The sequence below is a fragment of the Clostridium sp. genome, assembly GCF_036569345.1.
Lineage (GTDB): Bacteria > Bacillota > Clostridia > Clostridiales > Clostridiaceae > Clostridium_AD.
Map to the genome: position 1 here is coordinate 1 of NZ_DATCQT010000049.1, position 53,421 is coordinate 53,421.

The window sequence follows — 53,421 nt, forward strand, 5'->3', positions numbered from 1 at the left end:
CTTGGGTCGGAACTTTGCCTAGGACTTCCTTCAGTTCACACCTCACGGTGGATACCTTGTCTTCAGCTAGTGGTTGGTAACTACAGACCCCCACAGTGGACTTGCACCACCTAGTTAATTGCCATGCCTGGCACACTAAAAATACCGTAAAATTCCAGATTTTACGGTTACCTTATTTATTAATTTCATCTAACATCAATATATTTAGCTTATTTATTTCTTTTCTTTTTTCCATTAGTTGTTTTATTATTTCACCTCGATAATCTGATTCAATTGATTTAGCTTTTGATTCTATGGAGTTGCAGAACTCATATATCTTTCTAAACTGCACTATTGTTTGCTCAAACTCTTCATCGAAATTAACTATATCTTTATTCTCATAAATCATGTTTAATGACTCTAATTGATATTTTATTATTGTAGAAAATTGTATGAGAAGTTCTTCTGACCTTACCTTATAGATATATAATAATAATTCTGTGTAAATTCTATGAAGAGTAACATTATCAAAAATATCTAAATTTACACTTCTATAACCTAATTTCTTTTTTATCTTCAGATTAAATAACTTTCTTAAAAAATTATTAAAACCTTTAGTAATCCATACTCCATAAACTAAATAGCTATTCTCTATTTTTCTGAAATAACTATTTATTTCTTCTTTATTAACAGATAGTTTTATTTCTTTATCCATTCTAGTTAATATAGTTTTATCAATCACTCGAAAGATTTCTCCATAACTTGAAAATAATTTACCCTCTTTAGCACCTCTTATGTTCTTTACACACATCCATATATCTAACACTTACAAATCGACCCCCAAAGTATACATTAATTATTTATAATAATTTTTGATTTTTTTATATTGTTTGCCGATATTGTCAACATTATACTATGCAACATGCAATAGGTAATCACAATAAAATAAGTGCTAACGCGGGTAGCCGCATTAGCACTTATTTTACTTTTTTTTCAACTCATCACCATATAAGCCATTCTCATATTTATTAACTTATATTGCATGCACTTCGCATAAGTTCATCAATTTCTTTTTTGGCTTTGTCTGACAAATCTATAAACTCTATCTTATATTTTTCAGTTGGCTCTAATTTTTCAACTACTTTTCCCACAGCATCTATGTCTATTTTAAATAATATTGAATTAAGAATTATTTTTAAATCAACGATAGTATCTAATTCTAGTTGCATAGTTGTTTTTATTTCTATTTCCTCAGCAGACATTCTAATTATTTTAAATTTTTCCCCATTTTTAGTGCCTTTTAAAAACACCTTACCTCCACCTGCTACTTCACAACTTGGATATTTATTAATTGACATAAAAACCCTCTCCTTTTACATTATTATAGCTGACCACTCTTATAATTATTATATAACAAAAATATACTTTATAGAATATCCTGTTCTCTGAATAAGCTTGAAACAGCTTCATCATAATCATAAAGTCTTTCTGATTTCTTAATTTTTTTAGCATATTTTGCATTATTAGAAAACACCGTAATCATATAAAACCATAATTCTTTCATTTTAAACAAGACATTTCTATCTCCAGAGAGTATTTTTTTATAATCTTCATAAATATTATCATGAAAGTCTTTTAGTAATTTTTTTTCAATCTTAATATTATTTGTAATATCGCTGATCAGTGCTGGACTTCTTAATAATCCTCTACCTAGCATTAAAGTATCTACACTAGGGAACTCAGTCGAAAACCCCATGTAATCTTCTTTTGTAAAAATGTCACCATTATAGCAAACAGGATTTTTACTTAAAATCAAGGCATCCTTAAAAATTTTTAAATTAGGTTTATTTTTATAAAAATCTTTTTGAATCCTTGGATGAATAATAAGCTCTTCTATAGGGTATTTGTTAAATATTTCGATTAACTCATAAAATTCTTCAGGTTGGTCTTTTCCTATTCTAGTTTTTACTGAGATTTTTGTTATAGACTTAGAAAAGATTTCATCTAAAAACAGATCAAGTTCTTCTCTTTTTGAAAGAAATCCGGCGCCTTTATTTTTTGAAACTACAGTTCCAGAAGGACATCCCAAATTTAAATTGATCTCATTATATCCAAGCAGCTTTATTTTCTTTGAAGTATGAATAAAATCTTTTGCGTTATTGGTTAGTAATTGTGGAATCAAAACTAATCCTTGGTTGTTTTCAGGCAAAATATCATTTAATTCTCTAGTTTTAAAACTTTCGCTTTGATTTGCAACAATAAAAGGTGAAAAGTATTTATCTATATTATTGAAAAAAGCATTATGTGCATTTCTATAAATGTACCCAGTCAAACCTTCCATAGGTGCGAAATAAAAATTCATATAGCTAATACCTCCTTTAAGTTGGATTAGGAAATGTTTTCATAAAAAATAGCTAGTAAATACAATAATATTTACTAACTACCCATTTAATAAAAATATATAATTTCCTGTATTATTTTTTACCTTTTTTTGACCACATTTTTAAACCTATAAGCAATCCAGCCCCTATTGTAGATGCAATGCCTGTATATATTGCTACTTTACCTGGGATTGTTTTATTTTTAGGTGTTTTAACTGTCTTGTGATATTCATCCATCAAATTTTCATACTGTCTCTTGTTGATATTTCCTACACCTATACCCATAACTTCACAATTCAGGCCAGCAAAATAATTTATTTTTTCTGATATGTAGCAGTTAAATGTATGTATTTTCTGTGGTGTTGAACTTCCATCATTCCATAATTCAACCCCAAACAATTCTTCATATATAAATTGATGTTGAAAAACAACTAAAGAGTAATTACCCTGTTTTGAATGATATACATTTATATATCCATTTTTTGCAATTAGATTATCAATATTTCCTTTGTATAAAACTAAAATGTTTTTAGATGAATTTTCTTTCTTGATCTTATTAAATAATTCTTTGCCATCAAATGAATAAAATAATTCAACAGTAGTTATATTATTCTTCACTAAGGCTAGTTTGAGTATATCTATATATGAATCAATGTATTGTATATTTTCAGGAAGTTTATTTTTGTAATCATTTATTACATTTTGAGTTTTTTTATTAAATATGCCATTTATAAATCCCATTTTTATACACCTCTCTTTTTCATTTGTAAGTTTTGTTAGTCTTATTAGTTTAACATATGTTGCCCTCTTTATTTGCTTAACATAACATATATTTTTAAAATTTAGAGTAAGAAGTTGTGAAAAAGATTGACAGGATAACTGTTAATCATCTATATTTATACCAACCGTTAGGTTTTAGGGAGTGATATTATATGTTTCAATCGCATTTAGGAGAAATGGCTGCACTCGCAACCGCCTTATGTTGGACAATTACTGCTGTATCATTTGAAGCCGCAGGAAAAAAAGTCGGGTCGATATCTGTAAATTTAATAAGACTTATTTTTGCTTTTGTATTAATCTCAATATTTAATTTATTTTCTAGAGGAATGATTTTACCAATAGATGCTTCCAGTTCTACCTGGTTATGGTTAACATTTTCAGGAATAATTGGTTTTGTTATAGGGGATCTATTTTTGTTCCAGGCATATGTTGAGGTGGGCGCACGTATATCAATGTTAATTATGTCAACGGTACCTCCAATAACAGCAATTACTGGTTTTTTTTTAATGGGAGAGAAAATTACGACCTTAGGATTAGCTGGAATGATAATAACTATTGCAGGTATTGCTCTAGTAATTCTAACAAAAAATCCAAGTAATAAAAAGGTGAGGCTCTCTCATCCAATAAAGGGTTTAGCATATGCTTTTATAGGTGCATTAGGACAAGCTTTTGGACTTGTTTTTAGCAAATTTGGTATGGGATCATATGATCCGTTTGCTGCAACTCAAATTAGAATTATAGCCGCAATTATTGGGTTTTCAATTGTCATTTCTGTATTAAAAAAGTGGGGTGAGCTATTTGTGGCTTTTAAAGATAAGAAAGCAATGAAATACATTTCTATTGGTTCACTATTTGGTCCATTTATGGGTGTATCATTATCTTTATTAGCAGTTCAACATGCATCAACTGGTATAGTGTCAACCATTACTTCTATTACTCCAATACTATTAATACCTGTATCAATCATTGTATTTAAAGAAAAAATATATCCAAGAGAACTATTTGGAGCAATAATAACTTTGTTTGGTATTACGCTATTATTTATATAAAAAAATAAGGAGTGGAGCTACTAACTTGTAAGGCTTGTACAAATGAATAGTACGGCCTTATTTATTTTTATAATAAAAGATAGCCAATTGAGTTCGATCACGTAGACTGAGCTTTTCTAGTATAGCACTAATATAATTTCTTATAGTTCCTTCACTTAAATATAGTTTCTCAGAAATCTCTTTATTATTTAGGCCGTCTGCTACCTTAACTATTATTTCAAACTCTTTTTCATTTATATCAAAGTCTGAGAATTTCAATTTATTGTTTTCTGTGATTAGAGATGGAATTTTAGTTATTATTTCATCACCGAAGACTGTTTGCCCCGCTTGTACCGCTTTTAGGCAAGGAATGATACTTTCAAAGTTTTGTTTTAAAAGATAACCCTTTGAGCCTATATTTAAAGCTTTTATAATGTATTCGTCATCTAAAAAAGTAGTTAGAAATAGTATTTTAGCATCTTTATTGCTCTTTAGGATTATTTCTGCTCCCTTAAGACCTGTCATTGTATCCATTCGTATATCTATTAATAATATATCCGGCTTTAATGCCTCATATAGCTCTATTGCCATTTTCCCATTATACCCTAGAGCTACCACTTCTATCTCTGAATCTGATTCTAATATAACTTTCAAAGAGACACAGACTAATTTATCATCATCTACAATTAAAACTCTCATTTTATAATCTCCTTTGGAATAGATATAAATATCTTAAATCCATTATCAATGTTTATATTAACATTGCCATTAAAAGCGGCAACCCTATCTAGTATATTTCTAATACCAATACCATTTTCAATGTTATAATTTTCCACAATACCATTGTCCATTATAATAAGCTGATAAAAACCAGGGTGCTCATTAAGGGTGATACACACATCTGTAGCATTTGAGTGCTTAATTATGTTAGATATTGCTTCCTTAACTATGGATATGAACGAATATTTTATCTTTTTATCAGGATTTTCGCTAATGTCATAGATAAGCCTTATAGGGCAAAAGGAAAATTCTTTTGTAAGGCCATAAATTTGGTCATGCAAATCTATAGAATCATCATGAAGATTATGTACACTTGTCCTGACACTATCCATCCCTTGTGACAATGTATCCTTAATTGAGTCAAGGCTTTCTTTTACAATAGAATCCTTATTAATAACTATAAGAGCTCCAATTTGCAAAAGGCATCGTGATAAAATATGACCCACATTATCATGAATTTCTCTTGCAATCCTATTTCTTTCACTTAGTGTGGCAAGATTTATTTCATAATCCTTACTCTCTACTAAAGAAACATTTTGCTGTTCAAGCACTATGGAAAGCTCTGAGGTCTTATCTCTAAAATTCATATAATCCTCTTTAAGCTTAAAATTAGATCTAGTACGAATCTTTAAGAGTATTGTTAAAGCAATAAATGCAACAGTTATAAAAATAATTCTATAAGATAAATATCTTAGATTACTTATTATTGGTATAAGGGCAAAGAGATAAATGAAGCGATATTTATTGGATATCACATCATATAAAACTAGTGGAATAAATAATAAGAATTCACTAAAAAAGACACATAGTATGATATAAATAATAAAAAACAACATATGTAACTCATTGCTTTCAAGATAGCTACTTAGGCTACTTATGGTTAAGGCTAAAATTATTGTAAAAATCCATAAGCCATGAGCTACTTCTAATAAATATATACTTGTGCAACAGAGAAAAATAACTAGTTTATCTACAATTTCAAGCATTTCTTTTACCAATGGAAATTGAATTAATAATCCTATATTCCCATTGAACCCCCTTTATAATTATTTAATATTGGTCCTAGTGTCATATTATTATATGACATTTGTCACCATAAATAATGATTATATACACTTACAAATCATACCATAAAAACGTACTATATATCTATAGACAAAATCCATTTAAGTTAATATTGAGTGAAAGGTTGGGAGAATTTTATGATAGTAAAAGTTAATAATTTAGTAAAAAGGTACAATGAGCTTTTAGCATTAGATCATTTAAATTTAGAAGTTAGAGAGGGAGAAATTTTTGGACTTCTAGGCCCTAACGGTTCAGGAAAATCTACCGCAATAAACTGCATACTTTCACTGCTTAAGTATGATAAGGGTGAAATAAGTATTTTTGGTAAGCCTATGGGACCTGATGCTTATGATATAAAAAAGGATATTGGGGTTGTTATGCAAGAAGTAGCTATCTTTGATGAACTGACAGTATACGAAAATATAGATTATTTTTGTGGTCTCTATATAACTGATAAACTTAAGAGAAAAGCACTTGTAGAGGAAGCTATAGAGTTCGTAGCACTAAATGACTTTAAAAAGTTTTATCCGAAGAAATTAAGTGGAGGGCTTTTGAGGAGGCTCAATATAGCTTGTGGTATAGCTCATAAGCCTAAGCTTCTAATCCTTGATGAGCCAACTGTTGCAGTAGACCCTCAAAGTAGAAATAATATTCTATCCGGAATCAAAAAGTTAAATCAAAATGGAACAACAATTATATACACCACTCATTATATGGAGGAAGTTGAGCAGCTTTGTGATCGAATAGCCATACTAGACAAAGGTAAAACCGTAGCTCTTGGAACAAAAGAAGAATTAAAGGCTATGATTAAAATCGGGGAAAAAATCACCGTAGAGATATATAATTTAGCTCCCAATGTATTAGATGAGATGAGAGAATTATCCACGGTGGATAAAGCCGAATATAAAGAAAATACTTTAGTGATTAGGTCTACCAAGGGTAAAAATAATATAGTCAGAATTATAGAATTTTTAAATGACCATAAAATTGAGTTCGGAAAAATATACTCTGAATTACCCACTTTAAATGATGTTTTCTTAGAAATAACTGGCAAAGAGCTTAGAGATTAAGGGGGAATAGGTGTGTTTAATCATATATTTACTACAAGGATAAAATGTTTATTAAGAGATAAGCAACTGGTTTTTTGGTCTTTAATGTTTCCTATAGTTTTAGCCACCTTATTTAAAGTAGCTTTTTCAAATATCTATGCTAGTGAGGCATTTAAAACTATTGATATAGCGGTGGTCAGTAGTAATTACTATCAAGAAAATATGGGATTTAAAGAGGCAATAGATCAGGTATCTAATGAAGGCAAAGATAAACTTTTTAATGTGACCTTAACTTCCCAGAAAAATGCAGAGGATCTTCTTAAAAGCAGTAAAATAGAAGGATATATATATCTAAATCCAGACGTAAATCTAGTAGTTAAATCCGCAGGGTTAAATCAAACGGTGATTAAGACTTTCTTAGATGATTACAAAGAGAGTGCTAGTGCCATAGCCACCATTATAGCGACGAGTCCAAATGCAAATCATGCTGATTTAATAAAAGATGCCACAACTTTTAAAGAATATACTAAAGAAATTTCACCGTCAAACGGAGTACCAGACACAACCCTTAATTATTTTTATACACTTATTGCCATGGCATGTTTATATGGAGGCTTTTCAGGAGTAAAGGAAATTACTGATATCCAAGGAGATTTGTCAAAAAGAGCAGCTAGAATTAATATGGCTCCAGTTCATAAAATGAAGATGTTTATTTATAGCCTCTGCGCAGCATTTTTGATTCAATATGCTGAAATTCTCATTGTGCTTGGATATTTACATTTCGCCTTAAAGATTGATTTTGGTAATCAACTATCTTATATTCTACTTCTCTGTTTTGTAGGATGTTCCACAGGAATTTCCTTAGGGACTATGATAGGTGCATTTATTAAAAAAAGTGAAGGTCTAAAAATCGGAGTATTAATAGGTATTACTATGATAGGATCTTTTTTATCAGGGATGATGTATGCAAATATTAAATACCTTGTAGACAAAAGCATGCCACTATTATCATATATTAATCCAGCAGCACTTATTACCGATGGCTTTTACACCTTATATTATTATAATAACCACCAAAGATTTTTTATAAATATTTCTATTCTAACCCTCTTATCCATAGTATTTTGTTTAACAACCTACTTCATTATAAGGAGGCAAAAATATGCAAGTATTTAAAGTCTATTTTAAAATTATCAAAGCAAACTTAGGACAAATGAGTATATATTTAATAATTTTTTTAATAATGTCCTTAGCATTTTCAATGTCCCAGCCACCGAAAATCGAAGAAAGTTTTTCTCAAACAAAGACCAATGTAGCCTTCATAAATCTGGGAGAAAATACTGTTTTAACACAAGGATTTAAACAATATCTATCAAAAAGTGTAAATTTTATTGACGTTGAAAATAAACAAAATAAATTACAAGATGCACTATTTTTCAGAGACGTGGATTATATAGTAACCATACCTAAGAATTTTACAACAAATTTTTTACAGGGAAAACCCGTAGAGCTACAAAAAACGGTAGTTCCAAACTCTACAACTCGGATGTATGTTGATATGGCAATAAATAAATATTTTAATTTGGCAAAAATATATGTTAATAATATTCCAGGAATAACAGAGAAAAATTTGACAGTGCAAGTTGCTAAGACAGCATCCTCTGAATCGAATGTGTTATTGAAAACCTTTGGAGATAAAAAACAGAATAATGCCTTTGCTGTTACCTATTTTAATTATCTTGCTTATTCACTACTTGCAATACTAATACTTGGTGTCAGCTCAATTTTAATAGTATTCAATGCTAAAAACTTAAAACGGAGAAACTTATGCTCACCAATGAAAAATAAAAGCTTTAATTTACAATTGATTATGGGTAATCTAGTTTTCGCTTTTGTTTGTTACGTGGTTATGACAGGCTTTGGTTTCATAATAAATAGAGAAAATATGATGTCTTATAACGGCTTATTATTATGTATTAATGCTCTAGTGTTTACTATAGCAGCATTAAGTATAAGTTACCTTGTAGGCCTTTTAATAAAAAACAGAAATGCCCAATCTGCAATAGCTAATGTCCTTTCATTAGGATTTTCCTTTATAAGTGGAGTATTTGTACCTCAGGAACTTTTAAGCGATAAATCCATGGCTATAGCTAGTTTTACTCCTACTTATTGGTATGTAAAAGCCAACAATGTTATAGGTACGCTGTCAAATTTCAGTTTTGATAATCTTTTACCAATATTCACTTATATGTTAATAGAACTAGGTTTTGCCATAGCTATTTTTTCAGTAGCTTTAGTTGTAAGTAAACAAAAGAGAATAACTAATAGCTAGTAAATATAATATTTACTAGCTATTTCTTTAATAATTCACTTGTCCAACTTGGCATATTTTTGTATCTCTTTATTATGCCATCCATTCATCTTTCAATATGGCATATATACAATCATCAAGCCATATATCACCCATTCTATAGCTTTTTATGAAATGACCTTCTTTTCTCATGCCTAATTTCTCTAAAAGTCTAATTGATTTTGTATTATTGGGATCAACTGATGCAGTAATCCTATGCTTCTTAAGATCAAAAAATAAATAACTAATTACTGCTTTTAACGATTCTATAGCGTAACCTTGCCCTTGATAACTTGGCTCTAATGTATAACCTACCTCAGCCTGATCATTATCCTCTAAAAAATGAATTCCTATATCGCCTATTAGCATATCTCCATTCTTTATAACAATGGCTAATTGGAACCAAGTATTAGGGATGTTGGGATTGCTCGCAATACCGCTTATAAAATCATCAACTGAGTTTAAGCTTTTAGGTATAAATGACTGATATTCATAAACATCAGGTAATGAACGGTATCTAAAAAAATCATTCCTATCGTTTATTTCAAGTTTTCTTAATAATATTCTATCAGTTGTTATAGTTGTAAAATTGTTCATAGAATGCCTCCTTTTAGTTTAAGTAAATTCATAACTGATACCTTATAAATTAATACTCACAAATTAGGGCACAAAAATGTGCGTACTTGATATAATATTTCCGAGTAAGATATAATAATAAAATATCAGATAAAAGGTTATATGTATATGAAATAATAAAATAGGGGTGTGGGATTTTTGAAAAAATTATTTACTGAGTTTAATATTAAAAATGTAAAAATGAAGAATCGTATTTGTGTTCCTCCAATGGTTGTTGGATTTAGAGCTGATGGATATGTAGCAATTGAAAATATAGAACGTTATAAAATATTGGCTAAAGGTGGAGCAGGACTTATAATTCAAGAGGCTACATGTGTTAATAGTGATGGGAAATTATCAGAAAAGCAACTTGGAATATGGGAAGATGAACAAATTGAAGGACTAAAAAGTATAGTTAATGTAGTTCACGAAGAAGGCTGTCCAATATTTATTCAAATTCATCATGCAGGAGTCGTTGGAATATCAGAAGACCCATTATGTCCAAGTTCATATGAATATAAAAATTATGCTGGAAGTGTTATTGTTGGGCATGAAATGACTAGTGTAGATATAAAATCTATACAAAATGATTTTATCGAGGCTGCAAGAAGAGCATTCGCGGCAGGATATGATGGGGTTGAACTTCATGGATGCCACGCATATTTGATAAGCCAGTTTCTAAATAAAAAGGTAAATAAGAGAATCGATGAATATGGTAAAAATCCCGAAAAATTTATAATAGAAATAATCGATGGAATAAGAGAAGTAACCCCAAAAGAATTTATTGTTGGAATCCGTTTGGGAGGATTCGAACCAACAATAGAAGATGGAATACATTATTCTAAAATATTAGAAAAAAACGGAATAGATTTCCTTGATATTTCTTATGGATTTATTAGTGAACAGGAAATGCATGTAAATGGAGAGTATAAATACTCTAATGCTGTTTATGCAGCTGAAAAAATTAAAGAAGAAGTTTCAATTCCGGTATTTGCGGTTAATCGAATTAATTCGGCTGAGATTGCAGAAGAAATATTAAATGTAACAAATGTAGACATTGTAGATATTGCAAAAGGATTTCTTATAAACCCTAATTGGGCAAATGATGCCAAAGAAGGCAAAGATACTGGCAAGTGCTTAAATTGTGCAAAATGTATATGGTTTGGTCAAACTAATGTTTGTGCAGGAAAAGTTATATTTGAACGAAATAATAAACAAAAGTGATATAATAAATTAGAGCAGGTGAATGAGATGAGTTCTAACAGACATTTAAAGTTTTTATTCAATATAAGTAAAAATAAACCAAATAGCATTAAAGATAAGAAGACTCCATGTCCTTTTTGTAATAAAGAAGGATTAACAGGAATTATAGATGAAGAAGGACCATTCATTTTAGTGAAAAATAAATATCCTACATTAGAAAATACACTTCAAACGGTGCTAATAGAAACAAGTAGTTGCGATATTGATATTACAATGTACGATAACGAATATATGAGAAAGTTATTAAAATTTGGAGTTAATCATTGGTTGAATATGGAGAAAAGTGGTGATTTTAAATCTGTAATGTTTTATAAGAATCATGGTCCTTATTCAGATGGGACTATTAATCATTCACATATGCAGATTGTCGGACTAAAATCTATAAATTATAAAAAATTTTTAAAGAATGAGTTTTTTGAAGGAATAATAATTAATGAGTCGGATGGTTGTGTGCTTAATCTTTCAACCAAACCCAAGATGGATTTTACTGAATTTAATATTATAATAAATAATATTAATAATTTAGATAAAATGGCTGATAATATACAGAAGGTTGTGAGTTATATTTTAAATGATTTTTATGTAAAATGTAATAGCTTTAATCTTTTTTTCTATGATTGGAAAGATAGTATAATTTGCAAGGTTATACCTAGGTTTATTACATCACCATTATTTATAGGCTATTCTATTTCTCAAATTACAAGCCAAACGGATGAAATTGTAAGTAAAATTCAACAGTTGTATTTTAAGTCTATTGTGTAAAGGAAATTAAAATTTAACTTACAAATAATAGAATTTAATATGGCCTGCATTAACAAGTAAATAGGTAGCTAGTAAATATTATATTTACTAGCTACCTAAATCAAAAAAGCAATAAGTACCTCAAACAATTGAGGTGCCATATTTGTTATGTTATTTAATATTCTCTACGAACTGAATTTTTAATCCATTTGGATCCTGTACATAAAAAAACTTGGTATGTGGATTAGGTTGAAAAGGTCCACTATGAATAACTACGCCCTTTTCTTTAACAACAACCATCATTTCATCTACTGAGTTTACTTCAAATCCAAGGGAAATAGCATGTCCAAAGCTTAAATCTTTAGATGCTTCATTACAGATCAGCTCAATCTTTGTTTCCCCATCCCCTAAGAATGCAATTTCTACTCCAGGCCCTGCATTAAATCTTCTAATGACATTAAGTGCAACTATCTCCTTGTAAAACTTTAAAGATTCCTCTAAATTTTTAACCATTAATGTACTCCAGCAAAATTTCATGATTTGGTTCCTCCCTTTTGATTTCTTTTATTATTTCTACACATAACTCTTTATTCCTTCTAAATTTTAAATAATATCCAATCATGTAATATATCCCAATATGGCCATTCTTCACAGAAACTTCATATTTATTTGATACATTTATTATATAAGTTACAAATTCTAAACAAATGAAGGAGATATACTGATGAAGAATTCCCTGAGAAGTATTGCAATTGTAATAACTTTAATTATTACTTTAAATGGAACTGCCTTAGCGGCTCCAGCGAATAATAAACTAAAACAGCAGAAAGATTCACCAACTACAATTCAAGAAAAAAGAGACGAAATAGAAATGAAAATAGAAGAATTCGATAACGAAATTCAAAACAACATAGCAAAAACACAAGAGAATAAAATCAAGATATCTGGAACTGAAAAGGCAATACAAAAGGCTTCAGTGGAGGTTATTCAAGTTGAAAAGGAATCTAAAAAGGAACAAAAATTATTTAATAGTAGGATGAGAGTTATGTACATAAACGGATTTGATAGTTATGCAAGTATAATACTTGATTCAGAGAGCTTTGGAGATTTTGTATCAAGAGTAGATAACATAAAAACCGTTATACAATATGATAATAAAGTAGCGGCTAAATTTGAAACCACAAAAAAAGAATTAAATAAAAAACAGCAAAATTTAAATAAGACAAAAACTGTTTTACTGAACTTACGTGAACAAAACACTCAAAAGTTGGACAAGCTACTTGTCACTAAGGAGTCACAAGCTAAGTTGCTAAGGTCGCTAAATAGTAAAGGAAATTTTCTTGGAGGCCAAACGTCGGAGCAATCAGTAAATAAAGGCATGACAAAAATAAACGAAATAATTAAATCATCACCTAAAAATACACCTTCAAGAGGTTCAACTACTGTATCAGCTAATAATATTATAGCTTATGCTTCTAAATTTCTTGGTACACCATATTTATGGGGTGGTACAACCCCTTCTGGCTTTGATTGCTCAGGATTTACACAATACGTATATGCGCATTTTGGAATATCAATAGGAAGAGCCACCTTTAATCAGATAAATGATGGTGCACAAGTATCTAGAGCCAATCTTCAAGCTGGAGATTTAGTCTTCTTTGGAACCTTTGCAAATCCTCATCACGTCGGCATTTACATTGGGGATAATAATTATATACATGCTCCTCATACAGGAGATGTGATTAAAGTTTCAGCTATGTCAAGAACAGATTTTGTAACAGGTAGACGGGTAAAATAAAAAGTACCTATATGTTTGAATTATAATTTTAAAGGTTACTCAATTCACTTTATAAATATTAAGGCACATTAAAATAAATTACAAGTCAGTATTCTAGCATCTTTGACTTGTAATTTTTTTCAATGTGCTACTGGTTTTGGTAGAACTTCGATTATTTTATAATATTAGAATAATTAGCTGAATTATTTTTATCCACTACATTCTTTTTATTCAAAAATTTATTTAATATAATAGTAAAAAAAACAAATAATACAAGTGATGGAATACCATACAATGTCTTTGAATAAACGTTACTAAATACCTGGATTAAATCTGCTTTAAATATGTATTTAATTATAAACACATTAATTACCTCAGAGGTAAATTGTATAATAATAACAATAACACTCACCTGTATTGATTTTATAACACTTATTTTATTTATTCTTACATTTGTTATAATTATTAAACCTAAAATTAATAAAGTATTTATGCCTAAACTTATAGGTAGGTTTCTCACTACATATGTACCTATAACTAATATTATAGTTGACAATAAATATCTGTGAAATTGAATTTTGGTTTTAGATAAGATGCAACATGCCCACATCACAAGCAGCCCTTCAGGAATACCTCTGATTATTAATTCCATGATTGATATTTTAAGCATATTTTTTCTCCTTTACACATCAAATTTTCATTTATTAAACTAATCTATGTATATATCCGATAACTCAATACTAACTCGTTCAATCATGTCATTTTTAATTTCACTTGTGCAAGCAACTTCTTCAATCAGTTTTACTGGAAGAATAACAACAAATTCACTCCCATGATTGGGTTGACTTTTGAGAATTATCTTACCTTCCTGTAATTCCACAAAAGATTTAACAAGTGAAAGCCCAATTCCAGTTCCCTCATTATTTCTTTTCAAAGTCTTATCTACCTGCATAAATCGCCCAAAGATTAGTTGTTTTTTATCATCAGGTATTCCTACGCCTGTATCCCTAACAGATATTTCAAGTTTATCATCTTTATCTGTCATGTTTACATATATTTTACCTCCCCTATCTGTAAACTTTAAAGCGTTTGACAGTAAGTTAAGCATAATTCTCTCTATTTTATCACCATCATAAGCCATTAGCTTTTCTTCAACATCAGTGTCAAATATTATTTCTATGCCTTTATCTTCAGCTAAAGAAACTATAGACATTGTAATATTTTCAACTAGATAAACAATATCACCATTTGCCATATGAGCAGTAATAAAACCTGAATCTAACTTTGTAATATCTAATAAATTATTAATCAATCTGATAAGTCTATAGCAGTTCTGTTTCATTACATATAAACACTTTTTTCGTTTTTCAATAAGTTCTTCTTCGCAGCTTTGATTGTACATAGTTATTAACTGTAGCGAAGAAAATATTACATTTAAAGGAGTTTTCAATTCATGGGATATATTAGAAAAGAACTCTGTTACAAATTTATTATGTTCTTTAGTTTCTTCTAATAGTTTATTAGTTAATTTTGCATCTTCTTTTAACTTTAGCACTTGTAATTCCATTTCTAATACTTTTCTTTGATTATTTTCAGAAGTTACGTATTCTCCTAATATCCACGCGATACCAATAAACGTTACTGATAAGAGCAAATCATTTTCCAAATAGGTGTTTACTATTAAATGATAAGCAAAAATTAAATCTGTGGATAATATTATTGCCGATGATATATAAGCAATTACTAAACCCTGCTTCTTACCTCTTGCTATAGTAGTTGTGATCACACTAAATAAAAACAGATATTTATATTGACTCTGGTAAGTACCGGAAAAGAAAATTAATAAGGAAAGAATAACAATGAATAACACATCTTCGATAATCAAAATATTTTTTAGCTTTTTAAAGAATCGTACCTTTAAATAAATAAATGACCATATTAAATATATTAGTAATAATAATAATAATATAACTATTAACACACTATTACTTTGCATCAAATAAGCATAATTTATTCCATTATTTCGAGTATTAAAAATAATTATTAATATGAACATTAAAATAGAGAATTTAATAATTGCAATAACTGCGAGTATTTTTTTATACTTATCATTGTTCCTCAATATTTCACCTCTATCTATCTATAGGATAACTTAAATAACTTTGCTAAAATCAACGTTTTCTTATTAATTCTATAGAATCCTTTATCGACTAAACTCATAATTATTACAAATTTTAAATTTTAAAGAATATTCTTGTACATAAGCCTTATTATAGCATTATTTTCAAAATATAAACATAAAATTTCAAAAAAGTCGATGCTTACTTTTCTGGTATCACTATTTTTTTATATTATGTCAAAACTGACAAACCCACCACCAAGTATCGTGCTGTAAAACCATTTTGCCAAATTTATTTTTTTAATTACACCCCCATCTAAGATGTCTATGAAGGCTGTGCTTCCATCCTCTGAGTATGTAAGTGAGATTATTGTCACCCAGTGCCAAGAATCCAATTGTTTTTCATCACCATTGTCTAGATTAAGAAAGGCAATAGGAGTATCATTTTGAAGTGATTTGTCAATAAACGATAGTAAATCATGAAACTCAGGGCGTAATTCCTGATTCTCTTTTATGTTGACAATGCTAAGTTTAATATTTAGTGTTTTTGCTTTAGTATATTTTATAATATAGTCATAGAGTAGCTCAGTTGTTGGGATTCCGTGCATTGTTGGAGTTACATATTGCCAGACGTCTTCCATCATTGATAGGGCTTCGCGCTTAGTCATGGGAGGCAGCGCCTGATTAGAACTGCAATGCATGCAATTAAGATAATGCACAATATTTGTTACAACTGTTGGTCCGCATCCAGAACTGCGTTGCCATTCGGTTTTATACCATTCCTGGTCACAACCATAATGAGGATTTAGAGCATCTTCATCTATTATTTTAAATATCTCTCTATATTTTATTGACCTTGTGACCATAATTGTCCTCCTTTGGTGAAAATTTTCAGTTTAACTCACAAATAAACATGAAGACTTATAATTTTAAGCCTCATGTTTATTTTTATATAATTTATTACTATTATTCACTAGTTCATAACTATTGTTCACTAGGTCATAACTATTGTTCACTAGTTTATTACTATTGTTCACTAATTCATAACTTATTGTTCAATAGTTAATAACTATTGCTGTTTAAATTCTGACCAAATCAAATCATAATCTTTAGCTGCACTACCAGCATCTTGTAAATGTTTAGCTTTATTGAATTCTTCGCTAGGTATATAGACAGCTTTATTATTAAGAAGTGTTTTTGGCATAAATTGTTTAGCTGCTGTATTAACATTAATATATTCTATACTAGTTGTAATATCGCTACTAGCTTTACCACCAAGTATAAAGTTTATAAAACTTTCGGCATTTTTTTGATGTGGTGCTTTTACAGGTATTATTAAGTTATCCTCTTCAAACTGCATCCCTTCTTTTGGATAAACAATTTTAAACTTTGGATTGGCTTTAAGTGCTGCGGATGACTGTGAACCCCACATAACTCCAATTGTTGTATCTCCATTAATGAGGCTTGTCATTGGTGTATCTGCATCGAAGACTTTAACATTAGCTCTAAGTTTTTTAAGTTCTGCTTTTGCCTGGGCTAGTTTTGCTGGATCTGTCTCATTGATACTATAACCAAGCTTTGTTAATGCCATACCTATAACAGACCTTGAATCATTTAATAATACTTCAGAACCTTTCAAAGATGGATCCCATAAATCACTTATTCCTTTAATATCTATTCTAACTTTATCTGGATTGTAGACTATCATTTGGCTTCCAAGTGAATATGGAACAGCAAACTTATTGGTCTTATCATAATATTGACCTAAATAAGCCTTATCTATATTTTTATAATTAGGAATTGCAGAACTATTAATAGGTTGTAATAATAAATTTTTCTGTTTTGCCATAATTTGCACCATATAATCTGCACAAATTATTACATCATATTGTCCACCTTTAGATGCTTGTAACTTTGCAAGCATCTCTTCATTCGTAGAAAAATTGCTGAAATTCACCTTTATTCCTGTGCTTTTTTCATAATCTTTAATTACGTTATCCGGAACATAATTAGCCCAAGTAAAAATATTGACTACTTTTTCATTATTAGTTTTTGTTGTACTTGTTTTTGTTGTACTTGTTTTTCCACAACCTACAAGTGTAAGTCCCATAACGGAAGCTGCTAGTAAAATGCTTACAGCTTTAAATCTCTTTTTTAACATTAAAATTCCCCCTGATTTCTTTAATAGGTATAAAACTTCATCCGATATATATTCTATTTATCCCTTTTTAGTTTTATACCTTGTGATAATATTAAAACAACAAAAGTTGTTAATAGCATTATCGAACACAATGCATTTATTTCGGGTGATTGCCCAAATCGTAACATTGCGAATATCTTAATTGGAAGCGTAGTACTTTCTGGTCCACTTAACAGGATATTTATAATTACATCATCCAGAGATAGTGCGAATGCAAGCATGGCACCTGAAACAACTGCTGGAAAAATAATTGGAAGTGTAATTGTTCTAAACACCGTAAGTTTTGTTGCCCCTAAATCCATCGCCGCCTCTTCAATTGACATGTCAAAACCCGAAAGTCTTGATTTAACATTTATAAGTACAAATGGTATACAAAAGGTTGTATGTGCTAGTACTAATGTAAGTATACCGAAATCCATCTGAAGTATTGAGAAAAATACTAGTAATGATATTCCCATAATTATTTCTGGAATTACAATGGGGATATAAATTAATAAACTTATTACTGATTTTCCTTTAAATTCATACCTCTTTAGACCAAGAGCTCCAAGCGTTCCAATTATTGCTGATATGGCAGTGCTCATTGTTGCAATGGTTAAACTATTTGTAAGTGCAGTAATTACATTATCATCATTAAATAACTTAGTGTACCAATCAAGAGTAAATCCACTAAAAACTACATTTGAATTACCTGCATTAAAAGAGTACATAATAATAATTGCTATTGGAACATATAAAAACGCAAATATAAATAATATATATGTTCGCTCAAGTCCTATAGATAATTTTGAATTCATTAGAACACCTCCGCGTCTAACTTTTTACCAATAATCTTTACGTAAACTAAGATTAAAATTAAAGACAAAGAAATCATTACTATTGATAAAGCTGCCCCAAAAGGCCAATCATTTGCTTCCAAAAATTGATTTCTAATTAGATTTCCAATAAGCATTACATTGCTTCCGCCCATTAAATCTGGTATAAAAAATAGTCCTACAGATGGTATGAATACCAAAATACAACCAGCTACTATTCCTGGCATGGTTAGCGGAATCGTAACGGTTCTAAAAGTCTCCCATTTACTTGCTCCAAGATCTTTAGCTGCTTCAATATAAGCTTTGTCCAATTTATCTATAGAATTATATAGTGGAAGTACCATAAATGGAAACATTGTGTATATCATTCCAATCATTACTGCTCCATAAGAATATAACAGTTTCAGAGGTTCTTTTACTATTCCAATTTTAAGAAATATATGATTTAACATTCCTTCAGTACTAAGGATTACAATCCAACCATAAGTACGTATTAATGAATTAGTTAGAAATGGTGCCATTATTAGCATCATAATTATAATTTTATATTTCTTTATTCTAGTTGCAAAGTACGCAAAAGGGTATCCAAAAACTAAGGTAAATAAAGTTGTAATAAAAGCTACTATTATTGAGTCCCAAAACACCTTAACGTATAATGAGTTAGCCATTCTTGTATAATTTGAAATTGTGGGTATATAAACTATACTACCATCATCACCTCTTTGCATAAAGCTAATAAACACAATATATAAAAGAGGTATTGCAACAAAAAAAAGTATCCAAAAGGATATAGGTACTATAGTTAAACTCTTTAAAATATTATCATTTTTCTTTCTCATTTTATTCACCTTCTTCAACTATAACTACATCTTCAGGTTCAAAATACACCCAGACCTCACTACCTATACCTATTAAATCTTTTTTCTTATCATAATCATAAACTATAATTTCGTGACCGCCTTCAAGTTCTGCTGTAGTTTTAATAATAGATCCAATATAACTATGTTCTTTTATTGTTGATTTAAGTCCATATGGAGGTTTGAATCCATTTTGAGGTTTTACCTTAGTGTATTTAATATTTTCTGGTCTTATTAAAATGTAGCTTTCCTTATTTTTTATATTATCATAATTTTTATAAATTACATTCATCTCATATCCACCAAATTCTACAGATATGTTTTCCTCATCATTTTTTTTTATCTTAACTTTAATTAAATTAGATTCTCCAATAAAGCTTGCTACAAATTTTGTCTTCGGTCTTTCATATATATCTTCTGGGCTTCCTATCTGCTCTATAATTCCTTCATTCATCACTGCTATTCTATCTGACATATTAAGTGCTTCCTCTTGATCATGGGTAACATATACAAAAGTAATCTGTAATTTTTTTTGAAGTTTTTTAAGTTCAACTTGCATTTGCTTTCTAAGTTTTAAATCAAGTGCACCTAAAGGTTCGTCTAAAAGTAATATTTTAGGATCATTTATTAATGCCCTACCTATTGCAACCCTTTGCTTTTGACCACCACTTAATTGATCTGTTTTTCTTTTTTCATATCCCTCTAGCTGCATTAAACTAAGCATTTCCAGAACTCTTTTTTTTATTTCTACCTTATTAACCTTTTTAATTTTTAGTCCATATGCTATATTATCAAATACATTCATATGTGGAAATAGTGCGTAATTTTGAAATACTGTATTTACATTTCTCTCGTTAGGTTGCTTATTTTCAACATGTTTTCCCTCAAGTAGAACACTTCCACTTGTTGGAGTTTCAAAACCTGCAATTATTCGAAGGGTTGTTGTTTTCCCACAACCACTTGGTCCTAGTAGTGTTAAAAACTCACCTTTATTTATCGAGAGCGATATATTCTTAATTACTTCTTGATTTTCAAACTTTTTTATTATATTGTCCATTTCTAATATAATTTCTGACAATTTTTAAAGTCTCCTCCCGTATCGCTTTTACTTAAATACATAGTTTTAAAAATTATTTATGAATATTATACCACAATATTCATAAATTTGATATTATACCCTGGTTATATTATATTATATGATAAGGGTTATTAATATGTTACCTAGTAATCATACTTGTTTATAATAGTATAACTATATTGGGATGTTTTGTAAACTATTATAATAATTTTATAGGTTGTACCACAAAAATAGGTCACTTTATCCTAAAAAGGAGTAAAGTGACCTATAAATTACTACCATTATTTTTAAATAAAACATAGATGTAATATAATCTTTTATCTGTTGAACAATCTCCTCATGGAACTTTCCTACCTATCTTACTTTGATATTTTTAATTTTATTTTCAAGTTGTCTTTGCTCATCGACCTTCTTAAGATTTTCTATTTTAATTTCCATGAGTTTATCTTTCATTTGTTCATTTGTCATATTTTTTACATCTACATTCATACATTTACACCATCCTCTCAGGTATACTGTTGTTTTTATATGTGTTATAACTCTTAAATATATACTTTTTAAACTTATTTAATAATTTAAACTGTTATTAAACTCTTATTCAAATACTTTAATATACATTTCTTTAATTTCTCTGATTAATGGATATCTTGGATTAGCACCTGTACATTGATCATCAAACGCTAATTCACACATTTCATCGAGTGTTGCATAAAAGTCTTCTTTTTTAATTCCTGCTGCATTTATTGTTTTAGGAATGTTTACTGTGTCTTTAAGCATTTGAATAGCTTTAATTAATAAATCTACCTTTTCATCATCTGTACTTCCACCTAAGTTTAGGGTTTCTGCAATAATTGCATATCTTCTCTTAGCATTTGGATATTCATATTGTGGAAAAGTACCTTGTTTTCTTGGGTTTTCTACGGCATTGTATTTTATAACTTCATTAATTAATAATGCGTTAGCGACACCGTGTGGTACATGATGTTTTGCTCCTAGTTTATGTGCCATTGAATGACAAACTCCTAGGAATGCATTACCAAATGCCATAGCGGCGATTGATGAAGCATGAGCCATACCTTCTCTTGCTTTAATATTAGTTTGACCCTCACTGTATGCGAGTGGTAAATTCGTAAATATTAATTTAATTGCTTCTAAAGCTAATCCATCAGTAAAGTTTGAAGCCATAACTGATACATAAGATTCCAGAGCATGAGTTAAAGCATCTATACCTGACGCTGCCGTGAGTCCCCTTGGCATATTCATCATAAGTTCAGCATCTACTATAGCCATATTTGGAAGTAATTCATAATCAGCTAATGGATATTTCATTTGTGTCTTTTCATCAGTAATTACTGCAAATGGGGTAACTTCTGAACCAGTACCTGCTGTCGTTGGTACTGCGACCATATAGCATTTTGAACCCATTACAGGAAATTTATAAACTCTCTTTCTAATATCCATAAATCTCATAGCTAAATCTTCGAATCTTACTTCTGGGTGTTCATACAATACCCACATGATTTTAGCTGCATCTATTGGTGATCCTCCACCAATTGACATAATTGTATCTGGTTTAAATCCGTTCAATTGCTCAACACCTGCTCTTGCTGTAGCAAGGGTTGGATCTGGTAATACATCTGAGAATACCTTAAACTCTATTCCAAGTTCCGTTAAAACTCTTGTAGCTCTATGCACAATTCCAAGATCAACAAGAATCTGATCAGTTACTATAAATACTTTTTTCTTGCCCAATACCTTTAGTTCTTTTATAGCGAGTTCAAGGCAACCATATTTAAAATAAACTCTTTCAGGAACTTTAAACCAAAGCATATTTTCTCTCCTCTGCGCTAAATTCTTAATGTTTAATAGATGTTTAATTCCAACATTTTCTGAAACAGAATTTCCACCCCATGATCCACAACCAAGTGTTAATGATGGAGCAGTCTTAAAGTTGAATATATCGCCTATTCCTCCTTGAGATGATGGCATATTTATCATAATTCTTCCTGTTCTCATAAGTGAACTAAACTTAGCTATTCTATCTTTAGATTTAGTTCTATGAGTCCATAATACGCTGCTGTGACCATATCCTCCAAGAACAACAAGTCTTTCTGCCTTAGCTAGTGCTTCTTCAAAAGTTTTAACCTTATACATACCAAGTACTGTAGATAATTTTTCATGGGAAAATTCTTCTTCAAGTTCTACGGATTCAATTTCTCCTATAAGAACTTTTGTTTCTTCTGGAAGTTTAATTCCTCCAAGGGCTGCTATAGTTGAAGCTGATCTACCTACCTGTTTAGGATTTAATCTACCATCAACTAATATTACTTTTCTTATTTTTTCTGTTTCGTCTGGTGTAAGGAAATAAGCTCCTCTTTTAATAAATTCTTTTCTAACCTGCGCATAGATACTCTCCATAACGATTACAGTCTGTTCAGATGCGCATATTGTTCCATAATCAAAATTCTTAGAAAGTAAAATTGAGCTTACAGCCATTTTAATATCAGCTGTGTCATCAATAATTGCTGGTGTATTTCCTGAACCAACTCCAACAGCTGGTTTTCCAGATGAATAAGCGGCTTTAACCATTCCTGGACCACCTGTTGCAAGTATTAAATCTGCTGATTTCATAACAAGGCCTGAAAGTTCTATAGAAGGCTCATCTACCCATGCAATTATATCCTTTGGTGCACCTGCAGCGACTGCCGCATCTCTTACTACTTTAATTGCTGCAATTGTACATTTTTTAGCCCCTGGATGTGGAGAGAAAACGATACCATTCCGGGTTTTCAAAGCTATAAGAGCTTTGAATATTCCTGTAGATGTTGGATTTGTAGTTGGCACAACTGCAGCTAGTACACCAATTGGTTCATAGATTTTAGATATACCACCTGCTTCATCATGTTCGAAAACTCCAACAGTTTGTGAATCTTTATAACAATTATATATATATTCCGAAGCATAATGATTTTTTATAACTTTATCTTCAACAAGTCCCATTCCAGTTTCTTCAACTGCTAACTTTGCTAAAGGAATTCTTTGAACATTAGCTGCGATTGATGCTTCTTTAAATATATGGTCTACCTGCTCTTGAGTGAAAGTAGAGTATTTTCTTTGTGCTTCTCTAACTTCAGCCATTCTAATATCTAATTCTTCAGCATTTGTAACTCTCTCTGTAGTTGTCTTCTTAGGTATTTTAATATTTCCCACTTTGATAAGACCACCTCATTCGTCAAATTTAGTTGCTTTAAATATTCTGCTCAACTATAAATTTATATAGAGCAAATATTGTGCCAATAATTTTTAGAACGAATTCGTTGGTATAATGGAGTCTACCTCAGTGCTGTTGTATATTTTTTATGCCTTTTTCCATATTCTGGCGTATTATTTTTGAGCACTGTATAATTTCTTTACAATCTACTATTTCATATGGTTGTTATGTTTATTTGAGTTTTTACCTAGTTATATCGTACCTTTTTATTTTAGAATACAAGGTTGCTCTAGTTATACCTAAATCTTTTGCTATTTTCGTCATATTACATTCATTTTGATTCATTGCTTTTATTATTTCTTTTTTTTCTAATTCTGCTAAAGTGCAAATTTTTTTATTTTCTATAGTTAATACTTTATTTGGATCATCGTTAACTATAACATTATTTTTTTCATGATCATCAAAGACCTTTGTACTTTCACCATTTAAATTTACTATATTTTCAATACAATTTTCTAATTCACGTACGTTTCCGGGCCAATTATAATTTATCATTTTTTCATATATACTTGCACTCATAATTGTAAGCCTCTTGTTTAATTTATCAGCCTTTATCTTCAAAAGATAATCAATGAGAATTGGTAAATCTCCTTTTCTTTCTCTAAGTGGTGGGATTTTTATTGGAATAACACTTAACCTATAGAACAAATCTTCTCTAAATCTTCCTTTTTCAACTTCTTTCTTTAAATCTTTATATGTTGCAGCTATAATTCTTACATCCACAGGAATTATTTTATCTCCTCCAACTCTAGTTATATATCCCTCCTGCAGAACCCTCAAAAGATTAACTTGCATCTCAAGTGGCATCTCACCTATTTCGTCTAAAAAGAGCGTACCTCCACTTGAAAGTTCAAACTTACCTGCACATCCTCCTCTTCTAGCTCCTGTAAAGGAACCATCCTCATAGCCAAACAGTTCACTTTCTATGAGATTTTTGGAAATAGCTCCACAATTAATAGCCATAAATGTTTTATTACTTCTATCCCCGTAATTATGGATAGATTGAGCCAACAGTTCTTTCCCAGTTCCGCTTTCACCTTGAATAAGAACGGTAGACGGAGAAGAACTTATTGCCTTAGCATATTCTATTACCTTTTTAATTTCGTGACTATTCCCAACAAGATCTTCAAAATTATAAACTGCTTTACCACTACTATATTTATTTGCAGATTTAATTACCTCTTTTATTGCCGTAAACACAATAACCAAACCTTTAACTTCATTATCAACTTCTATTGGAGTTGCAGATACATTGTATCTAGTTTTTGTTGTTTCATTGCTTAAAGTTACCTCAAAATTATTATAAACATTTCCTTTTACAATCTTTTCAAATATATTTATCCAATCAGGTAGGATAGTATCCACTGTTTTACCAACGATATCTTCTTCTTTTATACGTAAAATACTACAGGCTTCTTTATTTATGGTTTTTAAAATTCCCTCGTTATTTATCACATAAATACCCAAATAAATAGAATCTACAACTGTACTCATGTATTGATAAGTCTCTAGCAATCTATTATTTATATGTTCAACCTTTATTTGATTTTCAATGCATTTCACAGCTGAAACTATTAGGCCAAGTGTATGTTTTTGAACTTTTTCCCTACCACCAGTTAGATTAAGTAATCCTATTACATTTCCATCTACATCGTGAATTGGTGCTGCAGAGCAAGTCCATCTTTGATATGCAGTAACAAAATGTTCTTTTTCAGAAATTTGAATAGGAATGTGTTCTTCCATAGCAATACCCATTGCAGTTGTTCCTATACTACTTTCTGACATATAAGCACCAACTACCATATTTAAACTTAATGCCTCTTTTACTACATCTTCATCTCCTAGAACTTTTAAAATGCAACATTCATTATCAAGTAAAATTATAAAAAAACCTGATCCCTTTAGAAATTCATATAAAGTTACCATAAATCTAGAAGCTATATTTAAAAGCTTTCTATTTTTATTTATTTTATTTTCAAGCTCTTCTAGCTTTAGTATTCTTTTAGGGAATATTACTCCTTTTTCAATACCATAAACTACTGATCTTTCATGCGATCTTTTAATTATATCTAATTTGTTTTTTATAACTTCTGGTGTAGATATTTGTTTTCTAAGTTCAATCTCCAATTTTAAATGCCTCCTTATAGTCAAGTTTATTTCACTTTTTTTCTGAATATAATAGAACGGGAGGTATACATATATCGTTTACATTAAAATAATCATACTGCTATATTGGAAGATATGCAATGGAGGTCTTTGGGATACCTGTAACAACTGTATCATTGCATAAATATAAGGATACCAAATGGCACCCCTATAGGAACTTTACTTTCAATTAGAAGAATATATCATAAAAATAACAAGGAAATTTATTTAAAGCCCCCTGTTATTTTTACCAACTAGACCTCCACCATTGCCTGATGATGAACTTTGCGATCCGTTAATTGATGCTCGCCTAGTATTCTTTTGCGCTGAAGATTTTGCTTTTTTTTCTTCAATAACTTTTTTCATTATTTCCATGTTTTTGCTAATATCATTTTTCATATTTTTACCCTCTATTTCTTATTATTCTACTAATTTATTATACCCCACAAATGATCTTTTGAGTAGCACCTTGTTAGAAATCATTAATAGTATTAATCTAAATCTTGAATTTCTTTTATTATAAAAGGGAGTGATTCTAAAATATGATTTGCATTTACACAAAACATTTCATTTGAAAGTTTATCCCCACAGTAACCGTGAACATATGCACCAGCACATGCTGCACTCATGATATCATAACCTTGAGATATGAACGAAGCTATAATACCCGTTAAGCAGTCTCCCATTCCCCCTGATGCCATTGCGCTACTTCCAGTAGGGTTGATTTGCAACGTTTTACCATCCGTAATTATTGTATTAAATCCTTTGAGTAACAAAACAACATCGTATTTTTTTGCAAATTCTTTTGCTATATCTATTTTATTTTTATTTATTTCATCTATTGAAAATCCAGATATTCTTGCCATTTCTCCCATATGAGGTGTAAGAACTATCTGACATTTACTATTTCTAAGCATTTCAAGGTTGCCCTCAAGCACATTTAAACCATCTGAATCAATTATAACAGGACATTTAGAATTCGATAATATTTTTTCAAGTAACTTTAGAGTATCATTGTTATTTCCGAGTCCTGGACCGATTGCAATACAATTACTCTTAGTTATTAATGAATTTAACTTCTTTTCATCATTTGTTGAGAAGGTCATAGCTTCAACTAATTTTCCACTTAGTATGTTTTGAATTGAGCTATCACAGCCTAGTGTAACAAGCCCAGCTCCACTTCGAACAGCGGCCTGTGTTGAAATATAAGCAGCGCCTGTAAACCCTAGTGATCCTGCCAAAATAAGTGTTCTTCCATAATCACCTTTATGTGAATATTTATTTCTTTTTTTAATTGTCTTTTTAATAAAGTCTATATCCATTATATATTCATTTTCATGAAATTTATCTACTACACTTGTTGGAATTCCAATCTTCTCTATAACAATTTCTCCAGTAAGAGAATCCGCATCATATCCAATAAAACCTTTTTTATAAAGTTCAAATGTAACCGTTTTATTACTTTTAATACAAATTCCCATGACTTTTCCACTATCGCACTCAAAACCCGATGGTACATCAATTGATAAAATATACTTGCTATTTTCATTCATTATTGTAATTGCTAGAGAATAAATACCTTCAACTTCTCTAGATAGTCCTGTTCCAAAAATTGCATCAATAGTAGTTTCGGAGTGAGTTATACTTTCTCTTAAAATTTCCAAATCCTCATTATTATTCACTTTTGTTATTTTCATACCCATATTTCTTATAATATTAAGATTGACCATTGCATCAAGACTCATATTCTCCTCTGACCCAAGAAAAAATACCTCAACATAATTTCCTCTATTGAGTAGATGCCTTGCTACTACAAAACCATCTCCACCATTGTTCCCACTTGAGCAAACAATTACGAAGCTTTTAATATTTTCGGGTATATTTTTCATTACCTTTAGTGCTGCATTTTCCATTAGTACAATACCTGGAATCCCTAAAACGTCTATACAATACTGATCGATTTTTCTCATTATCTGTGCTGTTGCAATCTTCATTTTCATTTCCCTCCAAAACTGCAAAAGTAATTGCAGTTTTATTTTCATGATTAATCAAGATGTTAGTGTTTTCTTTTCTGCTGCAAACTTATGATTCCAGTTATAGTCAATATTATTGCTAAAGCAACAATTGCACAAAATATATACCCTAAAGATGACTTAAAGAAAGTACTCCCGAATCCAGGTATAGAATAATGTGGCATAAATGATTTCCATTTATCAGAAAGCCTTGTCATTCCTTCTGGAATAAATCCAATTTTTGATTTTAGCTCATTTCCTGTCCATTCTCCATAGGCAGTACCTTTAGCTAATAATCCGATAGGAGCAAAAATCATTAAAGCAATCAAAACATACCAATACTTTTTTATACCACCTATTATCTTCAATTTTTCAGTTGATGATTTTTGTGGTGGATAGATTTGGAGCATGGTTGGATTTGATTTTTGCATATATCTTACTACAAGTCCTGTCACCATGCCTTCCAGAGGACCAGCTAAAGTAAGATGGGCAAACAACATGGTAGGAACAGTTTGCATCATAGTATATGGTGCGTACAAAGGGGTTCCATCAAGTTTATGAAATAATAATGGTTGTAGCCCAAGCTCAATTCCAGTACACAAGGCTCCAATAGAAATTGCTACATATCCAGCTATAATTGAACCAATAAATCTACGTTTTGAAGTAATTTCTGAATTACCTGATATTAACTTATATATGTAATAACTCACAAAGGGCATAACAAATGCCATGTTGAAGATATTTGCCCCAAGTGTAAGAATCCCACCATCTCCAAAGAAAAATGCTTGAATTATTAGCGCAATACTCACCCCTACTGTAGCAGCCCAAGGTCCCAAAATTATTGCCAAAATTGAAGCTCCAACCGCATGTGCTGTAGTACCATCTGGTATTGGTATATTGTACATCATAATTGTAAACGAGAAAGCTGCTCCAATTGCGAGTAGTGGAACTTGTTTGTCCTTTAATGTCTTTTTTAACTTTACTGCTGCTATGCCTATTATTGGAACTGCTACCATCCCCAGGACTACGCAGGTTTGTGGACTTAAATATCCATCAGGTATGTGCATAATATCCCCTCCTAAAGATTTAATAACATTATATTATTCATAATGATTGTGATCACGCTGTTCTCCTTGGTCAAATACATGAACATGCCTGTGATAATGCTCATCTATAAGATTTACAGAAAGTAATAATTCTTTATTTGATAATATATCCTTAGGTGAACCCTGCGCAACTATCTTATGATCTTCATTGAAAACTATTACCCTATCAGCAATTTCTTCAACAATGTCAAGATTATGAGTGCACGTAATTAAAGTCTTGCCTGCTTTATTAAGTTCTACCAATAAATTTATAAGCCATCTTTGAGTACGGGGATCTAATCCATTAGTTGGTTCATCCAATATCAAAACTTCAGGATTTATTGATAATACGGAGGCAATAGCTACTTTCTTTTTCTCACCACCACTTAATTTGTAAGGTGGCCTATCTTTTAATGATTCTAAGTTAAGCATTTGAATAACCCCATCTACTCGCTTTTTTACTTCTTTAAAGCTAAGCTTCATCTGCAAAGGTCCAAAAGCTATTTCTTCCCATACATTGGTAGAAAATAATTGGGCATCCGAATTTTGAAATATGTATCCAATCCTTTGGCGAAAAGCCTTTGAGAATTGTTCATCATTTAATGAATCTTCAGTAACAATTTGACCAAAGGCATTATACTCGCCTTTACTTGGAAATATCAAACCGTTAAGAATTTTTTGAAGTGAAGATTTTCCTGAGCCATTAGCACCTAAAATAACTAATTTTTCACCACTGTAAATATCTAGGTTTATATCTTTAAGTACCGTTTCATCTTTTAGATATTCAAATGAAACATCTCGTAGTTGCATTATTTTTTCCTTATCCAAGAATAATCTCACCTCCAAAAGCTGCCAAAGCACAAATTATTACGCATAAAAGCCATTGAAAATCGAGCAAAGTAAATTTAAACCTATTCATAATAACTGGCTCGCCTTTATACCCTCTTGATAGCATAGCTGAATACACTTCTTCACTTAAGGCATAACTTTTACCAAATAGACTTCCAATTGAACTTGAGACAAAGCGGCGACCCTCTCTTGAATCAATTTTGCTGAATGTTCTACTTTTTCTAGCGATAAACATATCCGTTGTAATATTTAGTAATATAAAGATATAACGATAACACATTTCCAATGTTGTAATAAATATTTTAGGTAAAAATAAAACCCTAAATGCCTTCATTAAATCAGTCCAGCGGGTGGTATTCGTAAATATAAAAGCAAGAGAAATTGAAATACCAACTCTGACAATTAATAAAATAGCTCCTAACACTCCCTGGCTCGTAATGGTAAGTTCGGCCGGAAATGTGAGTGGACCCAAATGCACTTGATGTCCAAAGTTTATAAGTGATATTAAACTAGTTCCGGGCCTCACAAAGTTAAAAATTGATGGTAATACCGCAATTCCTGTAAACAGGGGCGTAATTAACCATATGCGTTTAAAATATAATTTTAATGGTACATATGATATCTTTGCTAAAATACATGATAACAAATAAAGAGCCATTAATATAATCACATTATTAAGCAAAGTAGATGTTAATATTAATATAATTAAAGATATAACCTTTACTCTTGGGTCTAACTTTTGTAAAAAGCCTTCTTGAAAGGCTATATCCTCGAAATAAATGACTTCCTTTAAAAGTTTAGCAATTCCATTAATAGTTTTTTCTAAAAAACTAACTTTCTTTCTTTTACCAATACACCCACATGGACACATTCCTATTTCTCCACTGTTTAACAACCACTCCGGTACTTGATTTTTCGAATTCATTTATTTTCTCCTTAGTATTCTTTTTAGGCCCCTTATAACTAGTAAATTATGTATCATATTTAGATTCACTTAAAATTTATCAAAAAATAAAAACCACAAAAATTGATAACTGCTCTGCAGAAATCAGCCTTCGTGGCTATTAATCAAATTTATTTATTATTGAAATAATTATATACTCTCGTAGCATACAACTGCATAGTATCATATGAATTTTAATTTGTAAATACCAATTCTTGTAAAACCACATAAGCAATTTATATTATATTTTTGTTTATGCTAAAAATAGGATATATCTCTATCTTATAGTATAATAATCTTCATGTATATAAATTTAATATGACTTTATTCAAAATGGAGGTATTACCATGAAGATTGCTGTAATAGACGCACAAGGAGCAGGCCTAGGACAAACAATTATTAAAAAAATTCGTAAAGAAATAGGCCTTGATATATATATAATTGCACTTGGTACAAATACATTTGCTACTTCTAACATGGTAAAATCCGGTGCAAATGTTGGTATAAGTGGTGAGAGTGCAATTTGTTCATTTTGCAGGACAAATAAAATTGATAGTATAATTGGACCTATTGGAATAATATGTAGTGGTGGTATAAACGGAGAAGTTACTCCCATGATTTCAAACTCCATATTTAATATGGATTGTACTAAATATATACTTCCACTACAGAAACATGGTATTTATATACCAGGAACAAGAAATTTACAAATCAAAGATATAATTGAAGAAATTGTATTTGATATAAAAAGTAATATGAAACTATAGTTTTAAACTTTAATGCTTAACACTCTTAATCATACGAAGAATGTTATCTACTGCGAAAGTCATGTTTTCCACACTTTTATAGCGACTTGTTTCAAAAGCTTCCGGTAATCTATTTATTGAAAAAATAGAAGTTACACCCATGTCGTACGCCTCGTCTATTCCTTTGTCTGCTCCGCCTGTAATAACCGACACGTCGATATTCTGAAGTTTCGCCCTTTTAGCCACTCCAATAACTACTTTTCCCCTTAAACTTTGGAAATCAATCTTTCCTTCACCAGTAAATATCATATCTGAACCTTTAATAACATCACTAAAATTAACCGTGTCCAGAACTGTTTCTATTCCCATCTGCAATGTAGATCCAAAGAATGCTATCATTCCAGCACCCATTGCCCCTGCAGCACCTGATCCAGGTACTTTACTCAGATCCATGAACAAATCTTTTTTTATTACTTCTGAAATGTTTTTAATCCCTTCATCCAGAAATAATACCATTTCTGCATCCGCACCCTTTTGTGGTCCGAAAACATGAGCTGCACCTGTTGGTCCGTACATTGGATTATCAATATCACACATTGTGACTATTTCAATTCCATTTAGGACTTCGGCCTTGCTTGACACATCAATACTTGCAATATCATGGGTTGTTCCCCCTGTAGGAATAAACACCTCACCTTTGTCGTTAAAAAACTTCACTCCTATTGCTGCTGCAGCGCCACAGCCGCAATCATTTGTACTACTTCCGCCAAGTCCTACAATTATTTTTTTTACTCCTCTACTCGCAGCATCTAAAATTAGTTGTCCAACACCGTAAGTAGTAGTTTTTCTAGGATCCTTTCTATCTTCAACAAGTGGAAGTCCAGCACAAGATGCCATTTCTATTACAGCTGTATTACCTTTGTCAATGATTCCATAAAATGAATCCATATCTTCAAAATAAGGATTTTTAACAACCAAATTTATCTTTTCACCACCCAATGCTGTAAGGAAGCAATCTACACTACCCTCACCACCATCGGCTACTGGTATTGAAATAACTTGGCACTTAGGAAAATGTTCATTAATTTTTTTCTCTATAATTTCACATATCTGCGTGGAACTAAGTGTGCCTTTAAATGAATCAGGTATTAAAACTACTTTTTTCATCATTATCTCCTTTATAATTTTTATTCTTGGTTTAAAGAACTATTACTGATACTCCGTCAGGAATAATAGTAATTTTTGAATCCTTCTTTCCTAAGATCTCATCAGCTTTTGCAATTGCCTCTTCTACAGAATGTGCTGGAATCATATGCAAGTCTGTTACTATATTATCTGGAGCATCTGATATATATACAACTTTTGTGTTTTTTAAAATACGTGCAAATATTTGAGACTGCCATTGGTCTGGAATAGTTTCCTCACTTTTTGTTGCGAGGAATTCATCTAACATTTTATTTACATCTTTCTCTTCTTTGAAAGTTTTGTAGAACTGTTCTCCTCCGTGACCATCATTTGATTTTGCAGCTATTATCATTACTCCACCTTTATTTATGGTAGCTTCTGCAGCCGTCATGCATTTGACTGCCTGGTAGATATTTTGGTCTAAAGGGTATCCTCCATTAGTTGTAATAACTATGTCTGAAGGCACACTTTTAACTTTGCATTGACTGTTTAAAAAGTTACGTCCCTCAATATGAGCCAAATCACAGTCTCCTGCTACAGCAAAAATTGCTTCCTTGTCAGAGTTTATCACTACATTTACTATGAAATCTAATCTTGCTGTTCTTGCAGCATAAAGCATATCTCTGTGGATTGGATTTCCATCAATAATACCACTTCTTGATTTATCGCTGTCTATAAAAGTAGCATTATGATTATACATAACTGTTGTTCTGCTTGCAATTCCAGGTAGTACACTTTTTCTTCCACCTGAATAACCTGCAAAAAAGTGTGGTTCTATGAATCCTTCAGACACAAGAAGATCTGCTTCTAGTGCAAGTTTGTTTATTATGAGTCTTCCTCCTGATGGGAGTGCTCCTATATCAACTAACATGCTCTCGTCTTCACAGTCGTGAACATATATTTTTTCATTAGCCATTATCTCAGGTCCAAATTTAGATTCTAATTCGGCTACAGTTGTTCCTCTATGGCATCCTGTTGCTATTAATATTGTTATATCGACACTCGGATTACCCATTCTTATTTCAGCAAGCATTAAAGGCATAATAACCTTGCTTGGCACTGGTCTTGTATGATCACTTGCTATTATAACAACCTTATTTTTCCCCTTTACCATTTCTTTTAACCTTGGAGTTCCTATAGGATTCTCAATTGCTCGTTTTACAAGTTCCACCTGACTTAGTTCTGATTTATAGTGATGCATGTCCGATACTAGAACAGCATTTAATCTCTCTTCTGGTATTTGCACTATAAGACACTCATGTCCATATGGTAATTCAATATTTGTCATATTTTACTCCTCCTATTTGAAGATTTATATAAAAACAATACTGGATTATTACACCCAGTATTTTATAATTTAACCCTTTTATGATAATTCTAAAAAAAGATCTGCCGCTATAAGCGCCTCTATCATACTATCCCCTTTTGCAATACCTTTCCCTGCTATGTCAAAGGCTGTTCCATGATCTACTGATGTTCTAATTATTGGGAGACCTACGGTAATATTAACTCCTGTATCAAATGCTAAAATTTTTGTGGGTATGTGCCCTTGATCATGATACATAGCTACAACAACATCATATTGTCCCTTATTTGCTTTTAAAAATACCGTATCTGGTGCAATTGGACCTTCTACATTAATTCCTAGTTTACATGCTTCTTCAACTGCTGGAATAATTTCATCTATTTCCTCACGCCCAAATAATCCTGACTCACCAGCATGTGGGTTAAGACCCGCTACTGCAATTCTTGGTTTGACTATTCTCATTCTTTTTAAAGTATCATTAGCAAGTTCTATTACCTCTAAAACTCTTTGTTTTTTTACTCTATCGCAAGCTTCTCTTAAAGAAACGTGAGTGGAAACGTGAATGACTCTAAAATCTCCATTCGTAAGCATCATTGAGTATTTTTTTGTATCAGTTAACTTTGCAAAGATTTCTGTATGTCCAGCAAAATTATGTCCTCCTAGATGAAGTGCCTCTTTGTTAAGTGGTGCAGTGACCACAGCTTTTATTTCACCTTTTTTAGCAAAGCCTATGGCCTTTTCTATATATTTATAAGCTGAATCACCACACAGCGCTGATACTTCTCCTATTTTAATATCATTCATATCTAAATCAACAACATCAATAATATTTATCATATCTTTATCAAATTCATTAATTGTATTTATAACATTTAATTTTTTATTAATGTTTAGTAGTTGTGCGTAATACTTTAAAACTTTATAACTTCCGAATATTATTGACTTTTCTCTAAAATCATCTCTTTTTTCAAAAGCTCTAAATATAATTTCTGGTCCTATTCCTGCAGGATCTCCCATAGTAATTCCAAGTAAATTCATTTAAATGTCCTCCTTTAACTTCCTCATACAATATTCTATAGCATTTTCTTCTCCAAATGCACCTGCTTTCGTAATTACTTTAAGGCCATTACTTTCACCACCAAATAAGGTCATAAGAGGTATTCCAGTCATTAACTCCTGCTTTATACTTGTGCCACTTACACCTAATTTTTTAATTACTCCTATGGCGGTATCTCCTCCAGTTAAAAATATTCCAGAAATTTTATTTTGATTTATTAATTTTTCTGCAATTTCTCCTAATATATCTTGAGTGAATTTACTTACGTCTTCTCTGCTATAACCTAATGTTTTCCCTTTTTCTATTGCTTTTTCATAGTCTTTTCTTTCATATGTAGAAGCTATAATAACATCTAGACCTTGATTTATTTTTTCTAGTGCATTTTCTACAGTTTTCAATGTGTCCTTACTTATTAAAATACTTTCAATATCAACATTAATTATATTGATACCTTTGGACTTAGCATAATGAAGTTGCTTTCTTGAAACTTCACTTATGCTTCCAATTACTGCAATACAGGGTTTTGTGGGCATTTTAACTTTTAGTATACTATCAGCAAGACCAGCTGACCCCACCCACAGTACTTTTTTACAAAGAGGTATAATTTTTCTAACTATTGATATCAAATCTTCATTTGTTTCTGAATCAAACGTAAATATTCTTCCCTTAGATAAATCCATCTTGTTTTCTCTTATTTCCTTCAAATACACATGATTAACTTCTTCATCAAATTTATCTTTAAGCAACAAATTTATATTATCTATTTCTACTGGTTTCATAGGATCCTTAGCCATTTCAGTTTCAGTAATTGGAGTTCCATTTATTTTTTGGATGCCATCTATAGTTGTTCTATTGCTATCCGGGTATGCAGGTGCAAATATTATAAAATCAGCATTGTAATATTTATCTACCGCCTTAATTTCAGAGGCTATATTTCCCCTAAGAGTAGAATCAACCTTTTTATAAACATAATTGAAATTATGTTTAAAAGCATCTTTTATTTTTAATTCTACATCTTTGTAAGCCTCTTCGCTACTAAGCCCTCTGGATTCAGTATCAATTACAAAAGATTTTTCTTTATCTTCTATAGATTTGAATTCAAAGATTACATCAGTTTTTATTCCTCTTTTTGTTAATTGAACTCCTGTATCATTTGCCCCTGTAAAATCATCCGCGATGATTAAAAATTTATCCACGTCTTGCACCTCTTTTAATGTTAATTTGCAGAAATATTACCCTGCTGTAATTCATTTTCCTTTTTCTTTAAATATTTATCCATAAAAACAACTATTGCTGGGCATAAAAATGCGGTTACAATACAAGCAGCTGCTATCTGTGCTGTAGCAGTTGCTACTATTAATGGTGCAAATCCTGTTGTAACTGCTGCTATTGCTGCTGGTGTTCCTACTGCATTACCTGCTGTGGAACCCTCTGCAAGCCCTGCAATTGGTCTCTTCTCTCCAAATGCTTTTAATGCATAATATCCACCAAAACCTGTTATTACTGCAGTCATTATTCCTAACAATATGCCTGATCCTCCTGCTTTGAAAACATTAGCTAGATTCATTCCTGCTCCTAAGGGAAAAGCAAAGAATGGTATAAGTAATTTTTCTCCATGAGCTAAGAACTTACGCATTTCCTCATCTGCATTTCCTAGAATCATACCGAGTCCAATAGGAACTATAACAGCTACAAAAGCCATAATAGGAATTGTTGCGAGTCCTGATGCACCCAGCGCCATCATTGTAAAAAATGGTCCATCATTTAAAGAAAGAACAGATACAGCTCCTACATCTGTCTCATCTCCATATTCTCCTGCAAGTGCCACATAAAGTCCACCGTTAGAATTGGTCATGGCTGCTATAATAGCCAAAGGTGTTAATCCTAAAAGTCCCGCTGGTCCGAATATTTTCCCCACACCTAATCCTATTATTACGCCAATGGCATATTTAGTTAGTGTAAGAATGACACCTTTCTTAAGAGATTTTGGTGCTACCTTTGGGCTCATTTGAGATCCCATACAAAATAAAAATACACCTAAAATTGCCAAAGCACCTTGCTTAAACATAGCAGTTGTGAATCCACCTATCATTAATGCATCTGGAAAGAAAGTATTAACAGTAGCACCTAATAATAAAGGTATAACCATTAACCCACCTGGTATTTTATCAATTGTTCTTTTAATTTGCATATTGCTACTCCCCCTAATTAATAAATTATAATTATTTACATAAATATTTCAATACTTATAAACCTAAAATGTTGACATGAGTCTTAATATACCAAATTCTCTATGATTAAGTGACTCTGCCTTTGTCTGTTTACCGTTGATTACTTCAAGCATTTCACTGAAAATCTCATTACCTACTTCTTGAACTGTTTTTGTTCCATCAATTATAGTCCCTGCATTTATATCCATGTTATCTTCCATATTCTTAAATGTTTGTGGATTTCCACACACTTTTATTACTGGTGCCAGTGGATTCCCTGTTGGTGTTCCTCTTCCTGTGGTAAATACAACTATTTGAGCTCCACCTGCTACCATACCTGTCATAGACTCAATGTCCTGTCCAGGTGTATCCATTATATATAATCCTCTATGTTTTGGTATTTCTGCATAATCTAAAACTCCATTTATTGGAGCAGTCCCACCTTTATAAATGCATCCCAGTGATTTTTCTTCTATAGTGGTTAACCCCCCTTGAATATTACCTGGAGTAGGTTGTCCACCTCTCATATCCACCCCCATTGATTTAGCTTTTTTCTCACAATTAGCAACAATACTTAATATTTGTTCACCTATCTCTTTAGTTACTGCTCTTTTTGCTAATATATGCTCAGCACCAATAAATTCTGTAGTTTCTGAAAATATAGATGTTCCATTTAATGAAACTAGTTTATCCGATGCATATCCCACTGCTGGGTTTGAAGCAAGACCTGATGTGGTATCAGACCCACCACATTCTATTGCTAGCGTTATTTCTGATATATCTATTTCTTCTTTATTAAGCCTAGCAACTTCCCTAGACATTTCAGCTGCAATTCGAATTCCCAGCGCTTCAGTCTTAATTGTCCCACCACATTCTTGAATAATTAAATATTCAACTCTCTTACCTGTAGTTTTAATATTTTCTGCAACTTCTTTTGTTGGTACACCCTCACACCCAAGCCCTACTACTAATACTGCTGCTACATTAGGATTTTTACCAAATGCCTCTAATGTTGAAATTGTAAGATCTAAATCAGCACCAAGCTCACAGCATCCATGTTGATTTGGTAATGATATAGCTCCATTAACATGGCTTGCGATTCTTGCTGAAACCTCACTTGCACAAACAGATGCAGGAAGTATTAATATATGATTTCTTATTCCGACTTTTCCATTTTCTCTTCTATATCCATATAATTTCATTATTTTGATGCCTCCAAATCTCCACGACCTCTTTCACTTATAACATTATGTACATGAACATAATCTCCTATTTTTATATCCTGCGTAGCTTGTCCAATAAACTCTTTATACTTTATTATTTCTTTACCTTTAGCTATATTTTTAATAGCGAACTTATGCCCAAAAGGAATATCTGAATTTAGTACCACCTCAATGTCTTTACCAAATAAATCAATGAGTATTTTTTCCTGATCTTTTAGATCTTTTACTGCTGTAGCCACATTATCATTTTCATTAGCAATGACTGCAAACTTTAACATACCTAACCCTCCTAAATAATTTCTTTATTATTTAATAATTCCTTTATTACTTAATAACTTCTTTATTACTTAATAAGCAATTGCCATGCCAAATCCATCTTATAGCATTTAGAAGGTTTCGTTTTGTAAACGTTTTATAATGCATCAAAATTTTGATGCAAAAAGAAACAACGTTGCATTATGCATCGTTGTTTCTTTTTCTCCATAAAGTTGTTCTATTAATTTTTAATATTTTAGAAGCTTCACTTAGATTTCCATTACAATAACCTAAAACTTCATTTATGTATTCATTTTCAACTTGTGTTAAACTTTTAAAATCTTTTGATTTAATTTCATTATTTTTTTCATTTTGTATATTGTGATGCTCAATGGCTTCTAATCTTATATCCTTTATATTTATGCTAGCACCGGTACATAATATAACAGACCTTTCTATCATTCCTTGAAGTTCCCTAACATTTCCTCTATAATTATACCTATTCAAATAATCTTCTGCACTTTTTGACATACAACAAATATCCTTATTATACTTTCGACAATATTTTTTTATAAAGAAATTTGAAAGTTCAACTATATCCTCACTTCTATCATTTAAACTTGGCACTAATAATGTTAAAATATTAATTCTATAATACAAATCTTCTCTAAAACTGCCCTGGTTTATCATTTGTGTAATATTCTTATTTGTTGTTGATATAACCCTTACGTCTATAGGTATAACTTTATCATCACCAATTCTCATAACCTCTTTTTCTTGAATAACTCTTAATAATTTACTTTGAAGTTCAAAAGGCATTTCTCCTATTTCATCCAGAAAAATTGTTCCGCCATGTGCAAGTTCGAACACACCAGTTTTTCCACCTTTTACAGCACTGGTAAAAGCTCCTTCAACATATCCAAAGAGTTCACTTTCTATAAGATTGGGTGTAATCGCAGCACAGTTTATAGCTACAAAAGGAGCATTTTTTCTTTTACTGTTATTGTGGATACTTTGAGCAAATAACTCTTTACCAACTCCAGATCCTCCTAGAATTAAAATTGGTGAATCATACCTACTATAAGTTTTGGCTCTATCAATACAATTTTTCATATATTTACTTTTATATTTTATATCATCAAAATTGTATTTAGCTACAAACCCTTTTTTCTGAAGTTTGACTCTTATTTGATGTTCAAGCTCCTGTATTTTAGTAATATCCTGAAATGTAGCAACAACTCCAGTTATTTTATTATCTACAATAATAGGTACTCTATTTGTAACAATTTTAGATCCATTTACCTCTTGAATTGCTCCAAGTTTCATTTGTCCAAGCTCTAACACTTCTATTAATTTAGTTCCCTTTACTACCCATTCTACTTTTTTCCCAACAGCTTCTTCCCCTGAAATTTGAAATATCTTTTCAGCAATAGAATTAAATATAGTAATTCTACCTTCTTGATCTATAGCTATTATGCCATCATGAATGAAGTTAATTATAGTTTTAAACCTTTCAGCCTTCTCCTTTTCAAACTTCAACCCTTTTAAAATTCTTCTAGCTTCCTGCATTGATGAGATAACAGACTCTATTCCAGATTCTATAATATAACTTTTGCAGTTTAATTTCTTGGCCATGGAACTTCCTATAACATCTCCCACAAACACTTGTACACCTTCATTTAGATGTTTATTTAATAATTCTTCTGCTTTTTCTTCATTTTTAATTTCAATTCTATCTATATTTAAATTTAAGAAATCTGCTATTGTTTCACACCCATTGATAATGTTTTTGTACCCTGCTACCCCTATCTTTCCTTTATAATTAATGAGTTCCTTAAATCCTCTTAAAATGTCAAAGGAACTCATTGTTAATTCAACCACTGGTATATCAACTGCCTCCTTTATCATAGTATAAGTTCCGCCTCTAGAAATTATTATATCAGCACCTTGTTCCACAACTTTTTTAGCAGCATTAACGCCATAACTTAAATTGCCAACCAAAACTTCTATATTACTATACTTTCTCTTCTCAATAACTTCCTCTGCTAAACACGCCAAATTTTTAAATGGAGCTATAAACACTATCTCTTTCATATTTATCTCCTTACTAATAACATTAAAATTTATAGTATCATTACTAAATTATACAGAATATTATTATAAATTTCAAATATTCAATAAAAGCTTCGCCCCTTAATAAGTATTAGCTACTTATTAAGGGGCGAAACATATAATTTATATTCAGTTTTAAGATATATTAATAAATGTTAAATGATCTATTCTTATACAAGCTGATTGTGATAAATTCGAGCCTTACTTGAAAATCTAAAATGTGAAAAACACCCAATCATAAGATAAGGTGTTTTTGTTAATTTGGTATAACATTTCAATTAAATTGTATCCTTAAACTTCCATCATCATAACTAGCTTTAATAATTTTCTTAGAATGTAATTTTTGTGGAATAACAAAATTTCTTTTTTCATTTTTAATGGAAATACTAACTTCATCCCCGTTTTGTAGTAAATTTAGTTCATCTTTAGAAACAAATGGCATATTTATATTTAAATAATAGCTTCCGTCTATACTCGATTTTTCAACTTCAAATATTTTATCCTTAAATAGGACTTTCTCTGCTTGTATTTGTTTAAATATACTTTCCCCCATATTTAATAAGGCCTCATAATTTCTAACTTCGCTTTTCATAAGCTCAATATTAAATATTGGTACTGGGTTAAAACTTTCTCTTATATCCCTTAGGTTTTCACTTTGAAGTTTCATCCACTTTTCAAAATAACCTTTTCCACCCTCCTCTGAAATTATTTTATTAACGATTATTGCGTCTACATTAAAATCATAGAGATGCAAATAAGAAAAATTTCTTTTGGCTTCTTTAACAACAATTTTTTCTGGAGTAGTAACTATTCTAAGGCTTACCTTATCCTTTTGTAACATTAGCTCATGAAGCTTGTGAATTTTGTCATAAAGGTTTTCAATTTCATCAAACGTTTTCTCATCAGGAAGTGGAATCTTTATTGTATGGTCAATTATCGGTTTTACAATTTTAGCTGCCTTCCTTTTCATAGGAAAAATCTTCTCCATCCACCACTTAAAAAGTTCTGGAAATTTTAAAAGAGACATGGTTTCTCCAGTAGGCGCACAATCAACTATTAACACCTCATAATTATTTTCATCGCTAATTTGCTTAATTTTAAGAAGTGAAATCAAATCTTCAAAACCTGGAAAAACCAATAATTCTTCAACCTCAATACCTTTTGCAGTTTTTAATAGCATTAATTTTTCTATATATCCCTTAATATTTCCCCAAATAGCCTCATTTTCAATAAGAGCATCTATCTCCATAGCTTCTAAATTATCTGAGATTTTCACGGGCATATTAGATAACTTTATACCAAAGGCATCACCGAGACTATGTGCTTTATCAGTACTCATTATTAGGACTTTTTTACCTTGCTTTGCAATCAGACAAGCAGTTGCTGATGCAACACTAGTTTTTCCTACTCCACCTTTACCTGTATATAAAATAATTCTCACTTTAATACCTCCAATTCAATTATAGAAAGTCTATTTTAACCTTATTAACTTCTTTTTTTATTTCTTCCTCGTGGTCCTCTGAAGTATCCCCTATAAAACCTAAGGCAATATCCTTTATAACCGTAACTGCCTCCTTCTCAAAATTGTTAAGCCTATGCACCACTTTCCCCGGCAAAATTTCCTTTATAATTTCATATTTAAGTATTTCTATTTTTATCAATTTTCTAATTATTTCTTTATTCATTTAATCCACCTTCTCCTTCAAATAAATAGACAAATAATCCTCATTAAAATCGGCTTTACTTATTGAGTACTTTAATAGTGAATTTGGGCAAGGAATATTCCTCTTAAAACTGCCTACTTTTATTGATATATCAAAACCTGTTTCATATAACTCTAAGTCCTTCTTGTCTCCAAAAGGCACGTAAACTTGAAGCTTATATCCATCTTCTACCTTCTCAAATTTTTCACTAAAGGTTACTTTCTGAACTTTTAATATATCCTTAACATCCAAAGAATCCTTTACTATTCTTTCTAGTCCCTCAATCCCATTAATATCAACCTCATACCATTTAATTTTAAACCTAGGAAGATTCAAAAATACCGAATCTATTTCTTCAATATATTTTTTTTGAATACACTTCCACTCATCAAAAAAACTATTATCTATATCAACTGGTAATATCCTATTAATATATATAGCATCTACATTGAAATCATAAAGATTTAAATACATGTAGTTCCTCTTGGTCTCTTCAATTACCATCTTTTCTGGAATCGTAACAAGTCTTATACTACAACTATCTCTATCCTTTAATAAATTCTGAAGTTCTGTAAGCATTTTATAAAGTTTTTCAATATCATTCATAGCTTCTTTATCAGGCATCTCTATCTTAAAAGCTATCTTTGATATTGGTCTAAGCATTTTTAATGCAAACTTACCAATAGGAAATAATTTCTCCATGTACCAGCTCATAAGCTCTGGAAATTTTAAAAGTGATATAGTTTCGCCTGTTGGTGCACTGTCTACAATTATTAGATCATAATCACCTTTATCATGTAAATCTTTAATTTTAAGTAGACAAAACAGCTCTTCCATTCCTGGGAATACAACAATATCCTCAAAACTTTCTATTTTTTTTTCATCTTTAAAAAACATCATTTTTTTAAAAGCAGCTTGTATGTTTCCGTAATACTTCTCCATTTCATAATTAGGATCAATTTCAAGGCCCCATAGATTTTCTCGTATTTCTGTAGGTTCTTTTTTTATTTCTATCATAAAAATATCACTTAAATTATGTGCCATATCTGTACTAACAATTAAAGTCCTTATCCCCTCCATTGATGCCTTCAAGGCATGAGCCGCAGCTGTGCTTGTTTTTCCAACTCCACCTTTTCCTGTGAAAATAATTATTCTTTTCATTTTATCCCTCCAAATTTTAATTCTCTTGATGAATAGTTCTTATATCGAAGTATTTTATTCTAAAAAACTCAGCTATACTGAGTTCGTAGATACATTGCGCTGGAGTCTAAGAACGTTCGCTCTGCATTTTATTATTCAATAATTATTCTTTTTAATTTTTTAACATGGAGTCCTTCCTCTTTAACTGGATTTGTATCTTCCTTAAAAACTTCAAAAACTTTATTATAAATACTTAAAACCGCAGAAATTTCATCCTCAGTAAGTTTTTCGTATATCCTAGTAATGTACTTAATAATATTAGCTTTTTCTTTCTCAATCACTACATTACCGACTTGTGTAAGGGTTATTAAAACTATTCTTCTGTCTATCTTACTTCTTATTCTTTCCACCATCATTTTTTTTTCTAATCTACCAATAACCCCTGTAGCAGTATTTAATGGTGCCATTATATATTCTGCTATTTCCGTCATATTAGCATTTCTTTTCCTATATAAAAATAATAAAGCTAATATTTCATTTTTAGAAAAGTCTAAAAATATCTCACTCCATTGCTCCGGAAAAAACAAAACCTTAAACTCATCAATGTAGTTAAAAACAATTTTTTCTATTTTATTTGCATCCATAAATGTCCTCCAAACTAGTTCTTGTATCGAAGTATATTTTGATTCTAGCACCGAAGTATTATTTTGTAAATACAATATCATTTAACTTAATAAATGAATTAGTTTTAGCAGATCTCTGACAAACATAAAATACTATAGTAAAATAAATATGAAACGGAAAACTTGAAGTAATTCATATGCAAAGGATGTAGACAATGGAAAAAAATATAAAAATGAGATATCCAACCTACCTTAAAGAGTTTAATTGTATAGGTGGAAAATGCACAGACAGCTGTTGTATTGGATGGGATATAGATATTGATAAGGTTACCTTTAGGCAATATTATAAGGTTAAAGACAAAGAAATGAAGAGAATGTTTCAAAAAAATGTTCATAATAATGATAATTACCTAAGTCCTGATGTAGATTATGGGAAGGTAAAATTGAAAAGTGGAAAAAGGTGTGCTTTTTTAGATGAGAGCAATTATTGTATTATTTATTCCAAAATTGGAGAAGAGTATCTTTCAAATGTTTGCACATCTTTTCCTAGAATAATTAATAAAGTAGATTTATGTTATGAAATATCACTTGATGTAGCCTGCCCAGAAGCTGCAAGAATTCTTTTACTAAAAGAAGAAGGAATTCAATTTAAAGAAAGTTACGAGACTTTAGGCAAACATATAATATCAAGTGATATTGAAACTAGCTCTAAAGAATATGATAATTCACCTATTAAGTATTTTAAAGAAATTAGAGATTTAAGTGTTAAAATAATACAAAATAGAAGATTTGATTTAAGTCAAAGACTTTATATATTAGGTGATTTTATAAATACATTAGAAAAAGAACTTAAACATAAGTATAATAATGTACCTAAATTCATTAAAAAATATGATATGGATTCAGTTAGTGATTCTTATGAAAAAAATCAATTAAATTATATTGTTCAGATGGATTTTTTCAAAAGGATGATAGGTTTCTTAAATGTATCTAAAGAAGTAGACAGTCTTTCTTTTAAGGAATATACGAAGCAACTTATAGCTGGATTCAAGTTTAATCAAGAGGAAGACATTAGTAAAAATTCAGATTTGTACATAAAAGCATTTGAAGATTATAATGAAAATATTATAAATAATAATAGCTTTATTTTTGAAAATTATTTAGTTAATTTTATGTATAACTATATGTTCCCCTTTTCTGAATCAGAATCAATATTTGATGGATATATTATGCTTTTAATAAGATTTTCATTTATTAGGTTTTATTTAGTTGGTAAATATCTAAATAACAAGCAAGATTCCAAAGAAAATATAACTGAATTTATTCAAACTTTCTCAAAGACCATAGAACATCACAGAACTTATTTAGTTGATTCAATAAATTATATAAAAGAAAATAAACTTAATAATATAGAATTCGCTAAAATTCTTATATAAATCTATGCTCCTTTGAAATAATATTTTAAAGGGGCATAGACTTATTATATTGCTTATAATAATTTACCCATTCTATGATGCTTATGACTACTCATGTCTTGGTCATCCAAATTATCTGTACTATCAGTCGAATTTTCTTTTATCGAATCCATTAGTTTATCCATAATAGTTGAAAGTTGATTTTTTTCTTCTTCTGATAAACATGAAAACATGTTATCGACTTCCGAATTTCTTGATATTACAATCTCATTTACTAGTTTGCGGCCTTCTTCCTTAAGAAAAACATTTGAAACTCGTTTATCATTCTCATTTACCCGCCGCTCAACATAACCACTACGTTCTAGTTTATCAACTAATTCGCCAAGTGAAGCTGGCCTAATTTGTAATTGTGTGCTTAATTCCTTTTGTGTTAAACCATCATGCGAGAGTAAAATACCCAATAAATGTCCTTGCCCACGGCCGATATTTAGATCATTGGCTCTCGAATCTCCATGATGATGTTGCCTGTGAGTCATATTAGTGAAATTATATATTTGATGTCGCAATTTTTCTGATAATGAATTATTCATATAAAACCTCTCCTTCTATTTCAATTTCTTGCTTCGAAATATCCCGCTTAAAGTTAACCCACAACCACAATCCTATTGTGCATGTTAAAATTTCAGTTACAGTCATTGACCATATAACCCCATGTAAACCAAAAGTATACTTTCCTAAAATCATAATAGGAATTAGTAACGTTCCCTGTACTATTGACATTAAAGTTGCCTCTTTCCCTCTTCCAGCCGCCTGGAATATAGCTATAAAAAGACCGGAAATACCAGCAAACAAAGATGAAATAAGCATAGCTATCAAAATGTATATTCCGGTGTTTATTACGTTAGTATTGTTACTAAATAAATGTACTATTGGTTCCCTAAAAATAAATATTATAAGTGATAAGGTTACAGTTAGGGCCACAATATAGGTCGCTGTAGTCTTTATTATACTCTTCATTCTTTTTATATTCTTAGCGGCATATGCATATGCGATTAAGGGTACGACTCCCATATATAATCCCATAGCAACAAATTCTGAAAGTTGAACAAGCCGCCCAGATATTCCAAAGGCAGCAACAGCATAGTCGCCATAGTATGCAGAAAAATTATTTAATAATAAGCAAGAAACAATTAAAAATGCATCCAATAAGAAAGCAGATATTCCTATTTTAAAGATATCTTTAAGCATGTTACTTGTTGGTTTAAATGTTCTTATTGAAACCGTCAAAGTATTACTTTTATATCTAAGGTAATAAACATAGTACAATACTGCGCCTATATTCGCAATGACTGTTCCAATTGCAGCTCCTACGATTCCTAAATGGCATGAAAAAATTAGTATAGGGTCTAAAACAATATTTATAATAACACTTATAAACATTCCATTCATTGAAACTGTTGAGGCTCCTTCCGCTCGTACTACCTGCTCTAATGCAAAGTTAGCAATTACAAATGGACTTCCTAAAATAAAAGCCATAATAAAATTTTTGGTAAACAAAACTGTATAACCTTTTGCCCCTAATACTTGTAGAATAGGATTAATTAATGGTATTGCAAGTAACATGAAAATACATCCAGCTAATAAACTTAATAGAAAAGTAACTTTCTGTTTTTTCCATATAATAATCCCCCTTAAACCTATTGTAGATATTCCTTTATTTATATAAAACGTCTCCTATATTCTTTTAATAAGGTACCTTACTATTATTATATTATTCCTGACCTCTTACCTTGTCAAGAAGTTTCTTAAGGTACCTTAACACTTCCGTTTTAAATAGGGCCTATGTTAAATTTCCTTATATAAACAATATTTATTATTAATTAAAAATATTTCTTTACAAATATCAATTACTATGCTACTATTAATTTATAAACAAAGAAACAAAATTTAATCAGTACAACAAGTGGAAGTGATTCCACATAGATATTAACTTTCATTAGATAAACTAAAAGAATCGCTAATAGAAAGGGGATAGTCCAATGTATCATATTAAATCTTCAGAGTTTTTAGAGGATAGTTCAATTTTATAAATAAGAGGTCTTAAGGATATGTGATAAGACAACGAAAAAACACTTTAGTTAAAAAATAATTACTATTCTCTACTTAATTAAAAATTAAATAAATGTATATATTTAAAGGGAGTTCTTAAAAAGAACTCCCTTTTACTTTATCCCTTTAAAATTTTCTTCTACCTCTTTTTATCTTATTTAAATAAATTTTTCTTATTATAATTACTATTCCAATTAAAAATAAAATAAATATTCCAGCAGCCACAAGATATATAGGCATATCATTTTTTACTAAAGTTGCTTTAGTAACCGTTGAATAAAGCTTGTAAGACTTTACTTTTCCTTTTTCAGTTAATGTCAAGGTTCCAATGCTTTTGTTCCCTTCAAGACTAGAAAGATCAATGCTTGTTAAATTTATGTTTTCCTTTAAATCTTTTTTGTTAGCTTCGTTGTTGTAATAACTAACGTCCTCTTTAACTACCAATGGTACACTAACAGTTTTCTCTGGTCCAAAGAAGCCAAGAGGTTTGTATTTTAATATTTCAGTTTTTACAACTGAATTGTTCGCATGTAATATTGTTTTCTGTAAATCATAACTATTGTTAATTATTTTTTCCATATCATCGAAAACATAAGTGTCGTTGGAATTTTTAACTGAATCCATAACTACGCCCATAATTTCCCTTCCATTTCTTACATAAAAGGCTACAAGGCATCTACCAGCTGGTGTAGTATATCCTGTTTTACCACCAATACAACCGTCAACCCCAAGCAATTTGTTGCTATTTTTAATTTCAAATGTTGTGCCTATCGATGTTGACAAAGTATTTTGCTTTTTACCCATTGACTCTTTTATCCATGGGTTTAAAAATGCGGACCTAGCCAATATACTCATATCATAAGATGTAGTATAATGCTCTGGATCATGAAGCCCGTTAGGAGTTACAAAATGGGTTCCTGTCATTTTCAGTTTTGCCGCCTTATCATTCATCATTTTCAAAAAGTTTGTAGCATTTCCTGAAACGTTGTCAGCAATCATATAGGCAGCATCATTTGCTGAATATAGTAAGAGACCATCCATTACGTCAGAACCTGACATTTTTTCATCAAGTCCGATTGGATGAAAATTAACATTTAATGAATCCGCGGGCTGAGATTTTGCACTTTTCGTATATCCTATTTCATCAGTTTTCTTCCTGTTCTCAGCGAGCAATAATGCGGTCATTAGTTTTGTTGTACTCGCTGGGTACATTCTCTCGTCTACATTTTTTGCGTAAATTATTTCCCCTGTTGCAACATCTACTGTGATAGCCGCTTTCCCATATATTGTTGGTAAATTATTAGTACCTTTGTTACCCGCAGCGAAAACATTTGAACTCATAGAAAATACTAGAAATAAAACAATCATAATAATAAATCTTTTCTGTTTCAACTTACATCTCTCCATTATTTAAATTTATTGTGTTTTCATTATAAAATACAGTTTTTAGTATAGCATTTTACAAGATAATTGAAAATAGAGTTTTAAATAAATACTATTAAAAAGTTATAATATTATTCCTTTTAAGAATATGTACCTAAAACAAAAAACAGATGCAATTTTGCATCTGTTAATGGTGGGACTTTCAAAAAATCAACGATGAGAATATAGCCATTTAACAAAATCATTTTTAATATCTAAAGAAACTTCATGGCCAACTGGGTAAAGTTTGTAAGTTACTTTTTCATCTCTAGCTTTAAAAAAATCGTAGTTATCCTTTCCTACACTTACTGGGAATATGGGGTCAAACTCTCCATGAGAAATAAAAACCAACAAATTTGATAGTGGTTTAGTAACATGCTTTACTTTAACGTGCTTTGGAATATAACCACTTAATGCAATAATACCTTTGAGTTTGTCACCCATAATAAGTGCTAAGGTCATAGATAAAATAGCTCCTTGACTAAAACCTAACAAATATTGATTTGTTGTATCAATTGGATAACTCTTGGGTGCATTATTTATGAACTCTTTTAAGTTTGCTACAACACTGTCAAAGGAATCTATATCTGGATTACCATAACTTTTTATATTAAAATATGCAAACCCATTGTCCTTAAGTATAGGCCCCCTAATCCCTATGAGAATAAAATCGTTTTGTAACTCTTCTATTAGATTAAGGATATTCTTTTCATTACTTCCCATTCCATGCATAGCATAAATTACAGGATATTTTTTCTCTTTCACCAAATTAGAAGGAAGATGGACAGTAAATAAAAATGGACTTTTCATAAAATCACCTCCTCATAAAATAAAGATTGTACCATGAATATATTCTCCTTTAGCAAATTGATAATTTGAATTACTAACTAATATCAAATATTAATTAGAATATATCAAATTATCCATTGTTTGTCAATGTAAGTGGCAACTACTATCAATAAATCTAAATATTCCATAAGCAAGAATTTAGATTTAATAGTATAATTATAGAATATAAAGATTATAGGGGGAGAGTTATTTATGAATAATAAGAAAGTTTGCGTAGTTGGCCTCGGCGGTGTTGGAGGATACCTGGGATGTATGCTTGCTCATCATTATGATAATATATATTTTTTCGCCAGGGGAGAGAGGCTTACGTCCATCAAAAAAAACGGACTGAAATTGTACAGCGATGCTTTTGGTGAATTCACGACTTATCCTGCAATGGCAAGTAATAAGGCTGAAGCAATGGGAGTAATGGATTATATCATTCTTAGTGTAAAGAATTTTTCATTGGAAAAAGTCTGCACAGAAATCTTGCCAATGATTGATCAGCATACTATAATCATACCACTGCTTAACGGTGTTGGAACTTCCGATAATATACGGAAATTTATTGGAAAAGGACATGTTTTGGATGGCTTGATTTACATCACAACAGGAGCTAATAAAGATTTTTCCATACACCACACTAGCGCTTATGGTGTAGTTCATATAGGTTATGACCTACAAAATCAATATGATGAGAACATATTATCAGAAGTGCAAAAATTATTACAGGGTGCAAATATTACATGCGTAATAGAAAATGATATAGAAACTGCTATTTGGACAAAATATATATTGAATTGTGCTTATAATGTGGTAACAGCTTATTATAAAGCAACAACTGAAGACATCAGAAAAGATGAAATTGCCATTCAACAGCTGAAATCACTACTTGAGGAAGCGTGTAGCGTGGCACGTAGGCTAAAAGTTAATATTCCAGATGACCTGGAAGAAGTACAAATGAATCATATACTACAAAAACAATCTGGATCAGCGACAAGTTCTTTAAATAGAGACATTACTTTAGGAAGACAAAATGAGCTGGAGACCTTCTCTGGACAATTACTTGAATCAGCATCAAGCTGCCAACTGAAAATTCCTATGACTGAATTTTTTTATAAGGAATTAAAAGAAAGAAGTATAAATAATGACTAAACCAGAATAAAATTATCTCCAAAGGTAAGAACGCAATTTATTAAAGAGAGCATTTCTATGCTCTCTTTGCTATAAAAGCTAACCAAATCGAATAAAATTTTGGTTTAAAATGCAATCCGTCAGCCATTCTTATACTTGATGAACTTACATTTATACTTGATGTATCCAGGAATGTTATCCTATTTGATGTTGCTAATCCCTTTATTATAGTATTACATTTAGCTACTTCAATATTTTTTACTCTACTACATGTTGCATTAACTTTAAATATTGGTTCTACAATTATCTTTGATTTTGGATATTTTTTTTTAGCTGTTACTATTAAATCATTGTACAAATTTTTGAAATTAGTTACATTTAATCTATCAAAACCTAAATTATTTACACCACACATTATTATTACTCTTTTGGGTGACTTAACTTTTGATGCTATTAATAAATTCTTTATATCTACAATTGTTGCTCCACCTTTGGCTATTAGTTTACTGGGAGCCATATATCCATAAGATCCCATACGATAGGTTATAGAATCTCCTACAAATACATCATTATTAAAAAAGGTTGAAAATGGTACTGGACTTGCACTTGCTTTAGCTGAATAAGCACTATTAACTTTAGTTTTTCCATCTATTATATATGCTCTAATACTATAGAAGTAAGTTATATTGTTTGTAAGTCCAGTATTAGTATAACTTGATTGTGTAGGTGCTGTTATTAAAATATAAGGCCCTTTAAGAGATGTTGCTCTATAAACTCCATATCCTTTGGCTTCACTCACTGGACTCCAGCTAATATTAATGCTATCACATGTAGATGGTACTACTTTTACTGAAATTACTGGATTTACTGAGGTTATTGAAGTTACCACTGATATTGCTTTAACATTTATCAATGGAAAAACTATATTAATTAATAATAATATAGACATCATTATTGTTACCATATTATTTTTATTTTTATACATTTATGTATCACTCCTATTATTTTAGAAATTTGAATCCATCAATATAGAAAAACTAAAAAATAGCCACTCTCTTTTCAGGAGAATGGCTATTGACTATCGCTTACATTATTCGTACCATATAAGCTATACTATGCATAATGTATTTAAAATATTCTATACTCTAACTATATATTTTATCATGCAACATGTCCGTTATTTAATTTTTTCATTTTATTTTTACTCATCAATTTAAATGCATAAGAAACAATAAATGGACAAAGGATAGCAGATACTACACATGATGCTGCAACTTGTGCAGTGGCTACTGTTGCTATAGCAATTAATGATGGATCTGCTCCTGCAATAATAGCTGGCGTCGCTACAGCATTTCCTGCAGTTGACCCTGTTGCGAGTCCTATTATAGGCTCTTCTTTAAACAATTTCAAAAGTACATATGCTCCTATTCCAGTAAATGAAGCTATTATTCCGAGTAGTATTCCAGGACCTCCAGCTTTTACAATAGTTCCAAGATTCATTCCTGCACCTAATGGGAAAGAAAAGAATGGGATTAATAACAATCCACTGCTTCCAAGGAATTTTCTCATATCAAGATCAATGTTTCCTAAAATCATTCCTATTAATATTGGAACTAATACTGCTACAAGTGCCATAAAAGGAACTTGAGCAAGTCCTGATGCACCTAATGCAACTAATGTAAAAAATGGACCATCTTTTAAAGACAATAAAGCATAAGCACCTACATCAGTTTCATCACCATATTGTGAAGCAAGAGATGCATATAATCCA

At 30.7% G+C, this 53,421-nt stretch carries 51 protein-coding genes; 10 read left to right on the forward strand and 41 right to left on the reverse strand.

All coding sequences use genetic code 11. The annotated features are described in order from the left end of the window. Positions 1 to 172: 172 nt before the first annotated feature. From VIM70_RS04595 to VIM70_RS04610, 4 genes are all read right to left on the reverse strand, one after another. Positions 173 to 805, reverse strand: a complete 633-nt coding sequence (locus VIM70_RS04595; protein ID WP_331944553.1) for a hypothetical protein — start codon at positions 803 to 805, stop codon at positions 173 to 175. A gap of 202 nt (positions 806 to 1,007) precedes the next feature. Continuing rightward, complete coding sequence (locus VIM70_RS04600) at positions 1,008 to 1,337, reverse strand: hypothetical protein (RefSeq protein ID WP_331944554.1); 330 nt, start codon at positions 1,335 to 1,337, stop codon at positions 1,008 to 1,010. Positions 1,338 to 1,405: 68 nt separating this feature from the next. Continuing rightward, positions 1,406 to 2,341, reverse strand: a complete 936-nt coding sequence (locus VIM70_RS04605; protein ID WP_331944555.1) for a tRNA-dihydrouridine synthase family protein — start codon at positions 2,339 to 2,341, stop codon at positions 1,406 to 1,408. A gap of 112 nt (positions 2,342 to 2,453) precedes the next feature. Continuing rightward, positions 2,454 to 3,101 (reverse strand): hypothetical protein, encoded by a 648-nt coding sequence (locus VIM70_RS04610; RefSeq protein WP_331944556.1) that lies wholly within the window; start codon positions 3,099 to 3,101, stop codon positions 2,454 to 2,456. A 191-nt stretch (positions 3,102 to 3,292) separates the two neighbouring features. Between VIM70_RS04610 and VIM70_RS04615 the strand changes: the two genes are divergently transcribed. Then, the gene (locus VIM70_RS04615) at positions 3,293 to 4,189 is read left to right on the forward strand and encodes a DMT family transporter (RefSeq protein ID WP_331944557.1); all 897 of its coding nucleotides are present in this window, start codon (positions 3,293 to 3,295) and stop codon (positions 4,187 to 4,189) included. Between the two features lie 57 nt (positions 4,190 to 4,246). Here VIM70_RS04615 and VIM70_RS04620 read toward each other — a convergent pair whose 3' ends face one another. Both VIM70_RS04620 and VIM70_RS04625 read right to left on the reverse strand, forming a co-directional pair. Further along, positions 4,247 to 4,867 (reverse strand): response regulator transcription factor, encoded by a 621-nt coding sequence (locus VIM70_RS04620; protein ID WP_331944558.1) that lies wholly within the window; start codon positions 4,865 to 4,867, stop codon positions 4,247 to 4,249. After that, on the reverse strand, positions 4,864 to 5,535 hold the full coding sequence (locus tag VIM70_RS04625; protein ID WP_331944559.1) for a sensor histidine kinase: 672 nt from the start codon (positions 5,533 to 5,535) through the stop codon (positions 4,864 to 4,866). Before VIM70_RS04625 ends, VIM70_RS04620 begins: the two co-directional genes overlap by 4 nt. 615 nt (positions 5,536 to 6,150) lie before the next feature. Here VIM70_RS04625 and VIM70_RS04630 point away from each other — a divergent pair. From VIM70_RS04630 to VIM70_RS04640, 3 genes are read left to right on the forward strand one after another with little or no spacing between them, the layout of a single operon-like run. After that, the gene (locus VIM70_RS04630) at positions 6,151 to 7,083 is read left to right on the forward strand and encodes an ABC transporter ATP-binding protein (protein ID WP_331944560.1); all 933 of its coding nucleotides are present in this window, start codon (positions 6,151 to 6,153) and stop codon (positions 7,081 to 7,083) included. 12 nt (positions 7,084 to 7,095) lie between these two features. After that, the gene (locus VIM70_RS04635; RefSeq protein ID WP_331944561.1) at positions 7,096 to 8,238 is read left to right on the forward strand and encodes an ABC transporter permease; all 1,143 of its coding nucleotides are present in this window, start codon (positions 7,096 to 7,098) and stop codon (positions 8,236 to 8,238) included. Further along, positions 8,225 to 9,394: an ABC transporter permease gene (locus tag VIM70_RS04640; RefSeq protein ID WP_331944562.1), complete on the forward strand. Its 1,170-nt coding sequence runs from the start codon at positions 8,225 to 8,227 to the stop codon at positions 9,392 to 9,394. The genes VIM70_RS04635 and VIM70_RS04640 overlap by 14 nt, the downstream gene beginning before the upstream one ends. Positions 9,395 to 9,466: 72 nt before the next feature. On the opposite strand, the gene VIM70_RS04645 is transcribed toward VIM70_RS04640, so the two are convergent. Continuing rightward, positions 9,467 to 10,009: a GNAT family protein gene (locus VIM70_RS04645; RefSeq protein ID WP_331944563.1), complete on the reverse strand. Its 543-nt coding sequence runs from the start codon at positions 10,007 to 10,009 to the stop codon at positions 9,467 to 9,469. A gap of 177 nt (positions 10,010 to 10,186) precedes the next feature. Here VIM70_RS04645 and VIM70_RS04650 point away from each other — a divergent pair, with 177 nt between their 5' ends. Together VIM70_RS04650 and VIM70_RS04655 are read left to right on the forward strand one after the other, a co-directional pair. Beyond that, complete coding sequence (locus VIM70_RS04650; RefSeq protein ID WP_331944564.1) at positions 10,187 to 11,251, forward strand: NADH:flavin oxidoreductase; 1,065 nt, start codon at positions 10,187 to 10,189, stop codon at positions 11,249 to 11,251. Positions 11,252 to 11,278: 27 nt separating this feature from the next. Then, the gene (locus tag VIM70_RS04655; protein ID WP_331944565.1) at positions 11,279 to 12,052 is read left to right on the forward strand and encodes a DUF4931 domain-containing protein; all 774 of its coding nucleotides are present in this window, start codon (positions 11,279 to 11,281) and stop codon (positions 12,050 to 12,052) included. A 150-nt stretch (positions 12,053 to 12,202) separates the two neighbouring features. Here VIM70_RS04655 and VIM70_RS04660 read toward each other — a convergent pair whose 3' ends face one another. Then, entirely contained in the window at positions 12,203 to 12,568 is a 366-nt protein-coding gene (locus VIM70_RS04660) for a VOC family protein (RefSeq protein ID WP_331944566.1), read from the reverse strand. Between the two features lie 187 nt (positions 12,569 to 12,755). On the opposite strand from VIM70_RS04660, the gene VIM70_RS04665 reads away from it, so the two are divergent. Next, the gene (locus VIM70_RS04665) at positions 12,756 to 13,829 is read left to right on the forward strand and encodes an NlpC/P60 family protein (RefSeq protein ID WP_331944567.1); all 1,074 of its coding nucleotides are present in this window, start codon (positions 12,756 to 12,758) and stop codon (positions 13,827 to 13,829) included. Positions 13,830 to 13,980: 151 nt separating this feature from the next. Here the strand turns inward: VIM70_RS04665 and VIM70_RS04670 are convergent, their stop codons facing one another. The 15 genes from VIM70_RS04670 to cbiQ form a co-directional block, all read right to left on the reverse strand. Beyond that, positions 13,981 to 14,478, reverse strand: coding sequence for a hypothetical protein (locus VIM70_RS04670; protein ID WP_331944568.1), 498 nt, complete (start codon positions 14,476 to 14,478; stop codon positions 13,981 to 13,983). Between the two features lie 39 nt (positions 14,479 to 14,517). After that, entirely contained in the window at positions 14,518 to 15,930 is a 1,413-nt protein-coding gene (locus tag VIM70_RS04675) for a HAMP domain-containing sensor histidine kinase (RefSeq protein WP_331944569.1), read from the reverse strand. Between the two features lie 224 nt (positions 15,931 to 16,154). Next, positions 16,155 to 16,793 (reverse strand): hypothetical protein, encoded by a 639-nt coding sequence (locus VIM70_RS04680; protein WP_331944570.1) that lies wholly within the window; start codon positions 16,791 to 16,793, stop codon positions 16,155 to 16,157. Between the two features lie 203 nt (positions 16,794 to 16,996). Beyond that, entirely contained in the window at positions 16,997 to 18,088 is a 1,092-nt protein-coding gene (locus VIM70_RS04685; protein ID WP_331944571.1) for a spermidine/putrescine ABC transporter substrate-binding protein, read from the reverse strand. Between the two features lie 53 nt (positions 18,089 to 18,141). Beyond that, the gene (locus tag VIM70_RS04690; RefSeq protein ID WP_331944572.1) at positions 18,142 to 18,924 is read right to left on the reverse strand and encodes an ABC transporter permease; all 783 of its coding nucleotides are present in this window, start codon (positions 18,922 to 18,924) and stop codon (positions 18,142 to 18,144) included. Further along, positions 18,924 to 19,781 (reverse strand): ABC transporter permease, encoded by an 858-nt coding sequence (locus VIM70_RS04695; RefSeq protein WP_331944573.1) that lies wholly within the window; start codon positions 19,779 to 19,781, stop codon positions 18,924 to 18,926. The genes VIM70_RS04690 and VIM70_RS04695 overlap by 1 nt, the downstream gene beginning before the upstream one ends. A 1-nt stretch (position 19,782) precedes the next feature. Further along, complete coding sequence (locus tag VIM70_RS04700) at positions 19,783 to 20,877, reverse strand: ABC transporter ATP-binding protein (RefSeq protein ID WP_331944574.1); 1,095 nt, start codon at positions 20,875 to 20,877, stop codon at positions 19,783 to 19,785. A gap of 354 nt (positions 20,878 to 21,231) precedes the next feature. After that, positions 21,232 to 21,366 carry a hypothetical protein gene (locus tag VIM70_RS04705; protein WP_331944575.1) on the reverse strand — a complete coding sequence of 45 codons (135 nt, stop codon included), beginning with the start codon at positions 21,364 to 21,366 and terminating at the stop codon, positions 21,232 to 21,234. A 105-nt stretch (positions 21,367 to 21,471) separates the two neighbouring features. Then, positions 21,472 to 24,087, reverse strand: a complete 2,616-nt coding sequence (gene adhE / locus VIM70_RS04710; protein WP_331944576.1) for a bifunctional acetaldehyde-CoA/alcohol dehydrogenase — start codon at positions 24,085 to 24,087, stop codon at positions 21,472 to 21,474. Between the two features lie 244 nt (positions 24,088 to 24,331). Further along, positions 24,332 to 26,275, reverse strand: a complete 1,944-nt coding sequence (locus VIM70_RS04715) for a sigma-54-dependent Fis family transcriptional regulator (RefSeq protein ID WP_331944577.1) — start codon at positions 26,273 to 26,275, stop codon at positions 24,332 to 24,334. A 246-nt stretch (positions 26,276 to 26,521) separates the two neighbouring features. After that, positions 26,522 to 26,692: a hypothetical protein gene (locus tag VIM70_RS04720; RefSeq protein ID WP_331944578.1), complete on the reverse strand. Its 171-nt coding sequence runs from the start codon at positions 26,690 to 26,692 to the stop codon at positions 26,522 to 26,524. A gap of 92 nt (positions 26,693 to 26,784) precedes the next feature. Then, entirely contained in the window at positions 26,785 to 28,287 is a 1,503-nt protein-coding gene (locus tag VIM70_RS04725; RefSeq protein WP_331944579.1) for an NAD(P)H-hydrate dehydratase, read from the reverse strand. Positions 28,288 to 28,349: 62 nt separating this feature from the next. Then, a complete protein-coding gene (cbiM, locus tag VIM70_RS04730) occupies positions 28,350 to 29,372 on the reverse strand; it encodes a cobalt transporter CbiM (RefSeq protein ID WP_331944580.1) in 1,023 nt (340 codons plus the stop codon). Between the two features lie 33 nt (positions 29,373 to 29,405). Further along, on the reverse strand, positions 29,406 to 30,218 hold the full coding sequence (locus VIM70_RS04735) for an ABC transporter ATP-binding protein (protein ID WP_331944581.1): 813 nt from the start codon (positions 30,216 to 30,218) through the stop codon (positions 29,406 to 29,408). Then, entirely contained in the window at positions 30,211 to 31,164 is a 954-nt protein-coding gene (cbiQ, locus tag VIM70_RS04740) for a cobalt ECF transporter T component CbiQ (RefSeq protein WP_331944582.1), read from the reverse strand. Before cbiQ ends, VIM70_RS04735 begins: the two co-directional genes overlap by 8 nt. Before the next feature lie 365 nt (positions 31,165 to 31,529). Between cbiQ and VIM70_RS04745 the strand changes: the two genes are divergently transcribed. Then, positions 31,530 to 31,949, forward strand: coding sequence for a DUF3842 family protein (locus VIM70_RS04745; RefSeq protein ID WP_331944583.1), 420 nt, complete (start codon positions 31,530 to 31,532; stop codon positions 31,947 to 31,949). Between the two features lie 9 nt (positions 31,950 to 31,958). Here VIM70_RS04745 and VIM70_RS04750 read toward each other — a convergent pair whose 3' ends face one another. From VIM70_RS04750 to VIM70_RS04805, 12 genes are all read right to left on the reverse strand, one after another. Next, the gene (locus tag VIM70_RS04750) at positions 31,959 to 33,095 is read right to left on the reverse strand and encodes a glycerate kinase (RefSeq protein WP_331944584.1); all 1,137 of its coding nucleotides are present in this window, start codon (positions 33,093 to 33,095) and stop codon (positions 31,959 to 31,961) included. Positions 33,096 to 33,126: 31 nt separating this feature from the next. Continuing rightward, complete coding sequence (gene larA, locus VIM70_RS04755) at positions 33,127 to 34,401, reverse strand: nickel-dependent lactate racemase (RefSeq protein WP_331944585.1); 1,275 nt, start codon at positions 34,399 to 34,401, stop codon at positions 33,127 to 33,129. Between the two features lie 78 nt (positions 34,402 to 34,479). After that, a complete protein-coding gene (pdxA, locus tag VIM70_RS04760) occupies positions 34,480 to 35,457 on the reverse strand; it encodes a 4-hydroxythreonine-4-phosphate dehydrogenase PdxA (RefSeq protein WP_331944586.1) in 978 nt (325 codons plus the stop codon). Then, positions 35,458 to 36,672 carry a four-carbon acid sugar kinase family protein gene (locus VIM70_RS04765; protein ID WP_331944587.1) on the reverse strand — a complete coding sequence of 405 codons (1,215 nt, stop codon included), beginning with the start codon at positions 36,670 to 36,672 and terminating at the stop codon, positions 35,458 to 35,460. Positions 36,673 to 36,692: 20 nt separating this feature from the next. After that, positions 36,693 to 37,667, reverse strand: a complete 975-nt coding sequence (locus VIM70_RS04770) for a 2-keto-3-deoxygluconate permease (RefSeq protein ID WP_331944588.1) — start codon at positions 37,665 to 37,667, stop codon at positions 36,693 to 36,695. A 63-nt stretch (positions 37,668 to 37,730) separates the two neighbouring features. Beyond that, positions 37,731 to 38,888: a UxaA family hydrolase gene (locus tag VIM70_RS04775; protein ID WP_331944589.1), complete on the reverse strand. Its 1,158-nt coding sequence runs from the start codon at positions 38,886 to 38,888 to the stop codon at positions 37,731 to 37,733. Further along, positions 38,888 to 39,187, reverse strand: coding sequence for a UxaA family hydrolase (locus VIM70_RS04780; protein ID WP_331944590.1), 300 nt, complete (start codon positions 39,185 to 39,187; stop codon positions 38,888 to 38,890). The genes VIM70_RS04775 and VIM70_RS04780 overlap by 1 nt, the downstream gene beginning before the upstream one ends. Before the next feature lie 178 nt (positions 39,188 to 39,365). Beyond that, the gene (locus VIM70_RS04785; RefSeq protein ID WP_331944591.1) at positions 39,366 to 41,258 is read right to left on the reverse strand and encodes a sigma 54-interacting transcriptional regulator; all 1,893 of its coding nucleotides are present in this window, start codon (positions 41,256 to 41,258) and stop codon (positions 39,366 to 39,368) included. Between the two features lie 292 nt (positions 41,259 to 41,550). After that, a complete protein-coding gene (locus VIM70_RS04790) occupies positions 41,551 to 42,717 on the reverse strand; it encodes an ArsA family ATPase (RefSeq protein ID WP_331944592.1) in 1,167 nt (388 codons plus the stop codon). Between the two features lie 19 nt (positions 42,718 to 42,736). Then, on the reverse strand, positions 42,737 to 42,961 hold the full coding sequence (locus VIM70_RS04795) for a hypothetical protein (protein WP_331944593.1): 225 nt from the start codon (positions 42,959 to 42,961) through the stop codon (positions 42,737 to 42,739). Next, positions 42,962 to 44,140, reverse strand: a complete 1,179-nt coding sequence (locus tag VIM70_RS04800) for an ArsA family ATPase (RefSeq protein WP_331944594.1) — start codon at positions 44,138 to 44,140, stop codon at positions 42,962 to 42,964. Positions 44,141 to 44,271: 131 nt separating this feature from the next. Next, positions 44,272 to 44,763, reverse strand: a complete 492-nt coding sequence (locus VIM70_RS04805; RefSeq protein ID WP_331944595.1) for a MarR family transcriptional regulator — start codon at positions 44,761 to 44,763, stop codon at positions 44,272 to 44,274. Between the two features lie 194 nt (positions 44,764 to 44,957). On the opposite strand from VIM70_RS04805, the gene fliB reads away from it, so the two are divergent. Next, positions 44,958 to 46,178 carry a flagellin lysine-N-methylase gene (gene fliB, locus VIM70_RS04810; protein WP_331944596.1) on the forward strand — a complete coding sequence of 407 codons (1,221 nt, stop codon included), beginning with the start codon at positions 44,958 to 44,960 and terminating at the stop codon, positions 46,176 to 46,178. Positions 46,179 to 46,231: 53 nt separating this feature from the next. Here fliB and VIM70_RS04815 read toward each other — a convergent pair whose 3' ends face one another. The 4 genes from VIM70_RS04815 to VIM70_RS04830 all read right to left on the reverse strand — a co-directional run bounded on the left by VIM70_RS04815 (position 46,232) and on the right by VIM70_RS04830 (position 50,498). Next, positions 46,232 to 46,747: a MarR family transcriptional regulator gene (locus VIM70_RS04815; protein WP_331944597.1), complete on the reverse strand. Its 516-nt coding sequence runs from the start codon at positions 46,745 to 46,747 to the stop codon at positions 46,232 to 46,234. Further along, positions 46,740 to 47,879, reverse strand: coding sequence for an MATE family efflux transporter (locus VIM70_RS04820; RefSeq protein ID WP_331944603.1), 1,140 nt, complete (start codon positions 47,877 to 47,879; stop codon positions 46,740 to 46,742). The genes VIM70_RS04815 and VIM70_RS04820 overlap by 8 nt, the downstream gene beginning before the upstream one ends. A gap of 513 nt (positions 47,880 to 48,392) precedes the next feature. Further along, positions 48,393 to 49,658 (reverse strand): D-alanyl-D-alanine carboxypeptidase family protein, encoded by a 1,266-nt coding sequence (locus VIM70_RS04825; RefSeq protein ID WP_331944598.1) that lies wholly within the window; start codon positions 49,656 to 49,658, stop codon positions 48,393 to 48,395. A gap of 201 nt (positions 49,659 to 49,859) precedes the next feature. Beyond that, positions 49,860 to 50,498 carry an alpha/beta hydrolase gene (locus tag VIM70_RS04830; RefSeq protein ID WP_331944599.1) on the reverse strand — a complete coding sequence of 213 codons (639 nt, stop codon included), beginning with the start codon at positions 50,496 to 50,498 and terminating at the stop codon, positions 49,860 to 49,862. A 231-nt stretch (positions 50,499 to 50,729) separates the two neighbouring features. On the opposite strand from VIM70_RS04830, the gene VIM70_RS04835 reads away from it, so the two are divergent. Then, entirely contained in the window at positions 50,730 to 51,671 is a 942-nt protein-coding gene (locus VIM70_RS04835; RefSeq protein ID WP_331944600.1) for a 2-dehydropantoate 2-reductase, read from the forward strand. A gap of 55 nt (positions 51,672 to 51,726) precedes the next feature. Here the strand turns inward: VIM70_RS04835 and VIM70_RS04840 are convergent, their stop codons facing one another. Together VIM70_RS04840 and VIM70_RS04845 are read right to left on the reverse strand one after the other, a co-directional pair. Further along, positions 51,727 to 52,635: an SGNH/GDSL hydrolase family protein gene (locus VIM70_RS04840; RefSeq protein ID WP_331944601.1), complete on the reverse strand. Its 909-nt coding sequence runs from the start codon at positions 52,633 to 52,635 to the stop codon at positions 51,727 to 51,729. A gap of 176 nt (positions 52,636 to 52,811) precedes the next feature. Further along, the coding region (locus VIM70_RS04845) for a 2-keto-3-deoxygluconate permease (RefSeq protein ID WP_331944602.1) at positions 52,812 to 53,421 on the reverse strand (610 nt) is incomplete at its 5' end.

What these genes read in the sequence shown, in the direction of transcription:
- VIM70_RS04610 (WP_331944556.1), bottom strand. Translation starts at nt 3,101, where the DNA reads ATGGGATTTATAAATGGCATATTTAATAAAAAAACTCAAAATGTAATA.
- VIM70_RS04815 (WP_331944597.1), bottom strand. Translation starts at nt 46,747, where the DNA reads ATGAATAATTCATTATCAGAAAAATTGCGACATCAAATATATAATTTC.
- VIM70_RS04780 (WP_331944590.1), bottom strand. Translation starts at nt 39,187, where the DNA reads ATGTTAAAGTTTGCAGTCATTGCTAATGAAAATGATAATGTGGCTACA.
- VIM70_RS04630 (WP_331944560.1), top strand. Translation starts at nt 6,151, where the DNA reads ATGATAGTAAAAGTTAATAATTTAGTAAAAAGGTACAATGAGCTTTTA.
- VIM70_RS04705 (WP_331944575.1), bottom strand. Translation starts at nt 21,366, where the DNA reads ATGAATGTAGATGTAAAAAATATGACAAATGAACAAATGAAAGATAAA.
- VIM70_RS04835 (WP_331944600.1), top strand. Translation starts at nt 50,730, where the DNA reads ATGAATAATAAGAAAGTTTGCGTAGTTGGCCTCGGCGGTGTTGGAGGA.
- VIM70_RS04745 (WP_331944583.1), top strand. Translation starts at nt 31,530, where the DNA reads ATGAAGATTGCTGTAATAGACGCACAAGGAGCAGGCCTAGGACAAACA.
- VIM70_RS04645 (WP_331944563.1), bottom strand. Translation starts at nt 10,009, where the DNA reads ATGAACAATTTTACAACTATAACAACTGATAGAATATTATTAAGAAAA.
- VIM70_RS04805 (WP_331944595.1), bottom strand. Translation starts at nt 44,763, where the DNA reads ATGGATGCAAATAAAATAGAAAAAATTGTTTTTAACTACATTGATGAG.
- VIM70_RS04615 (WP_331944557.1), top strand. Translation starts at nt 3,293, where the DNA reads ATGTTTCAATCGCATTTAGGAGAAATGGCTGCACTCGCAACCGCCTTA.
- VIM70_RS04600 (WP_331944554.1), bottom strand. Translation starts at nt 1,337, where the DNA reads ATGTCAATTAATAAATATCCAAGTTGTGAAGTAGCAGGTGGAGGTAAG.
- VIM70_RS04660 (WP_331944566.1), bottom strand. Translation starts at nt 12,568, where the DNA reads ATGAAATTTTGCTGGAGTACATTAATGGTTAAAAATTTAGAGGAATCT.
- VIM70_RS04620 (WP_331944558.1), bottom strand. Translation starts at nt 4,867, where the DNA reads ATGAGAGTTTTAATTGTAGATGATGATAAATTAGTCTGTGTCTCTTTG.
- VIM70_RS04695 (WP_331944573.1), bottom strand. Translation starts at nt 19,781, where the DNA reads ATGAGAAAGAAAAATGATAATATTTTAAAGAGTTTAACTATAGTACCT.
- VIM70_RS04725 (WP_331944579.1), bottom strand. Translation starts at nt 28,287, where the DNA reads ATGAAGATTGCAACAGCACAGATAATGAGAAAAATCGATCAGTATTGT.
- VIM70_RS04795 (WP_331944593.1), bottom strand. Translation starts at nt 42,961, where the DNA reads ATGAATAAAGAAATAATTAGAAAATTGATAAAAATAGAAATACTTAAA.
- VIM70_RS04605 (WP_331944555.1), bottom strand. Translation starts at nt 2,341, where the DNA reads ATGAATTTTTATTTCGCACCTATGGAAGGTTTGACTGGGTACATTTAT.
- VIM70_RS04720 (WP_331944578.1), bottom strand. Translation starts at nt 26,692, where the DNA reads ATGAAAAATGATATTAGCAAAAACATGGAAATAATGAAAAAAGTTATT.
- VIM70_RS04800 (WP_331944594.1), bottom strand. Translation starts at nt 44,140, where the DNA reads ATGAAAAGAATAATTATTTTCACAGGAAAAGGTGGAGTTGGAAAAACA.
- VIM70_RS04770 (WP_331944588.1), bottom strand. Translation starts at nt 37,667, where the DNA reads ATGCAAATTAAAAGAACAATTGATAAAATACCAGGTGGGTTAATGGTT.
- VIM70_RS04750 (WP_331944584.1), bottom strand. Translation starts at nt 33,095, where the DNA reads ATGAAAAAAGTAGTTTTAATACCTGATTCATTTAAAGGCACACTTAGT.
- VIM70_RS04665 (WP_331944567.1), top strand. Translation starts at nt 12,756, where the DNA reads ATGAAGAATTCCCTGAGAAGTATTGCAATTGTAATAACTTTAATTATT.
- VIM70_RS04655 (WP_331944565.1), top strand. Translation starts at nt 11,279, where the DNA reads ATGAGTTCTAACAGACATTTAAAGTTTTTATTCAATATAAGTAAAAAT.
- VIM70_RS04670 (WP_331944568.1), bottom strand. Translation starts at nt 14,478, where the DNA reads ATGCTTAAAATATCAATCATGGAATTAATAATCAGAGGTATTCCTGAA.
- VIM70_RS04785 (WP_331944591.1), bottom strand. Translation starts at nt 41,258, where the DNA reads ATGAAAGAGATAGTGTTTATAGCTCCATTTAAAAATTTGGCGTGTTTA.
- cbiM (WP_331944580.1), bottom strand. Translation starts at nt 29,372, where the DNA reads ATGCACATACCTGATGGATATTTAAGTCCACAAACCTGCGTAGTCCTG.
- fliB (WP_331944596.1), top strand. Translation starts at nt 44,958, where the DNA reads ATGGAAAAAAATATAAAAATGAGATATCCAACCTACCTTAAAGAGTTT.
- larA (WP_331944585.1), bottom strand. Translation starts at nt 34,401, where the DNA reads ATGACAAATATTGAATTACCATATGGACATGAGTGTCTTATAGTGCAA.
- VIM70_RS04680 (WP_331944570.1), bottom strand. Translation starts at nt 16,793, where the DNA reads ATGGTCACAAGGTCAATAAAATATAGAGAGATATTTAAAATAATAGAT.
- VIM70_RS04840 (WP_331944601.1), bottom strand. Translation starts at nt 52,635, where the DNA reads ATGTATAAAAATAAAAATAATATGGTAACAATAATGATGTCTATATTA.
- VIM70_RS04690 (WP_331944572.1), bottom strand. Translation starts at nt 18,924, where the DNA reads ATGAATTCAAAATTATCTATAGGACTTGAGCGAACATATATATTATTT.
- VIM70_RS04625 (WP_331944559.1), bottom strand. Translation starts at nt 5,535, where the DNA reads ATGAATTTTAGAGATAAGACCTCAGAGCTTTCCATAGTGCTTGAACAG.
- VIM70_RS04830 (WP_331944599.1), bottom strand. Translation starts at nt 50,498, where the DNA reads ATGAAAAGTCCATTTTTATTTACTGTCCATCTTCCTTCTAATTTGGTG.
- cbiQ (WP_331944582.1), bottom strand. Translation starts at nt 31,164, where the DNA reads ATGAATTCGAAAAATCAAGTACCGGAGTGGTTGTTAAACAGTGGAGAA.
- pdxA (WP_331944586.1), bottom strand. Translation starts at nt 35,457, where the DNA reads ATGAATTTACTTGGAATTACTATGGGAGATCCTGCAGGAATAGGACCA.
- VIM70_RS04775 (WP_331944589.1), bottom strand. Translation starts at nt 38,888, where the DNA reads ATGAAATTATATGGATATAGAAGAGAAAATGGAAAAGTCGGAATAAGA.
- VIM70_RS04685 (WP_331944571.1), bottom strand. Translation starts at nt 18,088, where the DNA reads ATGTTAAAAAAGAGATTTAAAGCTGTAAGCATTTTACTAGCAGCTTCC.
- VIM70_RS04640 (WP_331944562.1), top strand. Translation starts at nt 8,225, where the DNA reads ATGCAAGTATTTAAAGTCTATTTTAAAATTATCAAAGCAAACTTAGGA.